Below are 50,894 nucleotides of genomic sequence, written 5' to 3' on the forward strand. Positions count from 1 at the left end.
GGGAAGGTGGGCGACGCGCTGCACCTGCATTCGCGCGCCATCACCGTGCCCATCCAGGCGACGAAGCCGCCCGTGACCATCACCGCCCCCGTCCCGCCCCACATGCGCGCGGCCCTGGCCGCTTGCGGCTGGGCGGGGGAGGATCCGGCCAGCCTCAATCCAGGGTCAGCGGCACCGTCATCACCCCCTTGCGAATGACGGCATCGCCCTGTTCGGCACGCCATTCGTTCCAGCGGCGGAAATGCGGGCTGTCGGCATGAGCGGCCACGGCAGCGGCATCCACGAACTCCTCCCAGACATGGAAGATGGCCGGGCCGTCCGTCCCTTCCTCCTCGGGGCTTCGGGCGGCGTGGAACTGCAGGCAGCCGGGTTCAAGACGGCTTTGACGCATATTCTCGCCGAACTGTTCCAGAAAGCCGCTGAGGTGGGTCAGGGCCACCTCAACCCGAATCAATTTGCCCACCCGCTTCATCAACGTTCCCCTTCCATGATCTGGTCCACCTGTTTGCCATCAACGCGCAGATCATCCAGGGCAACGCCGCCGGCCCCGTCGAACCGCAAGCGGACATCGACCATTGCCTTGCCGTCACGCAGCAGCGCTTCCAGGCGCTGAGCGCTTTGCGCCGGCTGGTAGAGGCGCAGTTCCCGCCCCGGATCGGCCAACGGCAACGGGCAGGCCGCCAAAACCTCGGTCGCACAGGATCGCAGCGGCGTAAAGCCGGGGCGCCCGGTGCCACGATCGGGAGCAATCAGGCAGATGCAGTCCTGGTCACCATAGCGGCCGGGCGGTAGATTTTCGATGTCCAACCGCGCCAGCAGATAATGTCCGCGCAGCAGGTCGCGCGGGTCGTATCCGACCAGCCGTACCCGCATCTCCGGCTGTCCCGCCCGCAACCAGGGAATGGACAGCGCCCAGCCCGTCAGGACCAGGGTCGGCAGCAGCAGCAGGGCCAATCGCAGCAGCGATCTTTTCATGGACGGTCTCCGGGCGTCCGGGCAGTTCCCCAGGCTACGGCGCGCCGGGCGGCAAAACCCAGCGCGATCAGCACCAGCCCGGCCAGCACCAGGCCCAACCCCGTCGCCATCAGCCCGCCCGCCGCATCCAGATAGGCGACGAAGACCCGTGCCGCCACCAGGGCGACAGCCAGCCGGAACAGGCCCGTGCGCTGCGTCAGCAGGGCGAGCCGCGCCAGGCCGATCCAATAGAGGCAGAAGGCCGCCCCGGTGATGATGGCCCCCGGCACGCCATCAACCAGCACAGGCAGGATGGCAAGCGGCGGTGCCAGGATCAGGGCCACGCCCCAGCCAGCACGCACGCCCCGCCGGTCGGCCGGGATCAGTGCCTGCGATCCCGTCAAGGTCACGACCCCGAAAACTGCCCCCAGCAGCGCATCGGTCTGCGCCGCCGCCGTGCCGGCCTTGTCCAGCAAGGGGGCCAGGATCAGCAGCATGATGCTGAGCACCAGCACGGCAGCACCCAGCGCCACCTGCCCCGCATGCCGGGCCCAGATGGGCGGCAGCGGCGGGCAGGCCGCGCGCAAACCATGCAGCGCCAGCACAACCAGGACCAGCATGGTCGTCAGCAGACGATGATCCTGCAGCCATTCCCAATGATCGACCGCCAGGGCCCCGGCCCAGCCGAACAGGCCCAGGGTCCAGACCCAACGGTTCATGCCACTGCGAGCCAGCACGAGCGTGAACGGGCTCGCCAGCAGCAGCCAGCCGCCCAGCAGGCCCGCCGCGCTGCCCTGCAACTGGAAGCTCTGCCCCACATGGGCGATCAGGGCCAGGGTGGACAGCGACAGCAGCAGCACGCCCCCTTCCACCCGGGTGGACAGGCCCGGTTCCCGCCGCCCCGACCAATGCCAGACGGCGCCGCCCAGACCCAGATTGATAAGCACATGCAGCCCCAGGCGCAGGCCGACAGGGATGGCGTCCCAGTTGGCGGCGATGATGGCGACGATGCCCACCCCGATGGTGAAGGCCCCCAGTACGCCCAGCGCCAGCGCCAGACGCGGACGACCGTTCGCCGCCTCGAACGCGGCGATCCGTTCGGCCGTCTGCGCGTCGATCAGCCCCGCCTGACGCCATTGCGCCAGCCTTCGCCCCAGACCGATACCCCAGACCATGCGTGTCCTTTCCCACCCAGCGGCCCGATCAGGGTGCGGCAATCGGTGCCCCGGCACAAGATCAGTCGGGCAACCGGGGCAGCAGCAGGGCCAGCAGGCCCAGGCCCTGCACCAGAACCACACCCGTTGCCAGCGCCGGAAGACCCAGCGTGATGACGGGGGCCAGCAGCGCCGTGCCCCCGGCCGCCGTGCCCAGAATGAACAGGATGACCAGGGCGGAGGCCCGGTCATCATCCCCCCGTCCCGCCATGACGGCACGCAGAAATCCCGGCGGCCCGCGCAGGCCCAGGCCGATATTCATCGGCGCGAACAGCAGCGACAGCGCCCAGACCGGCCCCCCGCCCACCAGCCCATGGATCAGCATGGCCACGCCGGCCAGGAAGGCCAGCCAGGTGCCGGTCAGGATCATGCTTTCCACCCCGAAGCGCCTGACCAGCGATCCCGTGACATTGGCGGTTACCGCAAACAGGGTGACGCCGATGGCCTGCAGGCGGATGAAATCCGTCATCTCGCCACCCATGGTCAGGGTGATGGTCAGCGGCGCCCCGAACACGAAGATCAGCAGGCCGCCCAACACACAGGCCTGTGAAACGGCATAGCGCAGGAACACGGGATCGGACAGAAGCCGCCGGTAAGATCCGCCCGTCCTTTCCGGGCACAGCCCGCCCGGCAGCAGCCGCAGTCCCCCTGCCAACGTCGCCACCACCAGCAGCGCCAGCAGAGCCAGGGTAAGGAATGGGGCTTGCCAGCCGCCCCAGGCAATCAGCGCCGCACCGGCCAGGGGCGCCACCCCAGGGGCCAGCGCTTCGATGCTGCCCAGCGCCGCCAGGGCGCGCATAGCCCCGATCTCATCAAACAGGCGACGGATGATGCCGGGGGCGAAAACGGCCGGGGCACTGCCGGCAATCCCCTGCAAAAGGCGCAGCAGGATCAGCAGATCCAGATCCCGGGCGCCGGCGGCGGCCAGATTAAGCAGGCCGAAGGCAGCCACAGCCCCCAGCAGCAGCCAGCGCCGGTCGATCCGGGCGGACAACGCCCCGAACAGCAGCAGGCCGGCGACCGCCCCACCGACATAGGCGGCGACCACCAGTTGCGCCCGTGACGGTCCGCCATCAGGCCAGGCCGCCAGGGTCGGCAACATGGGCAGGACAAGATCGGTGCCGGCCAGGCCCAGCAGCGTCCCCAGGACCAGCAATCCGCAAATCAGCAATCGTCGCATCACCGTTCCCGATCCTTGCCACACCGCCCCGACAATACCGATATCGGATGTTTTCCGGGTACGCACAGGAATGCGGGCGTGTCATGCAGGATCGGCAAATGAGTGTCCTCCGGAAGCATGATTGCAAATCAGGCAATTTACGATCAAAAAAGCGGCACAACATGCACAGTTAAAAACCAGCACTGACCGCACAGGATTACCATGCCGCGTCACCTTCTGGTCCGTCACGAACAGCGCCATCCGCATCTGTCCATGCATGTGAAGGCCGGATTGGGGGCCGCCATTGCCATCGCGGCGGCCGGCTGGCTGTCCGGGGTGACGCATCTGCCGCTGCTGCTGGCCCCGTTCGGGGCCACGGCGGTGCTGCTGTTCGCGCAGGCCGGCAGTCCGCTGGCACAGCCGGTCAATGTCGTGGGTGGATACCTGCTGGCGGCCATCATCTCCTATGCCACCCATCTGCTGCTGCCGGCCGAATGGTGGGTGGTGGGTGTGAGCGTCGGTCTGGCCATCACAGCCATGTCGGTGGCCCGCCTGACCCATCCCCCGGCAGGCGCCTTGCCCGTCGTGATGGCCGGATCAGCCGTGCCGGCACCGGAACTGCTGGGCATCGCCATCGGCGGGGCGGCCGCCATGGTGGTCTATGCCGCCATCCATCACCGGCTGCCGCCGCGGCTGCCCTATCCCCGCCGGCCGGCCACTGCCTGACCCGACCTGTCCATCAGACAGTGGGGGGGGACGTGCAGTAAACCCCTGTTATGTCCGATGTCTTATGTTATGGTACGGCCCCCTTTCGGGTAGCCGGAAGGGGGATTGACAGCAACGCCCAGGTTTTCGGCGGCCTGTTGCCGGCCGGGAACCATAGCCAACCGGACCCAGGATGAAGATCATCATCGAACGTGCCGCCCTGCTTCGCTCCCTCGGGCATGTGCAGAGCGTTGTCGAACGGCGTAACACCATCCCGGTCCTGTCCAATGTTCTGCTGCGCGCGGAAAATGGCGAACTTTCGCTGACCGCGACCGACATGGATCTGGAAATCGTCGAAAGCGTGCCGGTGGAAATCGCCCGCGCCGGGTCGGCCACGGCCCCGGCCCACACGCTGTATGACATCGCCCGCAAGCTGCCCGATGGCAGCCAGGTGGAACTGGACGCCACGGGTGACGTGCTGACCCTGCGGTCGGGTCGTTCCAACTTCCGTCTGGGCACCCTGCCGGTGGATGATTTCCCGCAGATGGCCCAGGGCGATCTGGCCCACAGCTTCACGCTGACCGCCAGCGAGCTGAAGGCCCTGATCGACCGCACGAAATTCGCCATCAGCACGGAAGAGACCCGTTATTACCTGAACGGCATCTATGTCCACGCCACCAAGCCAAAGGGCAACGAAGCCCCGGCCCTGCGCGCCGTGGCCACGGACGGCCATCGTCTGGCCCGGGTGGAAGTGCCCCTGCCCGAAGGTGCAACCGCCATCCCCGGCGTGATCGTGCCGCGCAAGACCGTCCTGGAAGTGCGCAAGCTGCTGGACGAGGTTGCGGGCGGGATCGAGGTGCAGCTGTCAGAGACCAAGGTCCGCTTCGCCTTTGACAGCATCGTGCTGACCAGCAAGCTGATCGACGGCACCTTCCCGGATTATGAGCGCGTGATCCCGGCCGGCAATGACAAGGTGCTGGAGGTCAATTCCAAGGCCTTTGCCGCCGCCGTCGACCGTGTGGCCACCATCTCCACGGAGAAGTCGCGGGCCGTGAAGCTGTCGCTGGGCCAGCAGGTACTGACGCTCTCCGCCACCTCCGCCGAGGCCGGGTCAGCCACGGAAGAGCTGGAAGTGGATTACACCAACACGCCCCTGGAAATCGGCTTCAACAGCCGTTACCTGCTGGACATCACCGGTCAGATCGAAAGCGGCAAGGCCCGCTTCCAGATGGCTGATGGCGGCTCGCCCACCATCGTCCGCGATGCCGAAGACGCATCGGCCCTGTATGTGCTGATGCCGATGCGCGTGTGATAACCCGGTCCACTGACCCGCTGCCACGAACGCCCCGACCGGACCCCCGGCCGGGGCGTTTCTCTTTTCCGCCCGCTTGCCATGCTTTCGCCAGAGGCGCATCCTATGTCCATGCCATGGACATAGGAGATGATGATGGCGGCGACGGCACGGCTGGTGGTGCAGATGACCCCGGCAGAAAAGACAAGGTTGGATGCGCAGGCCCGACGCCTGGGCATCACGACCTCTGAATTCGTGCGCCGCCGCGTCGCCGACGATGACCTGATCGACAATCGGGAGGAGATCGAGGCGTTGCTGTCTGCGCTGAGCGATGCGGCCCCTCGCATCCTGGGTCACCTGGACCGCTCCCTCGCCGAGGCAGAGGCGGCCTTGGCCGGCCTGCGCAAGGGGCAACCCGAATGAGCTTTGGCGACAAGATTCTGAGCGGCCTGAAAGCCATCGTCCTGATTGAAGAAAAGGTGCAGAGGCTGGATGCCACGGTGGGCGAATTGCGACGGGAAGCCGTAAAGGCCATCGCCGACCATGACCGCCGCCTGACACGGCTGGAAACCATCGTCGAAATCGCCCGGCCTGATGGCGCCACGCTGCGCATCGCACGACACGATGACCGGAGCGAATGACGCGGGGTTGCCTGCCGGGCAATAATTGACATTAAGCATCGCAATGTCACATTCTGAAAATGTGACACGCACAGGTGCATCATGCCATCGACTTCTCATGCCAACCTCACGATCGCCCCCAACGGGCGCGTGGTGATCCCGTCCAGCATGCGTGCGGCCTTGGGCATACCGGACGGAGGCCGCGTCGTGGCCCGCCTTGTCGATGGCACTGTCGTTCTTGAACCCATTTCGGTAGCGATAAGGCGGGCGCAGGACTACGTCCGTCAGTTCGTTCCTGAAGGGGTCAGCCTTGCAGACGAGTTGATCGCAGAGCGTCGGGCTGCCGCTGATCATGAATGACCCCGTTCTGGATTGTTCGGCTTTGCTGGCTCTGCTGTTGCGGGAGCCGGGGGCAGAACAGGTTGAAGCGGCTCTGCCGGCCGCCTGCATGTCGTCAGTGAACTTCGCAGAAGCGCTGACCAAGATGACGGAATGGGGAATCACGCTGGAGAATGCGCAAAACACAATTCGGGGATTGGGCATCGAGATTGTCGATTTCGATGCCGAGCAGGCTGCTCGCTCTGCCGGTCTGCGAAAGCTGACGCGCAGCGCAGGCTTGTCGTTAGGTGACCGGTCCTGCCTTGCCCTGGCACTTCACCGGAACACACCGGCAATGACGACAGACAAAGCCTGGCTGAGGCTGGAAGGCACTGATTTGCCCCCCATCATCTGCATTCGCGGCGTGTCATCCTGATGCACCCCGTCCCAACCCTGGCCGTCACCCGCCTGACGGTGACCCGGTTCCGGTCCTATGCCAGCGCGCGCCTGGAGTGCGATGCGCGGCCCGTTGTGTTGACGGGGGATAACGGTGCCGGCAAGACCAACATCCTGGAAGCCGTCAGCTTTCTGGCGCCGGGCCGCGGCATGCGCCGGGCCAAGCTGTCGGAGGTGGAACGCATCGGCGACAGTTCGGCCGCGGACTGGACGGGCGGCCCCGGCTGGGCCATCGCCGCGAGCGTCATCACCCCGGCCGGGCCGGTGGAGATCGGTACAGGCCGCGACCCGGCCGGCGGGGAAAGCGAGCGCCGCCTGGTCCATATTGACGGCCGACCGGCCAAGGGCCAGATCGCCCTGGCTGACCATATCTCTGTCGTCTGGCTGACGCCGCAGATGGACCGGCTGTTCCTGGAAGGATCGGCGGGGCGACGGCGGTTCCTGGACCGGCTGGTCTTCGGGTTCGATCCCGGTCATGCCGGCCGCCTGACCAAATATGAAAACGCGCTGCGGGAACGCGCCCGCATCCTGCGTGAAGGGCCGGTCGATCCCGCCTGGCTGTCAGCACTGGAAGGGCAGATGGCGGAAACCGGTATCGCCGTGGCCGCCGCCCGCGCCGACATGGCCCGCCGGCTGGAATCCGCCGCCGCCCAGGGTGTCGGCCCCTTCCCCGCCCCCGGCATCACCATCACCGGTGCTGTGGATGCAATGCTGGCCGGCCGCCCGGCACTGGAGGCGGAGGACGCCTTCCGCAAGGCCCTGGCCGAAGGGCGGCGGGCCGATGCCGCCGCCGGTGGCGCCACCATCGGTCCGCACCGGTCAGACCTGTCCGTCACCTACCGGGCCAAGGACATGCCCGCCGAACTGGGCAGTACCGGCGAACAGAAGGCCCTGCTGATCGCCATCGTGCTGGCCAATGCCCGCCTGATGCGGGCGGAGACCGGCACGGCCCCGCTGCTGCTGCTGGACGAGGTGGCCGCCCATCTGGATGAAGGCCGGCGTCAGGCCCTGTTCGACGAAATCCTTGCCACTGGCAGCCAGGCCTGGCTGACCGGCACCGATGCCACAACCTTCAGGGGGCTTGGCACCGGAGCGCAGCATTTCACCGTGGCCAACGGCCGTCTGACCGTCACGCCCCCCGATGATGTCCATGCGTCGCGCTTGGGATTAGAAACGCCCGCCGGCGCTGGTATCCACCCTTACGGTGCAAACACATAGATCAGGGACTTCCCCGCCAAGCCCCGAACGGCGGCACCGACCCGGTCAGGGGCCCATTCGGCCAGTCGCCCCTGCAAGGCGCCGACACTGAGCATATCTTCTGCCAGAAGCAGGGACAGCACTGCGGTTTCATCCGCCGTCATCTTCGCTGTCCCGCCGGCTGTCCCCCCCCGGCGCTGCACAGGCATCAGCACCGTCTCGGGCGCGGACAGGTCATCCAGACCCAGATTGATCGGGGCCAGACGCGAACCTTGCAGCCAGTGGCCACCTGCCAGAAAAGTGGACAGATCAAGCCGGTCGGCCAGGCGCAGCAGGACCGCGCGCAATGCCGCTTCCTGCTGGCCAAGTTCGTCCAGGTCGGAAAGCGGAGAGACGTCGCGGCGCAGTTCTTCTTCCTGGGACAAAGCCTGCCGAAGGGCCCAGATGACCGCATCGATCCCCGCCGCCGGCTTGATCCCGATCGTCAGGTGCAGCGAACGCCCCCCATCGTGCAGCAGTTCAGCCCTGTGGGCATCCCCACGGGGCAGATACAGCATGTCGCCGGGTTCCATTACGGTCTGCCATTCCGGGTCGCCCGGCGGGACATGTTCCAGATCATGTGTTTCCGCCAACGGGTAGCGATGCAATTGCCCGTAACAGAACCAACGCTTGGCGCCATAGACCTGAAGGATCAGCACATCATGATTGTCCCAATGCGTCTTGAAGGCAGCCTGCCTAGCAAAGCTTGCATAGCAGTTGGTCTGGACGTTGGCACCCAGATGCCGCTCCAGCATGACATTCAGCGCCGCTATGCGGGTGAAGTGCCGATGAATGTTATTGAAGACAAGGCTGACGCCCTGATCGCAGAGCGATTGCAGCGCGCGCGTGTCAACCACCCTGCGCTTCAGCGTCGGATGACGCTGCATATACATTTCCACCGGGATGTCACGTCCCTGACGGACGACCCGAGTGGTGGCCGCCGTGATGCGTTCCTCCGTGATCAGCGCCGGCAGCATGTCCCAGGACAGCAATTGCTGGAAATAGGGGGCGCTCCCCCCCGGCAGATGCAGGCGCCGGTTCTCCCGGATGGCGGAAAGCAACAGGGCCGGGTCATGGGGATGCAACAGGGTACGCAAACCATTGGTCATGCCATCATCCCCGAGAAGCCAGTGCCAGGGCCATTTCATGCCGCCCATTCTGATCATTGGGGGCATACCGAATCATCCGGCAGCCTGCCAGGGCAAGGGAATTTTTCGCGCCCTTTCCGGCCAGGGATGAAGTATAGTCGCGGCAGTTTTCCGTGCGTTAGCCGCTCTTTATCACAGATCCGAGTTCATGTCCGATATCCCCAACGCCACCCCCGCCATTGACCCCGAAGCCGCTGCCGAAGCCTATGGCGCCAGCAGTATCAAGGTACTGAAGGGCCTGGATGCCGTCCGTAAACGTCCCGGCATGTATATCGGCGACACCGATGACGGGTCGGGCCTGCACCATATGGTTTATGAGGTGGTGGACAACGCCATCGACGAGGCGCTGGCCGGGCACGCCGACCGGGTGGATGTGCGCTTGAATGCCGACGGGTCGGTGACCGTGCGCGACAATGGCCGCGGTATCCCCGTGGACATCCACAAGGAAGAGGGCGTGTCGGCGGCAGAGGTCATCATGACCCAGTTGCATGCCGGCGGCAAATTTGACCAGAACAGCTACAAGGTGTCCGGCGGCCTGCACGGCGTGGGCGTGTCCGTCGTGAACGCCCTGTCGGAGGTGCTGGACCTGCGCATCTGGCGCCTGGGCCGCGTCTGGGAAATGCGTTTCGCCCATGGCGATGCCGTGGCGCCGCTGGCCGATGTCGGCTCCGCCCCCGTCGTGACGGAAGGCCGGCGCGCCGGTCAGTCCCTGACCGGAACGGAAGTGACCTTCCTGCCGTCCAAGGCCACCTTCACCAAGACTGATTTCGATTTCCAGACCCTGGAACATCGCCTGCGCGAACTGGCCTTCCTCAATTCCGGCGTACTGATCATCTTCACCGATGCACGCGGGGTGGAGCCGAAGACAGTCGAGCTGTATTACGAGGGTGGGCTGGAGGCGTTTGTCGCCTATCTGGACCGGTCCAAGACCCCCCTGCACAAGCCCGGCATCTATGCCAAGGCCGAGCGCGCGTCGGAGGCCGGCGTGCCCATCGGCGTGGAAGTGTCGTTGCAGTGGAACGACAGCTATCACGAGACGACGCTGTGCTTCACCAACAACATCCCGCAGCGTGATGGCGGCACCCATCTGGCCGGCTTCCGCGCCGCCCTGACCCGCACCGTCAACAAATATGCGGAAGAAAGCGGCATCCTGAAGAAGGAGAAGGTGGCGCTGTCGGGCGACGACATGCGCGAGGGCCTGACCTGCATCATCTCCGTCAAGGTGCCGGACCCGAAATTCTCCAGCCAGACCAAGGACAAGCTGGTCTCGTCCGAGGTGCGGCCGGTGGTGGAGGCGATCTGCGCCGACGCGCTCTCCACCTGGTTTGAGGAGCATCCCGCCGACGCCCGCAAGATCGTGGGCAAGGTGGTGGAAGCCGCCGCCGCGCGTGAAGCCGCCCGCAAGGCCCGCGAGCTGACCCGCCGCAAGGGTGCCCTGGACATGGCCAGCCTGCCCGGCAAGCTGGCCGACTGTCAGGAGCGCGACCCGGCCTTGTCCGAACTGTTCATCGTGGAAGGTGACAGCGCCGGCGGTTCGGCCAAGCAGGGCCGGTCGCGCCAGAACCAGGCCATCCTGCCCCTGCGCGGCAAGATCCTGAATGTGGAGCGGGCGCGTTTCGACAAGATGCTGTCCTCGGCCGAGATCGGCACCCTGATCGCAGCACTGGGCACCGGCATTGGCCGGGACGAGTTCAATATCGAAAAGGCCCGGTACCACAAGATCATCATCATGACGGACGCCGATGTCGACGGCGCCCATATCCGGACCCTGCTGCTGACTTTCTTCTACCGGCAGATGCCCGACATTATCGAGAAGGGCTATCTCTATATCGCGCAGCCGCCGCTGTACCGCGTGAAGCGCGGCACGGCCAAGGAACGGTACCTGAAGGATGATCGCGCGCTGGAGGATTACCTGATCAATCAGGGCACGGACGACGTGTTCCTGATCGGGGCCGATGGCAGCGCCCGGGGTGGCGATGATCTGCGTGGTCTGGTCGAACAGGCCCGCGCCGCCCGATCCGCCCTGCAGGCCCTGGCCCGCAAGGCCGGCAACCGCGACGTCGTTGAGCAGGCCGCCATCATTGGCGCCCTGTCAGCCAAACTGCTGGACGACCCGGCCCGCGCCGCCAATCTGGCCGCGACGGTGGCCGAGCGTCTGAACACCCTGGCCCATGACCGCGCCATCGCGGCCGGCGATGCCATGGCCGCCGACGCCACGGCCGCCGCCATCGGTGGCTGGACGGGCACGGCCGATCAGGATGGTCTGATCCTGGCCCGCACCCGCCGCGGCGTCACCCATCGCCATGTGCTGGATGCCGACCTGCTGAAAAGCGTGGAGGCCCGGCGTCTGGACGCGATGCAGGACCATCTGGCCGCCACCTATACGGCCACCGCCACCCTGCGCCACCGCGTCAAGGATCTGCGCACGGTCACGGGCCCCGCATCCCTGTTCGAAGGGGTCATCGACCAGGGCCGCCACGGCCTGACCATCCAGCGCTACAAGGGTCTGGGCGAAATGAACCCCGACCAGCTGTGGGAAACCACGCTGGACCCCACCAACCGGTCGCTGCTGCAGGTCAAGGTCAACCATACCGAGGATGCAGAGGACGTGTTCAGCACCCTGATGGGCGACGTGGTCGAACCCCGCCGCGCCTTCATCCAGGAAAACGCCCTGAAGGTGGCGAACCTGGACGTGTGATCGGATCACCGCCGATAATCCACGAAAACAAAGCCCCCGCCGAGAATATCCGGCGGGGGCTTTGTGTTTCACGGCTCCGCATAAAGCGCCAGACAGGCGTCCGGCGGCGGGGGCGGCGGCTTGGGCGGGCCGGGCGGGGTGGTGACGGGCGGGGGTGGGGCAAACCAGCTCATCAGCTCGGCACCACAGCCATCGCCGGGCGGCGGCTCTTCCTGCGCCTCGCAATGGGCGGCACCGGCCGGGCAAGCCAGGCGCACATGGAAATGCGCGGCGTGACCGAACCAGGGGCGGACCTTGCGCAGCCAGTCGCGGTCGCCCGTCACCTGTTCGCACAAGGCCAGCTTGATGGCCGGGTTCACGAAAATGCGGGCCACGCGGGCATCATCGGCCGCCAGCTGCAGCAACCGCACCTGGGCCGGGCCGAACCGGGTTGCGTCCACGCGCTGGGCCTTGGCGTCCACCATGCTGGCGAAATCTTCCCGCTCCCGCTCTGCGGGGGAAAGCGGTGGCAGGTCCAGCACGAACCAGACATCGGCATCCAGGCCCATCTGATGACTGGCATGGCCCGTCGGCATGCGCCCGCCCCGCACCATCCCCAGGTCGCCGATGGCCAGCCGGCCCAGCCCCTGTCCCGTCGTGCGCTGCGCCAGATCGTGCAGGTAGGACAGCAGCGCGGGATGGCCGTAATTGCGGCGGCGGGACAGGTTCATCACCTGATACCCATCCCCCTGCGCCGGCAGCTCCACGGCGCCGCGCACACAGCCATTGGCATAGGAACCGATGGGATCGGCCGGCCCGCGCCCGGGTGTGCGCAGACTCTGCGGCACCGGTGGAGCGGCGGGAGCGGCCATGGCCGCTGCCGCAGCATGGGCCTTCTGGGCCGCCGCCGCGACGGACGGCAGGCAGAGGGCCAGCACCAGCATCCCGCCGGCCAGCAGCAACCGGGTCCCCACAGGATCCGTTCCCATCAGCAACCCCATTCTAAGCAGATTTTTCGGACTCCGCCCACAGATGGCGGGCTCGGAAAATCTGCTGAACCATAGAGTCAGCAGGCTCCTCCAGGCCGGGCCATGTGTGGCCCGATCTGGCGGAGCCTGCTTAGGGCAGCGCCCATCATTGCGGTCGCATGGCCAAGGCGGCGTCGGCCACCGGTTCGGTACCCAGCGCGTCACCCACGGCGGCCATGAAACCCTCGGCAACGCCGAAGCTGTCCGTGTCGGCGGTATTGGCGTTGAAGACGATCGTCAGGTCAAGGGCCGGACAATGCACGACCATCGTCCCAAAATAGCCCCCCTGCCCCAAGCAGGCATGCGGCCCCACCTTTTCCGGAGCGAACAGGGCCGGTCGAAGGCGCCCGCCATAGCCCTCGCCCGTTTCGGCCACCTGCATGACCAGGCCTGAAGCCAGGGTGGCCGGATCGCGGAACACCTGCCCCCGGAAGATCGCGCGAAAGAAGCGGGACAGATCATCCACAGTGGAGACAAGGCCGCCCGCGCCGTAGAGATCATAGGACGGGTCGGCCGCGGTCATGTCGATGTCGCCCACGAACTGATGGCTGCGCGGCTTCGCACCAGGTGGCGGCGGCTCCAGGCTTTCCAGCCATGTGGACGTCAAACCCAGCCTGTCGAAGGGCAACAGGCTGCGCAGCGCCGCCGCCATGGGTTGGCCGGTCGTCCGTTCCAGGATCTCCCCCAAAATGGAATAGCCGGTGTCGGCGTAATGGAACCGCTCGCCCGGCTTGCCATAGGCAGAGCCGGCCTTCATCGCGATGGCGATCTGTTCGTGCCGGGTCCAGCGACGCTGGGGATGGGCCAGCATGGATTGCTCGTAATTGGGATCGTCGTAAAAGTCGCGGATGCCGCTGGTATGGTCCATCAGCTGCCGCACCGTGATATGGTGCGGATCATAGCCACCCGACTGAAGCAGGTGCCGCGTCTCCGGCGATACCAGCCGATCGATGGGCTGCGACAGCGCCACCCGCCCGTCCTCCGCCAACCGCAGGATGGCGGCACCGACGAAGATCTTGGTGACACTGGCCACCCGGAAGGGCTGATCGGGGGACAGGGGCGTGCCGGATTTGGGGTCGGCCATGCCAACGGCGGACCGCCAGTCAATCCCATGGCGCGGGGCATAGACCCGGACGGCGATGCCGGGGCTGCTGGGCAGGGCCGCTGCCGCCTGTTCCAGCGCGTGGTGAAATCTGTCTGTGACATCCGGCGCCGCCGCGACCGTACCGGTCCAGCAGGCGAAGGCGACATTGAAAGCCGCCACCGACCGCAACCAACCCGCCATGCCCGCACCTTCTCCGCAAAGGACGACAATGACGCAGCCTAACAGATTTCCAATCGGCGGTGGCAGACCGGCAAAGGGGCCGGTGCGATCGATCCGCACCGGCCACCGGGAACGGGCGCATCAAATCACCCCTGACGCACACGGGTGATGAACCGATCCACCTCACGCTGAAGATGATTGGCTTCCTGCGACAGGGTGCCGGCGGCGGCCAGCACCTGTGACGCGGCACTCCCGGCCTCACCCGCAGCGCTGGAGACGCCCGTGATGTTGCTGGACACTTCCGCGGTGCCTTCAGCCGCCTGCTGAACATTGCGGCCAATCTCCCGCGTGGCGGCGGATTGCTCCTCCACAGCCGAGGCGATGGAGCCGGCGATTTCCGACAGGCGTGTGACTGTGCCGCTGATGGCGCCGATGGCGGTGACGGCCGCCGTCGTCTGGCTCTGCACGGCGGCGATCTGGGCCCCGATCTCCTCTGTTGCCTTCGCCGTCTGCGTGGCCAGGCTTTTCACTTCTGAGGCCACGACGGCGAAGCCCTTGCCGGCTTCCCCGGCACGGGCCGCCTCGATCGTCGCGTTCAGGGCCAGCAGGTTGGTCTGGCTGGCAATGTCGGAGATCAGCTTGACGACGGTGCCGATGCGCTGCGCCGTTTCGGCCAGGGAAGCGACGGTCTGGTTGGTCTGGTTCGCCTCGCGTTCCGCCTCCTTGGAAATCTGGGAGGATTCCGACACCTGGCGGGCGATTTCCTGGATGGAGCTGCCCAGCTCCTCGGTCGCCGACGCCACTGTCTGCACGTTGGCGGCAGCCTGCTCCGTGGCAGCGGCCACGGCCCCCGCCTGCTGGTTTGTCTGGGTGGCGATGGCCGTCATGCTCTGCGCACTGGATTGCAGTTCGACGGCGGAGGAGGTGACCGACTCGACCACACCCTTGACGCTGCTCTCGAACTCATCGGCCAGTTTCAGCATGGCGGCGCGACGCTCCTCGGCCGCGCGCAGTTCCGCCTCCTTGGCTTCCTGTTCCATCTGGCGAGCCCGAGTCAGGTTGTCCTTGAAGATCTGCAGCCCGGCGGCGACCAGGCCCACCTCGTCCTTGCGGCCGACACCGTGGATTTGCGTGGTCAGGTCGCCCGCGGCCAGTTTGTTCAGGCTTTCCACCGACTGGCCGATGGGCCGCGTGATGGTCAAGGTGGCAACCAGCCAGCCGATGACAATGCCGCCCAGCACACCGGCAATGGCCACGGTCAGCATGGTGACGCGGGTAGTGTGCGCCAGATCTGCTGCTTCCTTGGCAATTTCTCCGGATCGGTCGTTGGAGTAGTTGAAATATTCCCGTGCCGCCTGTTGCAGACGGTTCGCCACCTCGCGGGACTCGGTTACCGAATCCCGGATCTCCTTCTGGGCCTCGCTCAAGGTGACCCGCGTGGCGTTGCGGCGGACCGTGGCAATCGTGCCTTCCAGCTCCGGCAAATAGGCTTTCAGTTCGCGTTCAAGCCCGTCCAGCAGCCGCAGCTGGTCCTTGTTTGCCGTCAACCGCAGGGTCGCCAGGCGCTCAATCAACTGGTCGCGCTGCTCCGTGATGATCTTCAGTACGCCTTCCGCCTGCTGCGGATCGACGGCCATCTGATATTCGGCCCGGTTCAAGGCGACCACATTCTGATTGATCCGCGATCCCAGCAGTGCCTCACCGCCGGTTTGCTGCACACGGTCGGTGGCATCACCAAGCTCGGATATGCCCGCGACCCCTGTGATCGCCACAATGATGGTCACCAGGCTCAACACGCCGATGAGCAGAAACAGCTTGTGAATGATACGCCAGTTCGCGAGGGACATCTGCTCTCTCCTGCCATTTGGGTATGGGGTCACGCTCCCTGCACTCTTTGGGTGCATAGGTCGCCTGCTTGTCACCTGGACTAAAGGCGTAACACGTTTCCAATTGGACGAATATCGGAAAATCCGATATCTCGGAAATGATATTTCCGTAAAGTTTTATGTATTTACTGATTATTAATCATAAAGGAGGGATTCGGGCCCGACGCCCTGTCGCTTCGCTTTGAATTCCAATCGATACTTCGCAGATATTGGAAACAAAAAGGCCCTGACAGCGATGCCGTCAGGGCCTTACCGGAATTCAGAATCTTATCAGCCGAAAACCGGGCCCCGTGGAGCCCAGACACGTATTTGACTAAGCGCCCCAGTAGCGGACGCGACCGGTATCGACATGCACGAAGCCCGTCTTGCTGTAGATGCCGACACCACCCAGCTTCAGATTGGCGGCTTCCTGACGGATGCGGGTCAGCTGACGGCCCGGCATGGTGATGTCGATGGCCTTGCCTTCCATGTGCAGGCTCTTGGTCGCCACCCCTTCGGACCGTGACGCCAGCATGGCGTTGGTCTGCGGGCAGCGATAGCCGGAAATCACATGGAACGGCTCTTCCGTGCGCAGGCGCTGATGCAACTGGAAAAGCAGGTCCAGCAGCTTGGGATCCATCGCCCCGACTTCACCCGTACGCCAGTCGCGCAGCATATGGTTGACGTCGCGCAGGGCCGAGCGGTCATAGGAACCGTTGTTGAAATAGGTGACCTTCAGGCGCTCGTTCGTGTGCAGCGACACAAAGGAAAGCTGGCGGCGCGGCATGCTGACCGGCGCGGCATCGGCGGGATTGGTCAGGATGGCGGGGGCGGCGACAGCAGCGCCGGCGCCCAGGAACAACCCGCCCAGGCCCCGCAGGAAGCCGCGGCGGCCGGTCGGCTGTTCAAGGTTCAGGTTCAATGGGGAAAGGGGCTGGGAGTCCGGGGGCGTGTTCTGAATGGTCAGGTCGATCATGTTCGGCCGTGCCACCATGCCCCAAACTCCCCTCTCGCCGTCCGCACCCCCCGCGTCCGTTGCGCCGGGGACACTCTCTTTCCTGATTTCGTCAAATGCACCTGCGTCACAAGCAGGACACAATTGCAGTGATGGCAGATCGACCCGGCCGGTGCAAGCGGAAATCCGCCCCTGCGGCGTTTAATATCAACCCGTTTACAAGGGCTTCATCATTGCGGGACCTTGTCACCCTTGTCGGCCTTGCCCGCCGCCGCTCCACCAGGGGCCAGGCGCGCCTCCGCCTCCACCGCGTCCCATTTCACCCGAGACGCCCGCATTGCCGTCGCCAGCTTGCGGTCGCGACCATAGATGTCGGACCGGAAATTGACGGTCCCGTCATCGGCGACGAAAGCCGTGACATAGGAAATATGGATGGGGATGGGCTGTTTCAACCGGACGATGGTGCGCTGATTGGTGGCCAGCGCCTCGTCCAGGCGGGCGCGGTCCCAATCCTTGGTGCCTGTCAGGCGCAGGATCGTCTCCGCCACGTCGAACGGATGCTCCACGCGGATACAGCCATGGCTGAAGGTGCGGTTGGCGCGGTTGAACAGGTTCTTCGACGGTGTATCGTGCAGATAGACGTCGAATTCATTGGGGAACATCATCTTGATCCGGCCCAGGCTGTTCTTGTCGCCGGGCACCTGGCGCACGCGATAGCGCAGGCTGGTCATGTGGGCCCAGTCCAAGGTCCGGGGGTCGACGGGCACGGCCTGTTCCGTCCAATCGGACAATAGCTCGTATCCCTGCTTGGCCAGATAGGCAGGGTCACGCTTGGCCTTGGGGAATATCTCGTCCCGCACGATCTTGGACGGCACATGCCAGTAGGGATTGACCTCCAGATAGGTCATCCTGCGGGAAAAAACGGGGGTGCGGGTGTTGCTGGTGCCCACCACCACCCGCGCCTCATGCACGACCTGCCCCTGGTCGAAGATCGACAGCTGGAAGGCAGCCAGATTGACCAGAATATAGGACCGGCCCATATCGATGGGCATCCAGCGCCAGCGCTCCATATTCAGCGCCACCTGGGCCACGCGCTGCTCGGCCGTGATATTCAGCGCCAGCAGCGTCTGCCGACCCAGCACCCCGTCCGGCTCCAGCCCATGGCGGCCCTGGAATTTCTTCAGCGCCTCAATCGTCGCCTCGTCGAACAAGGTGGGATCGGCGGGCACGGGCGCATCAGCCGGCAACTCCCCCGTCACCCGCAGACGGGCGCGCAACGCCGGCAGCCGTTCGTCATTGCCACCGGGCTTCAGGGAAATGTCGGTGACCGGGACAGACTTCCACCCACCCGCCGCCGCCAGTTCACGATATTGCTGCAAGGCCGCCTTCAGGCGCTGATATTCCGACCGGTGCGGCGGCAATGCCGCCAGCTCCGCCCCCGGATCGGGCACAGCCGCCAGCCGGCTCAGCAGGGTCAGGACGTCGATCTCGCGCTTTTCCACGTAAAGCTCGCTGTCGATCGCCATGGGGGCCAGCCGGCCTGTGGCCAGATCCCGCCCGTAATCCAGGGCGCCGTGCGACAGCAGCACCTCCAATTCCGCCAGGGCATCGGGGCTGTCACCGCGTTCCATCAGATTGGTGATGCGGGTCACGCCATAATCGGCGGGGTTCAGCCCTTCCTGCCCTGCCTTCTGCAGGGCGGCCAGCAGCAATCCGGCCCGCGCCGCCGGCTTGCCCTGTTCCAGCCAGGCCGGTGCAAATTTGCGCTTCTCATAGAACCGGCCCAAGGTCAGCAGGTCCTGGCTGTCCCGGTCGGTTTCCGGGGTGTCCACCCCGATATTCAGGCGCTGTTGCAGGGCCGTGGCGAAATCCTTGGCGGCAACAGGGGACAGGGTGGAGAAAACCAGCAGTCCAACCAGAAACCCGACACGCAGGCAGGAACGCCACAAGACAGAACTGACCATGATCTCCGCACCAGCTGGACATCCCGGCCGCAGGGTATCATTCGCCGGCACGATTGGGATAGGTGTGCGGGCGGCTGTCCGGCATGTGCCAGGGGGACAACAAAAAGCCCCGCCAGGGGGACCCGGGCAGGGCTTTCGTATCAGGATGGCCGGCGGATTCAGCGCGTCGGGCGCGGGGTCGGGCCGGAATAGTCATAGAAGCCGCGGCCGACCTTGCGGCCCAGCCAGCCTGCCTCGACATATTTCACCATCAGCGGGCAGGGACGGTACTTGCTGTCGGCCAGGCCTTCATACAGCACCTGCATGATGGACAGACACGTATCCAGACCGATGAAATCCGCCAGTTCCAGCGGGCCCATCGGGTGATTGGCGCCCAGCTTCATGGCCGTGTCGATGGCCTCGACCCCGCCCACACCCTCATACAGGGTATAGACGGCTTCGTTGATCATCGGCAGCAGGATGCGGTTGACGATGAAGGCCGGGAAATCCTCGGCGATGGCCGCCGTCTTGCCCAGCTTGACCGTCAGCGCCTTGATCAGCTGGAAGGTTTCATCATCGGTGGCGATGCCGCGGATGATCTCCACCAGCTGCATCACCGGCACCGGATTCATGAAATGCATGCCGATGAATTTTTCGGGCCGGTCGGTGGAGGCGGCCAGCCGGGTGATGCTGATCGAACTGGTGTTGGTGGCAATGATCGCCGTGGGCGACAGGTTGGGCACCAGCGCCTTCAGGATCAGGCGCTTGACGTCTTCCGACTCGGTCGCCGCCTCGATCACCAGGTCGCTGTCCTTGAACACGGACAGGTCGGTGGAGGTGGCGATGCGGGCCATGGCCGCATCCTTGTCAGCGGCCGTCAGCTTGCCCTTGGCGATCTGGCGGTCAAGGTTCTTGGCGATGCCCGCCAGCGACTTGGTCAGCTGTTCGGCATTGATGTCAGAGATCGCCACGGAAATGCCAGCCACGGCGCAGACCTGCGCGATGCCGCTGCCCATCTGACCGGCGCCGATAACGCCCACTTTCTCGATCATCGCAGTCCCCATGACGGGTTGAAACCTGGGATCAGCCCAGTGTCGCATGTCCGGGCCCGGGGCCCTACGCGACATTTGTCGTATATGATGAAGCCGGCGCCGCACGCGGACGGTTTCGCCCGCGTGCGGCCGCATGGATCACCCCAGCGCGGCGGTCAGTTCGGGGACCAGCTTGAACAGGTCGCCGACGATGCCGTAATCGGCCACCTGGAACATCGGCGCCTCTTCATCCTTGTTGATGGCGACGATGACCTTGCTGTCCTTCATGCCGGCCAGGTGCTGGATGGCGCCGCTGATGCCGACGGCGATGTACAGTTCCGGGGCCACGATCTTGCCGGTCTGGCCGACCTGGTAATCGTTGGGCACGAAACCGGCATCCACCGCCGCGCGCGACGCACCGACGGCCGCACCCAGCTTGTCGGCCAGGGCATCCAGCAACACGAAATTGTCGCCCGACTGCATGCCGCGACCGCCCGAGACGATGACGCGGGCAGAGGTCAGTTCCGGACGTTCCGACTTGGTCAGTTCGGCCGACACGAAGGTCGACAGGCCGGCGTCACCCGTGGCGGCGATGGCTTCAACCGCCCCCGCGCCGCCGGCTTCCGCCGCCGCCTCGAACGCCGTGCCGCGCACGGTGATGACCTTGATCGCGTCCGACGACTTCACCGTGGCGATGGCGTTGCCGGCATAGATCGGGCGTTCGAACGTGTCGGCATCAATGACGCCGCTGATCTCGCTGATCTGCTGCACATCCAGCAGGGCCGCCACGCGCGGGGCCAGGTTCTTGCCGAAGGTGGTGGCGGTGAACAGCACATGGCTGTAACCACCCGCCTTCACGGCGGCCACCACCAGCGGCGCGAAATTCTCGGCCAGCGGGTGGGCATATTCGGCACTGTCGGCGACCAGCGCCTTGGCCACGCCGGCGGCCTTGGAAGCGGCGGCACCCGCCTCGCCCACACCTACACCGGCGACCAGCACATGCGTCTGCCCACCGATCTTGGCGGCAGCCCCCAGCGTTGTCAGGGTCGGCTTCTTCACCGCGCCCGTCGAGGGCTCGGCAACAACCAGAATGCTCATGACATCCTCATCGAAATTCATGGCGCCACCTTGTCCCTGGCTCTACTTGCCTCCCCCGCGTAGGCGGGGTTCAGGGGCCACAGGCACCAGCGTTGTGATTATCCCCCCTGGTTCCCCGCTTTCGCGGGGAAAGCACGGGAGGAGGTGCGGCCTTCTCAGATGACGCGGGCTTCGTCGCGCAGCTTGGCGACCAGCTCTTCCACGCTGGCGACCTTCACGCCGCCCTTGCGCTTGGCCGGCTCCGTCACCTTCAGCGTGGTCAGGCGCGGGGTGATGTCCACGCCCAGCGCGTCCGGCGCCACCGTCTCGATCGGCTTCTTCTTGGCCTTCATGATGTTGGGCAGCGAGGCATAGCGCGGCTCGTTCAGGCGCAGGTCGGTGGTGACCACGGCCGGCAGCTTCAGTTCCACCGTCTCCAGACCGCCATCGATCTCACGCGTCACGGCAACCTTGCCATCGGCCGGCGCCACCTTGGACGCAAACGTGCCCTGGCCCCAGCCCAGCAGGGCGGCCAAAGCCTGGCCCGTCTGGTTGCTGTCATCGTCGATGGCCTGCTTGCCCAGGATCACCAGATCCGGGCTTTCCTTGGCCACCACGGCCTTCAGCAGCTTGGCAACGGCCAGCGGCTGCACCTCGGCGTCGGTCTGCACCAGCACCCCACGGTCGCCGCCCATGGCCAGCGCCGTGCGGATCGTCTCCTGCGCGCCCGCGGGCCCGATCGAAACGACCACGATCTCCGTCGCCTTGCCCGCTTCCTTCAACCGCACGGCCTCTTCAACCGCGATCTCGTCAAACGGGTTCATCGACATCTTCACATTCGCAAGCTCGACACCGCTATTGTCGGGCTTCACGCGGATCTTGACGTTGTAATCAACAACCCGCTTCACGGCGACCAGTACTTTCATTGGCGATCCCCTCGCATGATACCAGGCGGTGGATGGTCCCCGCCCATTCACTCCGGCATTCAGCCATTCTTCGACCGGGGCCTAAGATTGGGCAACCAAAGCCTGCCGTCCAGCCCGCAAATTCGGGCTCGGACCTTAGGATTGCTGCGCTGCACATGTCAATAGAATGCGTCCTGTAACGGAATTATGAAACTTCGTTACCGAAATCAATCATTCGACCGGCAGTCCAATCTTCCCTTTACGTAATGGGAAGATACCGCAACATCGGCGGATTTCAAGGGGATTTGCCGCATTGCCCGGGGCCTCAGCCCCGCGTCAGACCGGGCACCCACAGCACGTCGGCGGCACCCTTGTCATTCAGCCAACGGCCCAGCACGAACAAATGATCAGACAGGCGATTGATATATTTGAGGGCGGGCGCGCCAACGGCTTCGTGCAGCGCCAGTTCGGTCATGTCCCGCTCCGCCCGGCGCACCACGGTGCGGGCCTGGTGCAGATAGGCGGCGGCGGATCGGCCGCCGGGCAGGATGAAGCTGTTCAGCGGGGCCAGTTCCGCATTCATGCGGTCGATCTCGGCCTCCAGCCGGTCAACCTGGACATCAATGATGCGCAGCGGCGGGTAAGGGGGATTTTCCATTTCCGGGGTGCAGAGATCAGCCCCCAGGTCGAACAGGTCGTTCTGGATGCGGCCCAGCATGGCGTCTGCATCGGCCAGCGCGGCATCGGCCCCGACGGTCCCCGTATGCAGACGGGCGATGCCCAGGATGGCGTTGGCTTCATCCACCGTGCCATAGGCGGCAACGCGCAGCGCATGTTTGGGCACGCGGCTGCCATCGCCCAGCGAGGTCTGCCCCTGGTCACCGCCACGGGTATAGATACGGGTCAGGCGGACCATGATGGAAGCCCTCTGCTGTCGGGTGGGATCAGGAAGCCAGGAAGACCAGGGCGAACAGAACCACGGCCGCCACCTGCAGGCGGATGCGCCACCACATCAGCCGGTTGCCATATTTGGCGTTGAAGTCGCCACCGCGTGCCATGGCGAACAGCCCGATCACCAGCACACCCAGCGTGGCGATCATGGCGAGCACCATGAGAAAGATCAGGAATCCGCTCATGGACGGGAGATATAGCGCGGAAGGCCCGGCCCGCACAGGGGCAAGATGGACCAAATCGCGCCGGTCGGGACTCCACGCCCGGCATCTGTTATAGAGGCCCCGGCCGCAGTCCGCCGGAGCCCGCATGTCCGCACCCTTACCCGATGCCGCCAAGCCCCGCCGCCAGGCCGGTATCCCCTTCATTCTGGTCACCGTCTTCCTGGATGTGCTGACCTTTGGCCTAGTCATCCCCGTCGTGCCGGCCCTGGTGCGGCAATTTGCCGGGGACGAGGCATCGGCCGCCTGGTGGATGGGCATCATGATGGCCAGCTTCTCCATCATGCAGTTCGTCTTCGCGCCCATCCTGGGCGCCCTGTCGGACCGGTTCGGACGGCGGAAGATCATTCTGGCCTCTGTTGCCGGGGCCGGCATCGACCAGTTGTTCATGGCCTTTGCCCCCGGCCTGGGCTGGTTGCTGATCGCCCGCCTGATCGCCGGCCTGACGGCCGCCAACATCACGGCGGCCAATGCCTATATCGCCGATGTCAGCGGGCCGGAGAACCGGGCCAGGAATTTCGGCATGATGGGTGCTGCGTTCGGTGTGGGCTTCATCGCCGGCCCGGCCATGGGTGGGCTGCTGGGTGAAATGAGCCTGCGCCTGCCCTTCATGGTCGCAGCCGGTCTGGCGGGGGCCAATTTCCTGTACGGCCTGTTCGTCCTGCCCGAGTCGCTGGCGCCCGCCAACCGCCGCGCCTTCAGCTGGGGCCGCGCCAATCCCGTGGGCAGCCTGAAGGCGCTGACCCGGCATCCGGCCGTGGCCGGGCTGGCGGCATCGCGCACCTGCATGGTGCTGGCCTTCGGCGTCATGCAGACGGTCTGGGTGCTGTACACCACCAAGCGCTTCGGCTGGAGCGAGCTGGATAACGGCCTGTCACTGGCCGCCGTCGGTCTGGCCACGGCCATCGTGCAGGGCGGCCTGATCGGCGCCATCGTGCGACGGCTGGGCGAAGCGCGCACGGCCCTGACCGGCATTCTGCTGGAGGCGACGGCCTATGCCGGCTATGGCACCGTGGCTTCCACCATCCCCTTCTACGGCTTCATCATCGTGCATGCCATGGGCGGCATCAGTTCGCCGGCAGTGCAGAGCGTGGTGGCGCGGTCGGTGGGGGCGGATGAGCAGGGCACGGTGCAGGGCGCCTTTGCCAGCGTGCAGAGCCTGACCTTCATCCTGGCCCCGCTGATCGGGGCGGAGCTGTTCGCCCGTTTCACGGCCGACGGCGCCAGCTTCGATATCCCCGGCATGCCCTTCTATTTCGGGGCTTCCATGCTGGTCCTGGCCGGGCTGATCGCCGCCTGGGCCTTGCGCCGGGCCACCCATCCCCCCGTTACCCGACAGGCGGAGGCCGCGTGATGTTCGACCAGCCCGGCAGCAGTGGCTTCCTGCGCCACGTACGGACCTGCAACGACCATGACCTGTCCGATTTCCGGCCCTTCCATGTTGGCGGCGTCCGGGTCGGGCATGTGCGGACGCCCCTGCGCGACCTGCTGCTGAAGCTTGGCCCGGTGTTCGTGGCGGAGGGGGACGGCATCGGCCTTAATCCGTCCCTGACCGAGCCGGCGGAACGGACCCAGGCCCTGGATCTGGCCCTGCGCCCGCTGGCGGCGGCCAAGCTGCTGCCCCGTCCGCGGCAGGAGATGTACGCCGTGGCCGAAGGTTGGGGCCAGCCGGCCCTGATGAATATCGACCGCGCCTACGTGCCCTATTTCGGCGTCACCGCCTATGGGCTGCATGTGAACGGGTATGTACGCCGTCCGGACGGCCTGCATCTCTGGGTCGCCAGACGGGCCCTGGACCGGGCCGTCGCCCCCGGCCAGTATGACAATCTGGTCGCCGGCGGGCAGCCGGCCGGGTTGAGCCTGACGGAAAACCTGATCAAGGAAGCCGGCGAGGAAGCGTCGCTGCCGCCCGATCTGGCGACGAAGGCCGTGCCCGTGGGATCGATCAGCTATCTGATGGAACAGGACAAGGGGCTGAAGCCCGACATCCTGTTCCTTTATGATCTGGAACTGCCGGCCGATTTCACACCCGTGAACAGCGACGGGGAGGTGGAACGGTTTGAACTGTGGCCGCTGGACCGCGTCGCGGCCAGCGTTCGCGACAGCGACGATTGGAAATTCAACGTCAACCTGACCGTGATCGATTTCCTGATCCGGCACGGCTGGCTGACACCCGACCATCCGGAATATCTGGACCTGTGCCGGGGCCTGCGCCGCTGACGCCCTGCCGTCCCCCCCTACCCGATCAGCTTGCGCATGGGCACGAAGGGAATGACATTACCGTCAGCCAGCTTCTCGGCATGGCTGCCGGTGGCCGTGAAGCCCAGCGCCTTGTAAAGCGGCACCCCCGGCAGGGTCGCCATCAGTTCCAGGCTTCTGAATCCCTCGGCCAGGGCCGCCTGTTCAGCCGTGCGCATCATCAGGCTGGCGATGCCGCGCCGGGCAAAGGCAGGGTCGACAAAGAAGGCCCGGATCTTGGCCGCATCCACGGCCGGGTCCAGCAGTTCGGGTGACCGACCCGCCGCCTGATCCCCGCCGAACAAGGTACGCCGCCGGCTCCAGCCACCACAGGCGGCATAGCGGTCGCCGACCATGACCACAAAATAGGTGCCGTCGGCAATCAGCGTGCCGTCAATGCCGAAGATCGCCCTCAGGGAGCCGTCGATCTGGGCCGGGCTGTAATAGTCCCGGCTCAGATCCCGCACGGACCGTTCCAACAGCGCCTCCAGGGCCGGTCGATCGGCCGCACTGGCCAGACGCAGGATGGGTTCATCACTCATGGGCGGGGCGCATATCCTTCACATCCTTTGGCGTCACCGCGTCCTTGTAGCTGTTCCCGAAATGGGTCCGGACATAGTTGACGACGGCCGCCACCTGATCATCGCTGAGATAATGGAACGATGGCATGGCCCGCTGGCCGTTGACAATCATGTGGATAGGATAGGACCCGGCCTCCAGATTGGAATTGGCGGCCAGAGCCGGATAGGTGCCGGCCCCGGTTGCCCCCTTGCCATCGGGCATGTGGCAACCCTGGCAGATGGCTTTATAGAGCTGCTCGCCATTCTGATAGGCGAAGCGACGGGCATCGGCGAAGCCGCTGGTCTGCGCATCCGTGCGCTGGGCCATGGCGGTACCCGCCGCCGGCCCCAGCAGGGCCAGCGACAGGGCGAAGGCGGAAAGGATGCGGGTGCGCATCGCGTCTCTCCTTAAGGACAAGGATGGTGCCGGCCCCCGGTCGTAACGGGGGGCCGGACGCAGTTCACGAACCGGCACGCGAGAAGATCATTTCTTCGTGATGCGCTGGTGCAGACGGCTGATGGCGTCCAGCGAGGATTGCACGGCCCCTTCCTGCCAGGCCGGCAGATAGGAGACATGTTCGCCCGCCAGCACCATGCGCCCGTCGATCTTGCACAGGTTCTGGTAATGCTCGGCCCGCGTCTTCTCGGTCCAGGACCCGAAGCAACCCAGCGTCCAGGGCACCCGGTGCCAGGCCACCGCCACGCCGTTATCGAATTCCTTCAGATATTGCGGGTGAATCTGCGCGCCGAATTCCAGGCACTTCTTGATCCGGTCCTCCGGCGCCATGGCCGTGAATTCATAGGCGAACGGCCCCCAGGGATAGGCGCCCAGCAGCACGCCCTTGCCCTTGGACCCATACAGGCTGTTGGGATAGCCGATGACGGAGATGGGCAGGTCGGTATAGGTGATACCGCCATAGATCTCCTCATCCTGCTCCCAGAACCGGCGCTTGAACTGCAGGCCGACCTTGAACGCCGCTTCATAGGGAACGGCATTGATGGCCGCTTCCATCTCCGACGACACGTTCTTCTTGATCTGGGACAGGATCGACAGCGGGATGGTGCAGAAGCACCAGTCGGCCTTGGCCGTCTGGACCGCCCCGCCCTTCTGCGCATCGACATAGCTGACGGTGACGCCGCCGCCATCCTGGGCGATCTCCGTCACCTTGGCATTGTAGGTGATCTTGTCCTTCACCTTTTCAGCCAGGGCGCGCGGACCGGCATCCATGCCGCCCACGGGCTGGAACAAAGCCGTCTGGAATTCATAGCCCGAGCCCGAACCGATGGACCGCCACAAACCGGACTGCATCAGTTGGGAGAAGCCGATGGGCTGTGACGGGACCGGCATGCCATTGGGCCCGCCGCCCGGATCCTTCTCGAAACCACGGCGGTTGCTGGTCTCCGGATTGGCCGTGTAGGCATAGTTATCGTCCAGGGCGCCCCAGTCCTGCAGCGCTTCCAGCAGCTTTTCCTGGTCTTCCTTGGTGACATAGCCGTCCAGGCCGCCCTTGTGGCCCAGCTTGGCCAGCAGTTCGGCGACATGGCCGTTGAAATCGGCCAGGACGTGGCGATAACGCTGCGGCTTGCCGCCGAACGCATCCTTGGAATGGACATAGGCGTTGTAATTGATCTGGAAGAACGGCTCCAGCGGCACGCCCAGCTCGTGGTAGTAATGCAGCACGCCGCGATGATGGTAAGGAATGCGCCAGGGGCCGGGATTCAGGTACAGGTCCTTGTCGAAACCCACCTTCTGGGTGAAGCCACCCAGTTCGGTATAGGTATCGCCGCCACGCAGCGTCCAGGCGCGCCCACCCGGCCGGTCACGATATTCCAGCACCTTCACATTGTAGCCGGCCTTGCCCAATTCATAGGCCGCAACCAGCCCTGCCCAACCGGCGCCTAAGATCAGGACCGAGGTGCCCTTGGGCGCACCGGACAGGTTGGGCGGGCCCTTGAATTCCGATTCCGCCGCATAACCCAGCGAGGTCGCCGCCTGATACATGACGGAACTGCCGGCCGCTGTGCCGATCATGGCCAGCAGCTCACGCCGGGTCATCCGGCCGCGCGGGGACAAATTTGTTGTTGCAACCATCATCGCCTCTAAGGGGAGGGAAGCATCGGCACCGTCCCGCCTTCCTGCCCGCCGGGCCGGAGCGCGAATCGGAATCTGCCGGGAAACCGAAACCGGGCCGGCCCCTTCCGGTGGGCCGGCCCGGTTCATGCTCGGATACGCTTAGAAGGTCACGGTCAGGCGGACATAATAGGTGCCGCCATTGTAACCGAGCGGCGAGGTGTCAGGATAGACCTGACCCACGGCGTAACCGCCGCCCGCCAGGGCATCGACCTTGTCCGGATAATTGTCGAACAGGTTCTGCACACCAACCGCGATATTCATGTTCTCATACAGATCGTACGAGGCCTCGGCGTCGAACAGCCATTCCGACCCAAAGGTCTTGGCGTAGTTCGCCGTATCCGTCCACTTGCTGTAATAGCTGGCGCGACCGAGGATGGAGAAGGCGTCCAGCGTGTACTGTGCACTGAAATTGCCGCGATATTTCGGCAGCTGCTTTTCCAGGTCGGCCTTGCGCGTGTCGTCGATGACCGAGGCGTCACGATAGAGCACCTTGGTCTTGTTGTAGTTCATGGCCGCCGTCAGATCGACCTTGCCGTCACCGACCGGCACCGTGGTGTTGGCGACGAAGTCGATACCCTGGGTGCGGGTGTCAAACGCGTTGGTGAAGTAGTTGACGGCGCCCAGGGTGGAGGCACCGGGCACGCCCAGTGCTGCCAGCTTGACCTTGTCGGCAGCACTGGGGGTGAAGTCACCCGACAGCGCGATGCGGTCCTTCACCTTGATGTTGTAGTAGTCCAGGGTGACGTTGATATCGGCCACCTGGGCGACGATACCGCCGGCGAAGTTCGTGCTCTTTTCTTCCGACAGCGCCTTGGCGCCGAAATACTGGGCCACGGTGCTGGAAGCCGGATAGGTGCCGCGGGCGACCGGGTTGGACGAACCGGCCGGGAAATAGGTCTGCACCGAAGAGGTCTGCGACTGGCCCGGCGTCGGCGCGCGGAAGCCGGTATTGACCGAACCGCGAACAGCGAATTCGTCGGTAAAGTCGTAACGGCCGCTGACCTTCCAGTTGAAGGTCGAACCGAAATAGTCGAAATCCTCATACCGGGCGGCGGCACCCACCGTGAACTGCTCGGTCACGTCGGTTTCGGTGTCGAGATAGAAGGCGATGTTGTCGCGCTTGAACTCGCCCGAATCCTCCGGACGGAAGCCCGGATAGCCGTTGGAGCCGATGGGCATGGCCGTCAGCTGCTTGGTGACGACATCGACGAAGGACACATACTTGCCAACCGTATAGGAGGCGGTGTCGCCGGGGCCGATCTCATACAATTCGCGGCGCAGTTCGGTACCGAAGGCCACGTTCATCGGGCTGGCCAGGCCGACCTCGACCGGATAGGCCAGATCGATATTGATATTCTCTTCTTCCTGGACCAGACGACCGACATAGAATTCCGTCGGGCTGTCGGGACCCATGGACGGGTTCACGGTGTTCTTCAGGTCGTAATCGATCTGGCTGCGGCCGAAGGAGCCGCTGATATTGTAGGTCAGGCCGCTTTCCAGCTCATGCTTGAAACCGCCGACCAGCGAGGCGTCCTTCACATCGCCATAGAAGCGCGGGGTGAAGCCCAGCGGGAACCATTCGACGAAGGAGAAGCCGTTCGGATCGCCGGCCACCGGCATGACGGGGCCGTTCACGGCGTGGGTGGACGATGGCGGACGGTAATAGAAGGAGCCGTTCGACTTGGAATGGCCGTAATTGCCGAACAGATAGATCGACTGCGTGTCGGTCAGGTCAATGCCGGAATTGAAGAAGACGCGCTTGGCCTCGGCATCCGGGTCACCCCAGTTCATGGCCAGGTCCTTCTTCGCGGTGGGCGCGCGCGGATCCTGGACACCACGGTTGGTCGGGTCGCCCTGCGTATATTCGGCCGACAGGTTGAAGAAGCCGTTGGGGCCCAGCGGCAGGCCGACATTGGCGGCCGCCTTCATATTGTCGCCGTCGCCTTCATAGGTGGAACCATATTGCAGCTGGGCCGAGCCGCCTTCCGACGCGTTCTTCAGCTGGAAATTCACCACACCGGCGATGGCGTCGGAACCATACTGGGCGGCGGCACCGTCGCGCAGCACTTCCACCTGCTTGATGGCGATGGACGGGATCTGCGACAGGTCGGACGCCTGGGCGCCGGCGGCCAGCGCACCACCCGACAGCTGCACCAGGGCCGAGCGGTGGCGACGCTTGCCATTGACCAGCACCAGCGTCTGGTCGGGCGGCAGGCCGCGCAGCGTCGGCGGACGCACGAAGGTGGAACCGTCGGAAATGCCGTTACGGCTGACATTGAAGGACGGCACCAGGGTACGCAGAATGTCGTTGGTGTCCGTATAGGCCTGCTTTTCCAGGTCACCCGCCCCCAGCACGTCGATCGGCGCCAGGCTTTCGGTCGCGGTGCGGTTTGCGACGCGCGTACCGGTCACGATGATCTCTTCAATCTCGGCGGTTTCGGCGGCGGCCGGCATCGCCATCAGCGGCAGCAGGCTGGTCGTGCACAGAATGCCCAGAGCGGCTTTGCGCGCGAAAGCGCGGATGGCCGGCTTGCTGTTATTTACCTGCATGAGAGGTCCCCTGTTCAACTCGGTTGTTGCTTCTCCTCCTCGGCTGCGTTTCTTCCCGGATGATGGTCCCGTTTGCCGGGAGCCTTTCTCGGGGTCCGGCCCCGCCGCCGGTTATCCGGTCGTGCGGGCCTCCGGCCCCTGTTCCGCCATCCGTCCCTACCCGAAAGCGGACGGCGGTTCGTTGAAATCGAAAGGGCCGGTGGTGGGCTTTCCCACGCCCCCGCCGGCCCTTTCGGTCACTTCTTGGCCTTGGCGGCCACCACTTCGATTTCCACCAGCATGCCCGGCACGACCAGGCTGGAAATCTGCACCGTGGAGCGGGCCGGTTTGTTGGGCTGCTCCGGTGTTCCGAAGAACTTCGTATAGCCGGCCATCATGCCGGCAAAATCCATCTTGCCTTCCTTGGCCGGGTCGCCGACCAGATAGACATGCATCAGGACCACATCGCCCATGGTCAGGCCCTGGGCCTTCAGCGTTTCCTGGATGCGGGTCAGGACATTGACCGTCTGCGTTTCGGTATCGCCGAACACTTCCGTGCTGCCGGCCGGCGCTTCCTTGTTCACCGCCGGCGGCGTCGTGCCGGACAGATAAATGATGTCGGACCCGGCCGGCACCACCACGGAGGAGGCAATCGGGAAATTCGGCACATCCGTCCGCTTGATCTCCCGGGCTTCTTCCTTGTTACAGGCCGTCAGCGCTGCGCACAGCACCAGCAGACCACCCAACCGCTTCAACATTGTTCCTCCTTGTTATCCTGTCGTTTCCGGTATCAGCCGCGCGCCGGCACGGGTGCGGGATGCACCAGCCAGACGCGGCGCCCATCATCCCATGAAACACCCGACAAGAGTTGCGATTGCGGACCGGATTCCGGCCGGGACGTCGGGCCGCTGGAACCGGTGCGGCCCTTGACGGAATGCGGCGGCACCGTCACCACCCTGACGACATTGCGGACAGCGACCCTTACGGCATGCTTTGACATGTCATCCTTCGCGTCTGTCGACGGGCGAGCACCAATGCGATCAGCATCGGAGGTGCATGGCGCCATTGCGGCGCAAAAGCACACATCACCCTGATACGGCGAAGCATTTCAGCAACTTCCGTGCCACGGCATTGCATGTGCTAAATCCAGGGGGAAAGCCAATAGCCCGATCGCCCGCCGCCCAATTCAAAGGCAGTTTGCAAATGAAAACGGGCATTTGCCCAGTATTGGGGCAGGCAACGTCCCCAAATTGGGCAACATGGTTTATAAAGGGTTAACGGAGAATCGTTCGGCAATGGCAATGCCGCAATTCCGGGCATCTCCGGGGGACCATTACGACCTTGGTCGAGGGTCCAGCCATCCGAGGGGCTGATATAGGCACAAGCTTACGTAACGTCAACCAGCCGTGTCGATGCCGTTTTCATTTTCTGTCCGCTCTGCGGCACGGCGCCATTTTCGGCCCCCCGGCACCTCCTGCGCCACAAAACGATAGCCCAGTGCCTTCAGGTCCTCCGCCCGCAGGGGTCGGCGGTGCCTGTCATCCAGGAACTGTTCCACCATCCGGCCGCCGGGCTGGCTTGTCCGCACTGCCAGGATCAGATGATAGCCGCCATCGTCAGGCAGGCGGACCACCGTGGCGCGCAGGGCCGCACGCGGGAAGCCGCGACGCAGCAGACGGGAGATGGTGGTCATCACCACGTCGTCGCAGTCCCCTTCCATGCCTGAGCCCAGCGTGCCCAGCACCTGCCAGACATCCTGCCGCTCCGTACGGTACAGAAGGTCGGCCACGACCTGGCGGTGAACCAGCACGGCCATGCCCAAGGTGGCGTCGCCCGCCGAAGGCAGCCGGTCGGGGCCCCTCTCCGCCCCGCCTTCCCCACCCAGGCTGGCGTGGCAGCCCGGGTCCCTGGGGCCATAGGTCTGGCAATAGGTTCGGTACTGCGGCAGGGGTTCCATCTCCCCATCCCAGGACAGGGCGGCTGACGCCGGGCTGTTCGCCGTCACAGCCAGGGCGATCAGGGCCAGCAGGGCCGTCAAGGGCGCCAGCCGTTGACGCCAGGTCGGTCGCAGCAGCCCCACCGGCAGGGCGCTGTTGTTCCAGCGTGGAGGCGAGAGAAGAATAATGGTTAATAGGCCGATAACCAATATATGGCCGGCGAACCGCCGCCGAACGAAATATATACTTCGCCATATATCGTCAGATATTGACCATGTTGCGGCGCAATATTGCGGAAGCAAATAAGTCAATTCGATTGAAGTGGCCATTCTTCGGGCCCTTGGCAGCGTTTCCTCTGATCTTCAATGTAGGAATGCCACCGATATTCGCCACCTGAAAATTGCCATCAGGACAAATAAATAACCCGCCGACCCGTTTGCCGGTCGTTACCGGGACGGGGGCGGGTTCTGGGATAAGGTGCGGGATACCGTCGGGCACGCCGCCCTTGGCGAAAGAAGAACAGGGATCAGGCGCGGGCGCGCCAGCCGGGCGCCTCGGCATCCAGGATCTTTTCCAGTTGCAGGACGCGATCCTCCAGCCGGGCGGCGCGGTCGGACAGTTCAGCCGCCGCCCCATCCGACAGGCCACCGACACGCATGGCCCGCATCTGGGTCAGGTGCTTCATGACGATGGCGACGATCGGGATCAGCAGCGCCATCACCGGGATGATATAGGGCGAATTGAACATTTGTGTCGCCTTCGGCAAGGTCGGGATCAGGGGGACGGGCGTTCCAGGTCGCGGAACTGCCGGTTCAGATGGAATTCGGGGCTGGTGACATAGCGTTCCATCCCCGCCACGCGACGGTCGATATCGTCCAGCGCGCGGAAGCGGCGGCGCAGATCCACATCGCCCTCGGCCGCCTGGATATCAATCTCATGCCAGCGGCGCACATGTTTGGCGATGATGGCCACGATGGGGATCAGCAGCGCCAGAACGGGGATCATATAGGCGTTCATCGGCCTTCCCTGCGGATGGAGCGGACGGGGACGGGATGGGACGGGCGGGGGGGCAGCCCCACCCTTACTTCTTTTCCAGGTCGCGGAACTGGCGATGCAGATCATATTCGCGCGACGCCACGAACCCTTCCAGCTTGCCGATGTCACGGTCCAGGTCGCGGAACTTGCCGCGCAGGCCCGACAGGGTCTGGTCCGGCTTGGTGGCGACATCGCGCCAGAACACTTCTTCCTCCCGGCTTTCATACAGCCCGGCGGGCCGTTCCTTCAGCAGCCACCACAGGATCGGGTAGCCGAACAGGAACACCGGCGGAAAGAAGAAGAAGCCGATGATGAAGCCCAGACGGACAATCCAGGCATCGACATTGGCATATTCGGCGATGCCGCCGCAGACGCCGGCGATCTTGCTGTCGGTGCGGCTACGCCACAGGCGGTACGGCGTGGAAGAGTAACTGCCCATGCTGTCCTCCATCGGCCCCTGGTGGTCGCCGGCCAAGCCGGCGGTACCACGCTTGTTCGAGCGGCAGCCGCCGCCCAACATGTTCGGCCCCAGGCCGAAATAGTCCGCCCAGCTCTGCTCCGGGCGCTTGCCGAAATATTCCTGTTCCCAGCTCCGGCCGGGGCCGCCGCCCCGGCGCGACCGGTAATGGTCGCGTCCGGGGAAGGGTGGCGGGGTGCCGGGCCCGTGACGATCGCTCATGCTTTCGCCCTCCAGCCCGGCGCCTCGGCATCCAGGATCTTTTCCAGCTGACGGATGCGGTCTTCCATCTTGTTGGCGCTGTGCCACAGCTCCGACAGCATCTGCTCGTCATCGGCCGACAAGGTCTTGGCGATGCGCCAGCGCGTCACATAGTGGAAGATGATCCAGACGGGCGCCACGATCACCATGAAGATGACGGCGACGACGAATACTCCTTCAGGCATTGTTGCCCCCTTCTCCCAAGGCCCAGCCCAATAAGGGTGGCCCCCCTGCATTCCCCAGCGGGGGCACCCGGTAGCGGGTTACCCCTGCTGATCCCTGGCCGCCAGCCTGGCCTTGAGCGCCGCCAGTTCCGACTCCACCTTGGATTCGGCTTCCAGCTCGGCGATCTCCTCGTCCAGGCTCTTGGTACGGCCCATGCCCAGCACTTCCGACCGACCTTCCAGCACATCCAGATTACGCTCAACCTGCTCGAAGCGGGAGAAGGCATCGGTGATGCGGTCGTCATAAAGCTGGGTGCGGACCTTCAACCGGTTGGTGGCGGTTTTATGCCGCGCAATCAAGGCCTTTTCGCGGGTCTTGGCATCGGCCAGCTTCTGCTGGAGCGCGCCGATATCCTCGTTGGTCTTGGCCAGGGCCGCGTCCAGGCGGGACAGCTCGCCAGCCATCTGCTCGGCCGCTTCCGCCAGCTTGGCCTTGGTGACCAGGGCCCCCTTGGCCAGATCTTCGCGGTCCTTGGACAGCGCGAACTCTGCCTTGCGCTGCCAATCCTCCGACTCGCGGCGGATCTCGGCCAGGCGGCGTTCGATCTCCTTCTTCTCCGCGACGGTCTTGACGGCGGAGGTGCGGACCTCGACCAGGGTGTCTTCCATCTCCTGGATGATCAGGCGGACCAGCTTTTCGGGGTCCTCAGCGCGATCCAGGATGGCGTTGATGTTCGAATTGACGATGTCGCCGAGGCGGGAAAAGATGCCCATGTCGGGTTCTCCTTCAGGCAAGGGCAATGAAAAGGTTGCTCAAACCGGTGGCAACCGCAAGGATGATCCAGGCTTCAACCGGCACGGCCCGGAAATCCTCAAAGAGGTCCTGGAACATGCCGCCCGCGTGACGGGCGAAGAACCCGTCGGCGGACTTGGTGTAGCTGTTCGCCGGCTGATCGGCCATCCCGTTGTCGAAGGTGAAGTCGGTCATCGCTGGCTTCCTTGCGGTCTGTTGTATTCCCCGGTGTCGGGAACATAACAGCAAGGGGCGTGCCAAGTGCCGCAGCAATCCCATCATTTATTATAAATCAATGGGTTAGCACTTTCAGCGCCATCAACCCGGCTCACAGCCAATGGGGCCGTTGCCATTGTTTGGCGATTCCCACCACTCGCTCGCCAAATCCGCCACCAGCCGTTATGATGCGCGTCAGCATCGACCGCGAAAGCCCCGAACCGCATGCCGCCCGCCGTCAGTCCCCCGTCGCTTATCGGTCAGGCCCCGTCCTTCCTGGGGCTGATGGAACATGTCTCGCAGGCCGCCCCGCTGAACCGCCCCACCCTGGTGATCGGGGAGCGCGGCACGGGCAAGGAACTGATCGCCGCCCGCCTGCACTACCTGTCGCCGCGCTGGGACAAGCCGTTCGTGAAGCTGAACTGTGCCGCACTCTCCGACACGCTGCTGGAGACGGAGCTGTTCGGGCACGAGGCCGGGTCCTTCACGGGGGCGGCCAAGCGCCATGTCGGCCGGTTTGAACTGGCCGATGGCGGTACGCTGTTCCTGGACGAGATCGCGACGGCCACCCTGCGTGTGCAGGAGAAGATCCTGCGCGTCATCGAATATGGGGAATTCGAGCGGGTGGGCGGCAACACCACCATCCAGATCGATGTGCGCGTCGTGGGCGCCACCAATGCCGACCTGCCGCGTCTGGCCGACCAGGGCAAGTTCCGCGCCGACCTGCTGGATCGCCTGTCCTTTGATGTGGTCACCATCCCGCCCATGCGCGCCCGGCCGGAGGATATCCCGGTCCTGGCCGAGCATTTCGGGGTCGCCATGGTGCGCGAGCTGGGCCGCCCCTTCTTCCCCGGCTTTTCCACGGACGCCATGCAGCAGATGCTGGCCTATGACTGGCCGGGCAATGTGCGCGAACTGAAGAATGTTGTGGAACGGGCTGTCTATCGCGCCGCCGATCCGGAAGCGCCCATCACCGACATCCATTTCGACCCGTTCCAGTCGCCCTGGCGGCCCAAGCAGATGGCCATCTATGACGAGACGGGCCCCGCCCCTATCGTCTTCGCCGCCCCGCCGGTCCCGGCCGCTGGCGCGCCGACGCTTCCGCCCCCCGCGCCAGCGGCAGCACCCGGCCCCGGCCTGCCCGAGGGGCCGTGCGATTTTCTGGGTCTGGTTGCGGATTATGAAAAGACGCTGCTGCGCAACGCCCTGGAACGCAACCAGTTCCATCAGAAGCGGGCGGCAAGCGATCTTGGCCTGAACTACCACCAGTTCCGGGGCTATCTGCGCAAATACGGCCTGCTGGAACGCCGCCACGGCCCGCGGGAGGCGGACGAGGGCGACGAGAGCGACGAGGGCTGATGCCCCCTTGCGTCAGCACGCCGCATGTCGGCGGCGGATCTGAAATCCTGTACAACGAATGATCAAAATCAATGCGTTGGATATGGTTTTGCCGCCACATCACAGTGTCGGCGGGTTTTGGCCTCCCTCTGCAACTTGCGAGTGACTTGCATTCATACTCGCGATGGCTTAGGCCGCTCATAGTGAAGGAGGTCGGCATGAAGCTGTCCAACATGCGCCGGGGCGACCAGGCCCGGATCCGTACCATCGACGCGTCTGACGCGCTGACCCGCAAGCTTCTGGAAATGGGGCTTGAGGAAGGCATGGACGTGACGCTGCTGCACGAGGGGCCGGTCGGCCGCGACCCCATCGCCATCCGTATCACCGGTGACCGGGTCATCGCGCTGCGCCGCCGCGACGCCGCCGCCATCGGTATCGAGCATAAAGCCTGAGCATCATGGCCAATCCACCGCTGATCGCCATCGCCGGCATGCCCAATTGCGGCAAGTCCGCCCTGTTCAATCGGCTGACCGGCAGCCGCCAGAAAGTGGCGAATTACGCGGGCGTGACGGTGGAGCGCAAGGAAGGCAGCTTCACCACCCCGGCCGGTCGCGCCTGCCGCCTGCTGGACCTGCCCGGCGCCTATTCCCTGCGCGCCCGCAGCCCGGACGAGGCGGTGACGCGTGACGCGCTGCTGGGACGGCTGGCTGATGTCGGCCGGCCCGACTTCCTGATCTGCGTGGCCGATGCCACGAACCTGAAGCTGCATCTGCGCTTCGCGTTGGAAGCCCGGGAACTGGGCGTGCCCATGATCCTGGCGCTCAACATGTTCGACATTGCCGAGCGCCGCAAATTCAGCATCGACCCGGTGGCACTGTCCCGTCTTCTGGGCATTCCCGTCATTCCGACGGTGGCCGTACGCGGTGGCCGGATGGAGGCGCTGCTGGCGGAAATCGACCGCCATCTGGCCGATCCGCTCGCCCCCGTGCCCGCACCGGACTGGCACGAGCCGACAACATCGCAACTGCGCGGCCTGAACCGCAGGGTGATGGATCTGATGGATCAGGCCGGCATTGCCTATGGTGTGCCGCCCGTCACCACCTATGCCATCGACCGGCTGCTGCTGCATCCGGTCCTGGGTCTGCTGATCCTGGCCGGCCTGATGTTCTTCGTCTTCCAGTCGGTCTTCACCTGGTCGGAATGGCCGATGGACCAGATCGACGGGGCGGCGGCGGCCCTGGGTTCCTGGCTGACCGAACAATTACCGGAAGGCCTGTTCCGCAGCTTCCTGGTGGATGGGCTGGTGGCCGGCGTCGGATCGGTCATCGTCTTCCTGCCCCAGATCCTGACGCTGTATTTCTTCATCCTGATCCTGGAAGACAGCGGCTACATGGCGCGGGCGGCTTTCCTGCTGGACCGGCTGATGGGCGGGGTAGGCCTGCATGGCAAGAGCTTCATCCCCCTGCTCTCCTCCTTCGCCTGCGCCATCCCCGGCGTCATGGCGGCCCGCACGATCGAGCACAAGCCCGACCGGCTGACCACCATCCTGCTGGCGCCGCTGATGACCTGTTCGGCCCGCATCCCGGTCTATACGCTGCTGATCGCGGCCTTCGTGCCCAACCGCGATATCGGGGGCGGGATCGGGCTGCAGGGGCTGGTCATGTTCGGCCTTTATATGGCGGCGCTGCTGTCGGGCCTGCTGGTCGCCTTCGTGCTGAAGCGCTTCGTCTATACCGAGCAGGTGGACAGTTTCGTTATGGAACTGCCGACCTACAAGATGCCGTCGCTGCACAATCTGGCGCTGGGCCTGTTTGAACGCGCCAAGATTTTCCTGCGTCGGGCCGGCGGCATCATCTTCGTCATCATGGTCGTCATCTGGGTCCTGTCGACCTTCGGCCCCAGCGGCGTGGCCGACAGCATCAACCACAGCTTTGCCGGCATCATCGGCATCACGCTGGCCCCCCTGTTCGCGCCCATCGGGTTCAGCTGGCAGATGGTGATCGCCCTGATCCCCGGCATGGCCGCGCGTGAGGTGGCGGTGGCCGTGCTGGGCACCGTGTACTCCATCGCGGCGGACAGCGAGGATGGGCTGGCCCAGGGGCTGGCGGCGACCCTGCAGAACAGCTGGACCCTGCCGGCCGCCATTTCCTTCCTGGTCTGGTACATCTTCGCCCCGCAATGCATCAGCACGCTGGCCGTCATCCGCCGCGAAACCAACAGCACCCGCTTCATGGCCGGCACCTTCGCCTATCTGCTGGTGCTGGCCTATGCGATGTCATTCATCGCCTATCACATCGCTGTGGCCGTGCTGGGCTGAACCCGGCCCCCCCTCAGGGCGCGTGCCCGTCCAGCAGCGCGTCAGGCAGTTCCATAGTGAACGGCCCGTCGGTCCAGAGCAGGACGCAGCGCACGGCCTTGCCCGGATAGATGCGGCGCAGGGCGGCGCGATAGGCGGCCATCTGCTGAAGATAGATGGCGGGCACCTTGTCCACCTCCCGCGGCGGCGGGCGGTTGGTCTTGTAATCGACGATCCATACTGATTCATCCGTCACGCACAGCCGGTCGATGCGGCCCGACAGGGCCCGGTCGCCGACCAGGCCGACCAGCGGCACCTCCGCCCGGCTGCCGGGCCCGAACAGCGGCGCAAAGGCCGGATCGGTCAGCACGCGCAGGGCTTCCGCCCCGATCTCCGCCTGCTGCGCCGGCGTCAGATTATGGGCGGGCCGCGCCAGCCACGCCGCCGCCACATCGGTCCAGCGCGCCGGTTCCGTCTCCGGCAGCACCTGCAGCAGCGTATGGATCAGGTTGCCGCGCTTGAAGCGCAGGCCGTCATCGCTGCCCAGGGGGGAGCGCAGGGCAGGTTCCGGCGCATCCGGCTGCGACGGGGCCAGCGGCTTGGACGGGGACGGATCGCGCGGGGCCGCCACCAGGGCCCAGGCCGGCAGTTCCACGCCGCTTTCCGCCGCCGCCACAGCTGGCGGGGCGTCCGGCACGGGCGCCGTCTGTGGTTCATGCAGCAGCAGCCCTGTCCCGGCCCAGCCGGCCGGCGACAGCGTGGTGAAATCGAAGGGCTGCGGCTGGGCCAGCCCGTCCAGCGCCCCCTCGATCAGCCGGTACCAGGAACCGGCCCCGCCGGTCTTGCGCAACTGTTCCCAGCCGCAGACGATCAGCCGATCCTCTGCCCGGGTCAGGGCGACATAAAGCAGGCGGCGATATTCCTGATCGCGCCGGCGGTTGGCAATGGCCCGTCGCGCCTCGGCCGTCGCATCCTCCATCCCCCGGCGGGGAGTATAGAGCGGCAAGGGCGGGCCAGGATCGGTCAGCACCTCCCCCATCAGGGGTTTCTCCGGCCACAGGATCTTGGGGCTCTTGTCCGGTTCGCGCATCGTGTCAGGCAGGAAGACGATGGGTGCCTGCAAGCCCTTCGATCCATGCACCGTCATGATGCGCACCTGGCCCGGCCCGTCGCCGCCGCCCGTATCCAATTCGCGCTTCACCTCCGCCTGCGACGCCTCCAGCCACTGCAGGAAGCCCTGCAGCGAGGCGACATGTTCGCGCTCGAACAGCAGACAGGCGGTCAGGAACTCCTCCAGCGGGTCCTGTGCCTCCGCCCCCAGCCTCGCCAGGATGGCGCGGCGGCCGGACCCCGTCGGATCGGGCGGGCAGGGCCGGGACAGGACACCGGCAAACAGCTCGTACGGCGCCCGGTAGTCTGTGTCGTTCAGGATGACGCGCAGATAATCCCAGGCCGCGAACAGCCTCTCATCACTCTTGGCCCGTTCCGTCAGCGCCGCCCACAGGCGCCCCGGCCGCCCATGCGCCACCTTGAAAAGCTGTTCCTCGTCCAGCCCGACCAGCGGTGATTTCAGCAGCACGGCCAGGTTCAGATCATCTTCGGGCAGGACCAGGAAGCGGGCCAGCGCCATCAGGTCCATCACGGCCAGCTGTTCGGTCAGGACCATGCGGTCCACCCCGGCCACGGGCACGTCGCGATCCTTCAGCGCGCGGACCAGATGGCCCACGAACTGGTCGCGGCTGCGCACCAGCACCATAATGTCGCCGGGCCGCAGCGGCCGGTTGCGCGACACCAGCCGTTCGCCATCGGCCAGCCAGCGGGCGATCTGGTCGGCCATGGTGGCGGCCAGCCGGGCCACGGGCTTGTCCGCCTGTTCGGGCTTCAGCGGCAGCGACCAGGGGTCGGGATCGGTCGCGTCCTGCGGGCTGACCAGGGGCCAGATCTCCACCCGCCCCGCCATGCCGCGGCGATGGGGAATGTGCCGCACCTCCACCTCCGGTGCGGCGACACCATCGCGCGCCAGACCCGTGGCGAAGACCTTGTCCACCACCCGCAGCACGGCGCCCACGGACCGGAAGCTGGTCTGCAGGTCGACAACGCGCCAGGTGCGCAGGGCGGCATTCACCTTGGCATCGAAATGCCCGCGCATGCGGGCGAATTCGGCCGGGTCCGCGCGCTGGAAGCTGAAGATCGACTGCTTGTCATCGCCCACCACGAACAGGGTACGGACCCGGTCATCGCGCGTACCCAGGCCGGCGAAGAACTCCTCCGCAATGGCCGATACCACGGCCCATTGTTCGGGATTGGTGTCCTGCGCCTCGTCGATCAGCACATGATCCAGACCGCCATCCAGCTTGAACAGCACCCAGGCGCAGGCATCCGCCCCCGCCCCGCCCGACAACAGGTCGGACGCCGCCAGGATCAGATCGTCGAAATCCAGCAGGCCGCGCGCATCCTTCAGCCGCTGATAGCGGCCCAGCAGCGCCTCTCCCAGGGCCAGCAGGGCAGCGGTATGGGTGGCAACCGCGACACGCCGCCGCTCCTGCGTCACCGCGACCAGCCGCGCCGCCTCCCGCTGCAAGATCTCCAGCGCCATCGGATCGGCTTCCGACGGCTTCTTGGTCATCAGCACCTTGCGCGGGTCCCCGTCTCCCGTCAGGTAGAGCGACAGATAGTCGGCCCAGCCCTTCAGCCGCCGCGTCGCATCAGCGTCCAGCCAGGCCTGGATGGCGATGCCGCGTTCCACATCGGTCTTAGTGCCCGTGGCCAGCGTGGCGCAGGCCCGGCGCAGGCCCATCTCGTCCAGACTATCGCTGGCACAGGCGCGGGACAGCACGGGCAGGTCCGTCTCTTCCGCCGCCACGCCCAGCCCGGCGCGCAGCGCCCCGATGGCAGCTTCCAGCCCGCCCTGGGCATCCAGGATGCGCTTCAGCCGACCACGCTCCGCTGTCAGGCTGGCCAGCAGGTCGTTGAATTCATCCTCCGCGACGGCACTGGTCAACAGCTCCACAGAGCGGGCCAGAACTCCATCGGGTTCGTAACGACCCGCCAGAAGGACTGATTGTTTCGCTTCGGCAAGTAACTCTTCGGCCGTGCGGTCGTCCATCACCTCGAAATTGGGTGCCAGCCCGGCTTCCAGCGGGAAGCGGCGCAGCAGCGATTGGCAGAAGGCATGGATGGTCTGGATCTTCATGCCGCCGGCTGTGTCCAGCACCCGTGCAAACAGGCGGCGGGCCCCTGTCACCTCAGCCCGCGAGGGCTCATGCCCCGTCAACGCGGCCAGATTGGCGCGCAGCCGTTCCTCGTCCGCCACCGCCCAGACGGACAGGCGTTCCGCGATGCGGTTGGCCATCTCTGCGGCGGCGGCCTTGGTGAAGGTCAGGCAGAGGATGCGCGACGGGTCCGTGCCGGCCAGCATCAGGCGCAGCACCCGGTCGGTCAGCACCTTGGTCTTGCCCGTGCCGGCCGACGCCCCCACCCAGACCGAACTTTCCGGGTCGGAGGCCAGGCGTTGCAGCACATTGGGATCGGTGGGGCGGATCGGGGCCGCTTGCATCTGGGTCATGGTGGGCAGATTACAGGGCGCCGCGGGTGCGGGTCCAGGATCAAGCAGCCTGATCTGGGTTCGATGCTCTCCGGGCTTTTTCCCGTCCTCATTGTGCCGTATCCTGTCTTTCCCTTGATCGCGGCCCTTTCACGGAGGCGCCATGGACACGGTACGCTGGCTTGCCTCGGCGCCCAATCGGGCGGCCTTGCGCGTGACCCTGGTCTTCGTTGCCGTGTCGACGCTGTGGATCGTCTTCTCCGACCGCACGGCGGAGGCGATGTTCGGCGATGCCACCGAACTGTCGGCCTTCCAGACCGCCAAGGGTCTGTTCTATGTGGGGGTCACCGGCCTGATTCTGTTCCTGTCGGTACGTGTCCTGGTCGGGCAGTTGGCCGACCGCACCGCCGATGCGTTGCGCGCGCGGGAGGCCGCGGCAGAGGCTCTGCGCCAGGCCAATATGGAAAGCCGGGCGCTGGAACGGGCAAAAAGCCAGTTCCTGTCGTCGGTCAGTCACGAACTGCGCACACCGCTCAACGCGGTCATCGGTTTTGCCGACATGCTGCGCGACCCGGCCCTGCCAATGAATGCGGACCGCGTGCGCGACTATGCCGGCGAGATCGCGCAGGCCGGCCAGAACCTGCTGGAACTGGTGGAAGGCATCGTCGCCTGTGCCGAGGCGGAGGCCGGCCAGACCCTGATCCCAGAACCGCTGAACCTGCGGGAGGAAGTGGCGCGCGTGGCCGGACAGGCGCGCGTGCGCGCCCAGCAGAGCCGCACGGCCGTGGATAACCAGGTGCCCGATGGACTGCTGGTCAAGGCCGACCCGACGGCCCTGCAACAGATCCTGTTTGCACTGCTGGATAATGCCGTCAGCCACACGCCCGAACATTCACATGTCCGGATCGAGGGCAGGCGCGATGAGGGGCAGGTGGTGGTCACCGTCGCCGATGACGGGCCCGGCCTGCCGCCGGAGGTGGTGGCCGGCATGGGACGCCCCTTCCTGCGCGCCGGTGATCCCCTGACGGCAGGGGCGGGCGGCCTGGGGCTGGGGCTCTATCTCGCCACCCTGCTGGCCAGCCGGCATGGTGGCCGGCTCTGGGCCCAGGCGCGCGATGGCGGCACCCAGATCAGCTTCGCCCTGCCGGCCGCGTAGTATCAAGGGTCATGAATCATGACCCTTGATAGTCGCATTTTCCCTCAAACGCCGGGCGCCGCCATCCGGCGGCTTGTCTTACGCGGGCACGCGCCCGCGGGCCAGCGGTCGCTGGCCTCCAAGGGTCCTCTCACGTCGCGTAGCGGGGGCTGGTACGCAGCGCCAGCCCGACGCCCATGCCCACGATGCTGAAGGCCACCACGTACCAGGCGGGCGCCAGGGCGCTGACCTGCATCATCATGGTCACGGCAATGGGCGTCAGCCCGCCGAACACCGCATAGGCCAGATTGTAGGAGGCGGAAAGCCCACTGAACCGGACCGACGCCGGGAAGGCATGCACCATGACATGGGGCACGGCGCCGATGACCCCGACTGACAGGCCCGTCAGCCCATACACGGGGAACAGCCAGGCCGGATCGACACGCAAGGTCAGGAACAGCACCAGTGCCATGCCACCCAGCAACGGGCTGAAGAACAGGAAGAAACGGGCACCGCCGATCCGGTCGATGATCAGGCCCGACAGGATGCAGCCGATCGACAGGAAGAAGGTGGCCACACTGTTGGCCTTCAGCGCCGTGGCCGCATCAATCCCATAGGCCTTCTGCAGGATGGACGGCGTCATCAGGATCATGACGATGATCCCCGCCGACAGCAGGCCGGTCAGCGCCATGGAAATAGCGACCCCCCGCCCATGCTGACGCATGACGATGCGCAGCGGCATTTCATCCGACAAGGCCTTGCGTTCCTGCAGGGCCTTGAAGACAGGCGTTTCCTCCAGCCAGCGGCGCAGATAGACGGAAATCAGGCCGAAGACCCCGCCCAGCAGGAACGGGAAGCGCCAGGCATGGTCCAGAATGTCGGCCGGACTGAAAACCATGTTCAGGCCAGTGGCGGCGAGCGAGCCCAGCAGGATACCGATGGTCAGGCCGCAGGTGACCGCCCCGCAGGCCAGTCCCACCCGGCCCGGCGGCACATGTTCTGCCACGAAGACCCAGGCGCCCGGCACTTCGCCGCCGATGGCCGCCCCCTGCAAGACGCGCAGCCCCAGCAGCGCCATCGGTGCCAGCAGCCCGATCTGGGCGAAGGTCGGCAACAGACCCATGCCGAGCGTCGACAGGGCCATCATCAGGATCGACAGGGTAAACATGCGCTTGCGGCCCAGCCGGTCGCCGAAATGCGCCATGATGATCCCGCCCAGCGGCCGGGCCAGATACCCCGCCGCGAACACGCCGAAGGTCTGCAGCTGCTTCACCCAGTCCGGCAGTTCAGGTGGAAAGAACAGCTGCCCGATGACGGTGGCGAAATAGACGAAGATGATGAAATCATAGAATTCCAGCGCCCCACCCAGGGAGGCCAGCGCCAGGGTGCGGATATCCTGGCGAGACATGGAATGCGGCGTGTCCATCAATACTTGGCCTCCCTGACGCGTTTTCGACGGGCCCGGCCGGCCGGTACCCGTTGCTTTGCATGCAGAGCGACGGATAACCCGGCAACCATGGGGCAGCAAGGCCCATCCATCACGCGGCCGTCAGGCGTGCCTCCACCAGCGCTCCCAGCCGGCTCAGCGGCACATTGCCCGTCATCACCAGGGCATCGTTGAAGCGGCGGAAATCGAAGCGGCTGCCCAGCTTGGCCTTCAGATCGTCGCGCACGCGGTTGATCTGGGTGTGGCCGATCTTGTAGGCACAGGCCTGACCCGGCCAGGAACAGTAACGGTCGACCTCTGCCGTGACCTGGGCTGCGGTCGAGCCGTTATTCGTAACGAACCAGTTGATGGCCTGATCGCGGGTCCAGCGCTTGGCATGCAGGCCCGTATCCACCACCAGCCGGCAGGCACGGAAGGCCATGGATTGCAGATAGCCCAGCTGCCCCAGCGGATTGTCCTGATAGACGCCCAGCTCGTCGGCCAGCTGTTCGGCATAAAGGGCCCAGCCCTCGGTATAGGCGCTGTAGGCTAGCAGGCTGCGGATCAGCGGCAGTTTATAGCTGTATTCACCCTGCCAGACATGGCCGGGGATGCCTTCATGATAGGTCAAGGTGGGCAGGGAATGGCGCGGCCAGATCGACAGGTCACGCAGGTTGATATAATAGCTGCCGGGCTGCTTGCCATCCATGGACCCGGCACTGGCATAGCCGCCGGGGGAGCCCGCCTCGATGGCAACAGGTACACGCTTGACCACCAGATTGCCGGGCACCAGCTGGGTGAAAGCGTCCGGCATGCGCTTGCGGATGCCATCGACCAACCCGTTCAGATAGGCCAGCAGGTCGGCCCGGCCCTTGTCGGAATTCTCGAACAGGTTCTTGGGGTCACGGCCCAGGGCGGCCATGCGCTCGCCCACCGTGCCCTGAGTCAATCCCTGGGCACGCAGCAGCGGCTCCATGCGGGCCTGCAGCTGGGCCAGCTGTTCCAGCCCCATGGCATGGACCTGATCCGGCGGCAGCTTGGTCGTGGTGGCCGCGCTGAGGGCCCAGGCATAATAGGCCTCCCCCTGCGGCAGGGCCCAGACGCCGGCATCGCTGCGCGCCGTCTGCCGCTGCCGTTCCAGCTCCGCCAATTGCGCGCGCAGGGCCGGCAGCACCTTCTGTTCGGCGATGGTGGCGGCCTCACCCGGCTTGCCCAGACCCAGCTTGCCGGCGGCTTCGGTGTAATGACCGACGATTTCCCACTGCGCCACGGGCTGGGCCAGGGCGGCCTTCATCTGGCCGATGGCCTTGTCCAGCAGGAAATCCGGCATGCTGATGCCCTGGCCTGCCTCCTGCCGCAGACGCTCGGTTTCATCCGTCAGGCAGGTGGCATAGGCCGACAAGCGCTGCAGATAGCTATCGGCGTCGGGCTTGGCCTCAATCTTATGCTGGCTGGTCATGAAGTCGGGCACCTCGACAAAGGCGCCGACATTCTGGGCCACCGCATAGGGGCTGTTGCGATAGGAATAGCTCTGATTAAGCAGTGCCATGTCGCCGAACCGGAACCTGTGCCCCTCCGCCGACAGTTCCAGCGAGGCCTGGGCCACATCCAGATTGGCCTGCATGTCGGACGGCAGGCCCGTGCGATCCAGCCCCTTCACCGCGGCCAGCTGCTTCACGACCACCTTGCGATGCGCCTCGATCCCGGCCAGGGACCGGTCGGCCAGCATGGCACGCGCACCGGCATGCCGGTCCTTATCCAGGCCCAGTTGCGTGGTGTTTTCCGGATAGCGGGTCAGCAGGTCATCGGTCAGCCCGTCCAGGAAGCGCGCGGCCACATCGGCAGCAGCGAAAGCCGGTCCCTTCGGCAGGGCCACCAGGGCGATCCCGGCAGCCCCCCCCATCAGCACCTGTCGACGGTCAAGGGCGGTCTGGGCGGACAGGGCCTTGGCGGCCTGGATCTTCTGCAGCATGGAGCCTTCGCATCAGGGGGGAGGGATAAGCGGCGGCATTATGCAGGAAAACCCCACCTGTCCGTCCAGGGGCATGGGGGGACGATTTTGTAACGATCTGTAACAGGGGGCGGGAGCAACTTCGGCATGCAGGGATTTCTGCCCGGGCCGCTGCCGGATATCGCCATGTCGTCCCGCAAAGACCTGGTCAAGGGGGCCAGGCTGACAGCAATAGTCATTCCGATATGGAAACAAGTGAACCCCGGTTCCGGCTTCCAGATTGGCCGGGCTCCTGCTACCGTGCGGCCGGCCATGGGCGGATCATTGGGCGCGGGTCGAGAGGAGATCGCTTTTGGCACAGTCTGTGTTTGATCGTGAACCGCAGTATCTTTCGCGGCTGAGCCGCGCGGCCGCGTTCATCACTCCCGACCGGGTCGTCCACCCACCATCATGGTTGGGTCATATCCCGTTCGCGTTCTGGATTGTCGATGTCCTGCGCCCCGCGGTTCTGGTGGAGTTGGGAACCCATAGCGGCAATTCCTACTCCGCCTTCTGCCAGGCCGTACAGACGCTGGGGATATCGACAGCATGCCACGCGGTTGATACCTGGGCCGGCGATCCGCAGGCCGGTCTTTATGGACCCGAGGTGCTGGCTGATCTGGCCGCCCATCACGACCCGCGATATGGCGCCTTCTCACGGCTGATGCAGATGCATTTCGACGAGGCGCTGCCGCATTTCGACGATGGGTCCATCGACCTGCTGCACATTGACGGGCTTCATACCTATGAGGCCGTGCGCCATGATTTCGAGACCTGGCTGCCGAAGATGAGCCGGCGCGGGGTCATCCTTTTCCATGACATCAATGTGCACCAGCCCGGCTTTGGCGTCTGGAAACTGTGGGCAGAAGTCACCGTCGGGCGACCGCATTTCACCTTCCTGCACGCCCATGGACTGGGTGTGCTGGCGGTCGGCAACGATCTTGACGACGACCTGCGGTGGCTGTTTGCCCAGCAGGCCGATGACGATATGGCCAGTGAACAGGTCCGCGGCTTCTTTGCCAGGCTGGGCGATGGCATCACGGATGGATACCTGTCCCGGGAACGGGAGCGAGTGATCCAGGCGCTGGAACACACCATCCAGAGCCAGAAGGATGGCATCCGGGCGCTGGAAACCGCGTTGAACGGGCGGGACCGGCAGGTCGCGGCCCTGACCAGCGCGCAGGAGGAGGAGCGGCGGCGGCAGCGGGCGGAACTCACCGCTCTGCAAGGCCGCCTGCAGGATACCAGCAGCAAGCTGGCGACCCACATTGCAATGGTTCACGATCGCGATCAGGCCATACGTGATCGCGACCAGCAGATCATCGCCTTCGTTCAATCAACCTCCTGGCGATTGACACGACCGGTCCGCGCCGTGCGCCGCCTGCTGGACCGGGTCGGGCGATCGGCCCGACGCCTGTTGCCGGAGCGGGCGATGATCTACCGGCCGGCAGTGATCCATCACCTGACCGTCCGGCAGGCACGGGAAATGACCGTCGGTCCCGCCGGACCGGAGGGGCTCCCCTGCGAGAGCACAGGCGACGCACCACAGCTGCTCCTGGGCTCCAGCCAGCAGCGGGCCCCGCGCGGATGGTGCCTGCTTTCCTTCACGGTGGCCAAGGCTTCGGGGACGCTGCTGCCGATGCTGCGCTTCGATACCGGCGACGGCTTCGGCGAGCAGAATGCATTTGCATTGCCGGCTGTGCGGGATGGCCGTCTGGAACAGTTGCTGGTGCTGCCGCGCGACATTGTGGGGCTGCGGCTGGAACCGACCATCGGGTCGGCCCGCTTCCAGCTCGCCAGGCTCCAGTTCCGTGAGATCAGCAAGCTCGAAGCGCTTTATCATCTGATCCGCCATTATGGGCGCGACTGGCGCCGGCAGTGGCAATCCTTGCGTTCCACCGGCCAGGACATTGCCGGTCTGGAGCGGACGCCTTTGGCGCTGCGCGCGCGGGTGCCGGGTTCCTATGATCGCTGGGTTGCCCTGTACGACACCCTGCATGAGTGGGATCGGGCGGCGATCCGGGCGCAGGTGCGGTCGCTGACTGAGCTGCCGGTCATTTCCGTTGTGATGCCGGTCTACAACCCGCCCGTTGATCATCTGCGTCAGGCACTGGACGCGGTGGTCGGGCAGTTGTACCCCCATTGGGAATTGTGCATCGCCGACGATGCCTCGACCGATCCGGCGGTGAAGACGCTTCTCAGCGATTATGCGGCACGGGATCGACGGATCAAGCTGGCCTTCAGGCCCACCAATGGCAATATTTCAGCCGCGTCGAACACCGCACTGGCCATGGCGACCGGGGCGTTTGTCGCCCTGATGGACCATGATGACATCATGCCTCCCCACGCGCTGTACCGGGTCGCGGTGGAGATCAAAAGGTATCCCCAGGCCGATATCCTCTATTCGGACGAGGATAAGATCGACGCCGACAACCGCCGCTATGGCGCCTATTTCAAATCGGATTGGAACCCCGATCTGCTGCTTGGCCAGAACATGGTCAGCCATCTGGGGGTCTACCGGACCGACCTGCTGCGCACCATCGGCGGCTTCCGGGAAGGGTACGAGGGCAGCCAGGATTACGATCTGGTTTTGCGCGCGTCGGAACGGACCTCCGCCGACCGTATCCGCCACATTCCAGAGATCCTTTATCACTGGCGGGTGTTCCAGGGATCGGCATCCTTCTCCAGCACGGCATTGCCCCGGGCGGTTGCCGCTGCACGGCGGGCCGTCCAGGATCACCTGGACCGGACCGGAATTGTCGCGAAGGCCGAACCGGTCCCCGGCATGGAATGGTTCACCCGGGTCGTCCGTCAGCTGCCGGTCCCGGCCCCGCATGTGACCTTGATTATCCCGACGCGGGACAAGATCGATCTTTTGCGCCCCTGTATCGACGGTCTGTTACAGAAGACCGACTATCCGGCCTTTGACATCCTCATCGTCGACAATGGCAGCCGGGAGCCTGAAACGCTGGAATATTTCGTAAGTCTGGCGGCCGATCCACGGGTGCGGGTTGTGCCCTATGACCTGCCTTTCAATTACTCCGCCATCAATAATCACGCTGTCGCCCTGGCTAAGGGCGATCTGATCGGATTGATCAATAACGATACCAAAGTCATCCATCCCGATTGGCTGTCGGAAATGGTCTCCCATGCCATTAGACCGGACGTGGGCGTCGTCGGGGCGAAGCTCTATTACGCGGATGGACGAATTCAGCATGCGGGGGTCGTCACCGGGGTCCTGGGTGTCGCAAATCATCATTTCAAGTTTGCCGATCGGCATGATCCGGGCTATTTCGGGCGGCTGAAACTGGTGCAGGAACTCTCCTGCGTCACCGGCGCCTGCATGGTGGTGCGGAAATCTGTCTTTCAGCAGGTGGGCGGCCTGGATGCGGATAATCTGGCGGTCAGCTTCAACGATGTCGACCTTTGCCTGCGTATCCGCGAGGCGGGTTATCGCGTGATCTGGACGCCGTTCGCGGAACTGTACCACCTGGAATCCATGTCCCGTGGGGCGCCCACGCAACCAGATCAGTTCGAGATCTTCATGCGGGAAATCGCCTACATGAAGCAACGCTGGGCTGGCATCCTGGATGCGGACCCTTTCTACAATCCGAACCTGACCCTGGATGACGTCAACTTCTCCCTGGCCTTTCCGCCCCGGGGCTCCCACGCCTGGTAAAGCCGGGGGCGGAGGCCGCCGCGGGGTTTCAGGTGACACGGGCCCGGAAAGACAAAACGCCGCCAGATCAATGATCTGGCGGCGTTTTATTGGATGCGGGGGCAGGATTTGAACCTGCGGCCTTCAGGTTATGAGCCTGACGAG

48 protein-coding genes (1 of these 48 running past the window's edge) are annotated in these 50,894 nt (G+C 65.2%); 16 read left to right on the top strand and 32 right to left on the bottom strand.

Going from position 1 to position 50,894, the window contains the following annotated elements:
• Nucleotides 1-198 carry the final stretch of an RluA family pseudouridine synthase gene (locus tag ACODTW_RS11570; RefSeq protein ID WP_488946155.1) on the top strand. 579 nt of this gene lie to the left of the window's left edge, so the window shows 198 of its 777 coding nt (coding positions 580-777); the start codon falls outside the window, past its left edge; its stop codon occupies nucleotides 196-198.
• On the opposite strand, the gene ACODTW_RS11575 is transcribed toward ACODTW_RS11570, so the two are convergent.
• The 4 genes from ACODTW_RS11575 to ACODTW_RS11590 form a co-directional block, all read right to left on the bottom strand.
• Nucleotides 155-472 carry a putative quinol monooxygenase gene (locus ACODTW_RS11575; protein WP_488946156.1) on the bottom strand — a complete coding sequence of 106 codons (318 nt, stop codon included), beginning with the start codon at nucleotides 470-472 and terminating at the stop codon, nucleotides 155-157. The genes ACODTW_RS11570 and ACODTW_RS11575 overlap by 44 nt on opposite strands.
• Nucleotides 472-975 carry a hypothetical protein gene (locus tag ACODTW_RS11580; protein WP_488946157.1) on the bottom strand — a complete coding sequence of 168 codons (504 nt, stop codon included), beginning with the start codon at nucleotides 973-975 and terminating at the stop codon, nucleotides 472-474. The genes ACODTW_RS11575 and ACODTW_RS11580 overlap by 1 nt, the downstream gene beginning before the upstream one ends.
• The gene (locus ACODTW_RS11585) at nucleotides 972-2,129 is read right to left on the bottom strand and encodes a DUF2157 domain-containing protein (RefSeq protein WP_488946158.1); all 1,158 of its coding nucleotides are present in this window, start codon (nucleotides 2,127-2,129) and stop codon (nucleotides 972-974) included. The genes ACODTW_RS11580 and ACODTW_RS11585 overlap by 4 nt, the downstream gene beginning before the upstream one ends.
• Nucleotides 2,130-2,190: 61 nt before the next feature.
• Nucleotides 2,191-3,348, bottom strand: a complete 1,158-nt coding sequence (locus tag ACODTW_RS11590; RefSeq protein WP_488946159.1) for an MFS transporter — start codon at nucleotides 3,346-3,348, stop codon at nucleotides 2,191-2,193.
• A 201-nt stretch (nucleotides 3,349-3,549) separates the two neighbouring features.
• On the opposite strand from ACODTW_RS11590, the gene ACODTW_RS11595 reads away from it, so the two are divergent.
• The 7 genes from ACODTW_RS11595 to recF all read left to right on the top strand — a co-directional run bounded on the left by ACODTW_RS11595 (nucleotide 3,550) and on the right by recF (nucleotide 7,935).
• The gene (locus tag ACODTW_RS11595) at nucleotides 3,550-4,053 is read left to right on the top strand and encodes an HPP family protein (RefSeq protein ID WP_488946160.1); all 504 of its coding nucleotides are present in this window, start codon (nucleotides 3,550-3,552) and stop codon (nucleotides 4,051-4,053) included.
• 172 nt (nucleotides 4,054-4,225) lie between these two features.
• The gene (gene dnaN, locus ACODTW_RS11600; protein ID WP_488946161.1) at nucleotides 4,226-5,344 is read left to right on the top strand and encodes a DNA polymerase III subunit beta; all 1,119 of its coding nucleotides are present in this window, start codon (nucleotides 4,226-4,228) and stop codon (nucleotides 5,342-5,344) included.
• A gap of 129 nt (nucleotides 5,345-5,473) precedes the next feature.
• Nucleotides 5,474-5,746 carry a plasmid mobilization protein gene (locus ACODTW_RS11605; protein WP_488946162.1) on the top strand — a complete coding sequence of 91 codons (273 nt, stop codon included), beginning with the start codon at nucleotides 5,474-5,476 and terminating at the stop codon, nucleotides 5,744-5,746.
• Nucleotides 5,743-5,964 carry a hypothetical protein gene (locus ACODTW_RS11610; RefSeq protein ID WP_488946163.1) on the top strand — a complete coding sequence of 74 codons (222 nt, stop codon included), beginning with the start codon at nucleotides 5,743-5,745 and terminating at the stop codon, nucleotides 5,962-5,964. Before ACODTW_RS11605 ends, ACODTW_RS11610 begins: the two co-directional genes overlap by 4 nt.
• Before the next feature lie 81 nt (nucleotides 5,965-6,045).
• A complete protein-coding gene (locus ACODTW_RS11615) occupies nucleotides 6,046-6,303 on the top strand; it encodes an AbrB/MazE/SpoVT family DNA-binding domain-containing protein (protein WP_488946164.1) in 258 nt (85 codons plus the stop codon).
• Nucleotides 6,296-6,697 carry a type II toxin-antitoxin system VapC family toxin gene (locus ACODTW_RS11620; protein WP_488946165.1) on the top strand — a complete coding sequence of 134 codons (402 nt, stop codon included), beginning with the start codon at nucleotides 6,296-6,298 and terminating at the stop codon, nucleotides 6,695-6,697. The genes ACODTW_RS11615 and ACODTW_RS11620 overlap by 8 nt, the downstream gene beginning before the upstream one ends.
• Nucleotides 6,697-7,935 carry a DNA replication/repair protein RecF gene (gene recF / locus ACODTW_RS11625; protein ID WP_488946166.1) on the top strand — a complete coding sequence of 413 codons (1,239 nt, stop codon included), beginning with the start codon at nucleotides 6,697-6,699 and terminating at the stop codon, nucleotides 7,933-7,935. The genes ACODTW_RS11620 and recF overlap by 1 nt, the downstream gene beginning before the upstream one ends.
• Here the strand turns inward: recF and ACODTW_RS11630 are convergent.
• A complete protein-coding gene (locus ACODTW_RS11630) occupies nucleotides 7,917-9,062 on the bottom strand; it encodes a cupin domain-containing protein (protein ID WP_488946167.1) in 1,146 nt (381 codons plus the stop codon). The genes recF and ACODTW_RS11630 overlap by 19 nt on opposite strands.
• A gap of 187 nt (nucleotides 9,063-9,249) precedes the next feature.
• Here ACODTW_RS11630 and gyrB point away from each other — a divergent pair, with 187 nt between their 5' ends.
• Nucleotides 9,250-11,799: a DNA topoisomerase (ATP-hydrolyzing) subunit B gene (gyrB, locus tag ACODTW_RS11635; RefSeq protein ID WP_488946168.1), complete on the top strand. Its 2,550-nt coding sequence runs from the start codon at nucleotides 9,250-9,252 to the stop codon at nucleotides 11,797-11,799.
• 68 nt (nucleotides 11,800-11,867) lie between these two features.
• On the opposite strand, the gene mepA is transcribed toward gyrB, so the two are convergent.
• From mepA to ACODTW_RS11685, 10 genes are all read right to left on the bottom strand, one after another.
• Nucleotides 11,868-12,767, bottom strand: a complete 900-nt coding sequence (gene mepA / locus ACODTW_RS11640; RefSeq protein ID WP_488946169.1) for a penicillin-insensitive murein endopeptidase — start codon at nucleotides 12,765-12,767, stop codon at nucleotides 11,868-11,870.
• 145 nt (nucleotides 12,768-12,912) lie between these two features.
• Nucleotides 12,913-14,091 (bottom strand): serine hydrolase domain-containing protein, encoded by a 1,179-nt coding sequence (locus ACODTW_RS11645; RefSeq protein WP_488946170.1) that lies wholly within the window; start codon nucleotides 14,089-14,091, stop codon nucleotides 12,913-12,915.
• Between the two features lie 125 nt (nucleotides 14,092-14,216).
• Nucleotides 14,217-15,917, bottom strand: coding sequence for a methyl-accepting chemotaxis protein (locus ACODTW_RS11650; protein WP_488946171.1), 1,701 nt, complete (start codon nucleotides 15,915-15,917; stop codon nucleotides 14,217-14,219).
• Nucleotides 15,918-16,269: 352 nt separating this feature from the next.
• A complete protein-coding gene (mepK, locus tag ACODTW_RS11655) occupies nucleotides 16,270-16,929 on the bottom strand; it encodes a peptidoglycan L,D-endopeptidase MepK (protein ID WP_488946172.1) in 660 nt (219 codons plus the stop codon).
• A gap of 191 nt (nucleotides 16,930-17,120) precedes the next feature.
• Nucleotides 17,121-18,854: a L,D-transpeptidase family protein gene (locus tag ACODTW_RS11660; RefSeq protein ID WP_488946173.1), complete on the bottom strand. Its 1,734-nt coding sequence runs from the start codon at nucleotides 18,852-18,854 to the stop codon at nucleotides 17,121-17,123.
• Between the two features lie 158 nt (nucleotides 18,855-19,012).
• A complete protein-coding gene (locus tag ACODTW_RS11665; protein ID WP_488946174.1) occupies nucleotides 19,013-19,885 on the bottom strand; it encodes a 3-hydroxybutyryl-CoA dehydrogenase in 873 nt (290 codons plus the stop codon).
• Between the two features lie 138 nt (nucleotides 19,886-20,023).
• Nucleotides 20,024-20,962, bottom strand: coding sequence for an electron transfer flavoprotein subunit alpha/FixB family protein (locus ACODTW_RS11670; protein ID WP_488946209.1), 939 nt, complete (start codon nucleotides 20,960-20,962; stop codon nucleotides 20,024-20,026).
• A gap of 155 nt (nucleotides 20,963-21,117) precedes the next feature.
• The gene (locus ACODTW_RS11675; protein ID WP_488946175.1) at nucleotides 21,118-21,867 is read right to left on the bottom strand and encodes an electron transfer flavoprotein subunit beta/FixA family protein; all 750 of its coding nucleotides are present in this window, start codon (nucleotides 21,865-21,867) and stop codon (nucleotides 21,118-21,120) included.
• Between the two features lie 304 nt (nucleotides 21,868-22,171).
• Nucleotides 22,172-22,762 carry a cob(I)yrinic acid a,c-diamide adenosyltransferase gene (locus ACODTW_RS11680; protein WP_488946176.1) on the bottom strand — a complete coding sequence of 197 codons (591 nt, stop codon included), beginning with the start codon at nucleotides 22,760-22,762 and terminating at the stop codon, nucleotides 22,172-22,174.
• Nucleotides 22,763-22,790: 28 nt separating this feature from the next.
• Nucleotides 22,791-22,982 (bottom strand): twin transmembrane helix small protein, encoded by a 192-nt coding sequence (locus ACODTW_RS11685; RefSeq protein WP_488946177.1) that lies wholly within the window; start codon nucleotides 22,980-22,982, stop codon nucleotides 22,791-22,793.
• Nucleotides 22,983-23,106: 124 nt separating this feature from the next.
• On the opposite strand from ACODTW_RS11685, the gene ACODTW_RS11690 reads away from it, so the two are divergent.
• Entirely contained in the window at nucleotides 23,107-24,372 is a 1,266-nt protein-coding gene (locus ACODTW_RS11690) for a TCR/Tet family MFS transporter (RefSeq protein ID WP_488946178.1), read from the top strand.
• On the top strand, nucleotides 24,372-25,238 hold the full coding sequence (locus tag ACODTW_RS11695; RefSeq protein ID WP_488946179.1) for a DUF4743 domain-containing protein: 867 nt from the start codon (nucleotides 24,372-24,374) through the stop codon (nucleotides 25,236-25,238). Before ACODTW_RS11690 ends, ACODTW_RS11695 begins: the two co-directional genes overlap by 1 nt.
• Before the next feature lie 17 nt (nucleotides 25,239-25,255).
• Here the strand turns inward: ACODTW_RS11695 and ACODTW_RS11700 are convergent, their stop codons facing one another.
• The 14 genes from ACODTW_RS11700 to ACODTW_RS11765 form a co-directional block, all read right to left on the bottom strand.
• On the bottom strand, nucleotides 25,256-25,798 hold the full coding sequence (locus ACODTW_RS11700; RefSeq protein WP_488946181.1) for a GNAT family N-acetyltransferase: 543 nt from the start codon (nucleotides 25,796-25,798) through the stop codon (nucleotides 25,256-25,258).
• Nucleotides 25,791-26,213 (bottom strand): c-type cytochrome, encoded by a 423-nt coding sequence (locus ACODTW_RS11705; RefSeq protein WP_488946182.1) that lies wholly within the window; start codon nucleotides 26,211-26,213, stop codon nucleotides 25,791-25,793. Before ACODTW_RS11705 ends, ACODTW_RS11700 begins: the two co-directional genes overlap by 8 nt.
• A gap of 87 nt (nucleotides 26,214-26,300) precedes the next feature.
• Nucleotides 26,301-27,872 carry a flavin monoamine oxidase family protein gene (locus tag ACODTW_RS11710; protein ID WP_488946184.1) on the bottom strand — a complete coding sequence of 524 codons (1,572 nt, stop codon included), beginning with the start codon at nucleotides 27,870-27,872 and terminating at the stop codon, nucleotides 26,301-26,303.
• A 177-nt stretch (nucleotides 27,873-28,049) separates the two neighbouring features.
• Nucleotides 28,050-30,500: a TonB-dependent receptor plug domain-containing protein gene (locus tag ACODTW_RS11715; RefSeq protein WP_488946185.1), complete on the bottom strand. Its 2,451-nt coding sequence runs from the start codon at nucleotides 30,498-30,500 to the stop codon at nucleotides 28,050-28,052.
• Nucleotides 30,501-30,736: 236 nt separating this feature from the next.
• Nucleotides 30,737-31,237, bottom strand: coding sequence for a RidA family protein (locus ACODTW_RS11720; protein ID WP_488946186.1), 501 nt, complete (start codon nucleotides 31,235-31,237; stop codon nucleotides 30,737-30,739).
• Between the two features lie 32 nt (nucleotides 31,238-31,269).
• Nucleotides 31,270-31,479 (bottom strand): hypothetical protein, encoded by a 210-nt coding sequence (locus ACODTW_RS11725; RefSeq protein ID WP_488946187.1) that lies wholly within the window; start codon nucleotides 31,477-31,479, stop codon nucleotides 31,270-31,272.
• Between the two features lie 396 nt (nucleotides 31,480-31,875).
• On the bottom strand, nucleotides 31,876-32,517 hold the full coding sequence (locus tag ACODTW_RS11730) for a transglutaminase-like cysteine peptidase (protein ID WP_488946188.1): 642 nt from the start codon (nucleotides 32,515-32,517) through the stop codon (nucleotides 31,876-31,878).
• A gap of 160 nt (nucleotides 32,518-32,677) precedes the next feature.
• Nucleotides 32,678-32,977 (bottom strand): hypothetical protein, encoded by a 300-nt coding sequence (locus ACODTW_RS11735; protein ID WP_488946189.1) that lies wholly within the window; start codon nucleotides 32,975-32,977, stop codon nucleotides 32,678-32,680.
• Nucleotides 32,943-33,164, bottom strand: a complete 222-nt coding sequence (locus tag ACODTW_RS11740) for an envelope stress response membrane protein PspB (protein ID WP_488946190.1) — start codon at nucleotides 33,162-33,164, stop codon at nucleotides 32,943-32,945. Before ACODTW_RS11740 ends, ACODTW_RS11735 begins: the two co-directional genes overlap by 35 nt.
• Nucleotides 33,165-33,190: 26 nt before the next feature.
• On the bottom strand, nucleotides 33,191-33,433 hold the full coding sequence (locus ACODTW_RS11745) for a hypothetical protein (RefSeq protein ID WP_488946191.1): 243 nt from the start codon (nucleotides 33,431-33,433) through the stop codon (nucleotides 33,191-33,193).
• Between the two features lie 64 nt (nucleotides 33,434-33,497).
• Nucleotides 33,498-34,130 (bottom strand): PspC domain-containing protein, encoded by a 633-nt coding sequence (locus ACODTW_RS11750; protein WP_488946193.1) that lies wholly within the window; start codon nucleotides 34,128-34,130, stop codon nucleotides 33,498-33,500.
• The gene (pspB, locus tag ACODTW_RS11755) at nucleotides 34,127-34,354 is read right to left on the bottom strand and encodes an envelope stress response membrane protein PspB (protein WP_054166666.1); all 228 of its coding nucleotides are present in this window, start codon (nucleotides 34,352-34,354) and stop codon (nucleotides 34,127-34,129) included. The genes ACODTW_RS11750 and pspB overlap by 4 nt, the downstream gene beginning before the upstream one ends.
• Nucleotides 34,355-34,432: 78 nt before the next feature.
• Entirely contained in the window at nucleotides 34,433-35,107 is a 675-nt protein-coding gene (gene pspA / locus ACODTW_RS11760; protein ID WP_488946194.1) for a phage shock protein PspA, read from the bottom strand.
• A 13-nt stretch (nucleotides 35,108-35,120) separates the two neighbouring features.
• Nucleotides 35,121-35,321: a hypothetical protein gene (locus ACODTW_RS11765; RefSeq protein ID WP_488946196.1), complete on the bottom strand. Its 201-nt coding sequence runs from the start codon at nucleotides 35,319-35,321 to the stop codon at nucleotides 35,121-35,123.
• A gap of 246 nt (nucleotides 35,322-35,567) precedes the next feature.
• Here ACODTW_RS11765 and pspF point away from each other — a divergent pair, with 246 nt between their 5' ends.
• From pspF to feoB, 3 genes are all read left to right on the top strand, one after another.
• Entirely contained in the window at nucleotides 35,568-36,701 is a 1,134-nt protein-coding gene (gene pspF / locus ACODTW_RS11770; protein ID WP_488946197.1) for a phage shock protein operon transcriptional activator, read from the top strand.
• 197 nt (nucleotides 36,702-36,898) lie between these two features.
• Nucleotides 36,899-37,132 (top strand): FeoA family protein, encoded by a 234-nt coding sequence (locus tag ACODTW_RS11775; protein ID WP_488946198.1) that lies wholly within the window; start codon nucleotides 36,899-36,901, stop codon nucleotides 37,130-37,132.
• 5 nt (nucleotides 37,133-37,137) lie between these two features.
• Nucleotides 37,138-38,997, top strand: a complete 1,860-nt coding sequence (gene feoB / locus ACODTW_RS11780) for a ferrous iron transport protein B (RefSeq protein WP_488946199.1) — start codon at nucleotides 37,138-37,140, stop codon at nucleotides 38,995-38,997.
• A 13-nt stretch (nucleotides 38,998-39,010) separates the two neighbouring features.
• Here the strand turns inward: feoB and addA are convergent, their stop codons facing one another.
• Nucleotides 39,011-42,541 carry a double-strand break repair helicase AddA gene (gene addA / locus ACODTW_RS11785; RefSeq protein WP_488946200.1) on the bottom strand — a complete coding sequence of 1,177 codons (3,531 nt, stop codon included), beginning with the start codon at nucleotides 42,539-42,541 and terminating at the stop codon, nucleotides 39,011-39,013.
• A gap of 142 nt (nucleotides 42,542-42,683) precedes the next feature.
• Here addA and ACODTW_RS11790 point away from each other — a divergent pair, with 142 nt between their 5' ends.
• Nucleotides 42,684-43,676, top strand: a complete 993-nt coding sequence (locus ACODTW_RS11790; RefSeq protein ID WP_488946201.1) for a sensor histidine kinase — start codon at nucleotides 42,684-42,686, stop codon at nucleotides 43,674-43,676.
• 130 nt (nucleotides 43,677-43,806) lie between these two features.
• Here the strand turns inward: ACODTW_RS11790 and ACODTW_RS11795 are convergent, their stop codons facing one another.
• Nucleotides 43,807-45,081: an MFS transporter gene (locus ACODTW_RS11795; protein WP_488946202.1), complete on the bottom strand. Its 1,275-nt coding sequence runs from the start codon at nucleotides 45,079-45,081 to the stop codon at nucleotides 43,807-43,809.
• 112 nt (nucleotides 45,082-45,193) lie between these two features.
• Nucleotides 45,194-47,053: a DUF885 domain-containing protein gene (locus ACODTW_RS11800; RefSeq protein ID WP_488946203.1), complete on the bottom strand. Its 1,860-nt coding sequence runs from the start codon at nucleotides 47,051-47,053 to the stop codon at nucleotides 45,194-45,196.
• 331 nt (nucleotides 47,054-47,384) lie between these two features.
• Between ACODTW_RS11800 and ACODTW_RS11805 the strand changes: the two genes are divergently transcribed.
• Nucleotides 47,385-50,750, top strand: coding sequence for a glycosyltransferase (locus ACODTW_RS11805; protein ID WP_488946204.1), 3,366 nt, complete (start codon nucleotides 47,385-47,387; stop codon nucleotides 50,748-50,750).
• The last annotated feature ends 144 nt before the right edge of the window (nucleotides 50,751-50,894 follow it).

The sequence above is a fragment of the Niveispirillum sp. FG148 genome, from assembly GCF_057809655.1.

Bases quoted from the DNA above. Each gene is read 5' to 3' on its own strand.
- ACODTW_RS11575 (WP_488946156.1), bottom strand. From the start codon at position 472: ATGAAGCGGGTGGGCAAATTGATTCGGGTTGAGGTGGCCCTGACCCAC.
- ACODTW_RS11580 (WP_488946157.1), bottom strand. From the start codon at position 975: ATGAAAAGATCGCTGCTGCGATTGGCCCTGCTGCTGCTGCCGACCCTG.
- ACODTW_RS11585 (WP_488946158.1), bottom strand. From the start codon at position 2,129: ATGGTCTGGGGTATCGGTCTGGGGCGAAGGCTGGCGCAATGGCGTCAG.
- ACODTW_RS11590 (WP_488946159.1), bottom strand. From the start codon at position 3,348: ATGCGACGATTGCTGATTTGCGGATTGCTGGTCCTGGGGACGCTGCTG.
- ACODTW_RS11595 (WP_488946160.1), top strand. From the start codon at position 3,550: ATGCCGCGTCACCTTCTGGTCCGTCACGAACAGCGCCATCCGCATCTG.
- dnaN (WP_488946161.1), top strand. From the start codon at position 4,226: ATGAAGATCATCATCGAACGTGCCGCCCTGCTTCGCTCCCTCGGGCAT.
- ACODTW_RS11605 (WP_488946162.1), top strand. From the start codon at position 5,474: ATGATGATGGCGGCGACGGCACGGCTGGTGGTGCAGATGACCCCGGCA.
- ACODTW_RS11610 (WP_488946163.1), top strand. From the start codon at position 5,743: ATGAGCTTTGGCGACAAGATTCTGAGCGGCCTGAAAGCCATCGTCCTG.
- ACODTW_RS11615 (WP_488946164.1), top strand. From the start codon at position 6,046: ATGCCATCGACTTCTCATGCCAACCTCACGATCGCCCCCAACGGGCGC.
- ACODTW_RS11620 (WP_488946165.1), top strand. From the start codon at position 6,296: ATGAATGACCCCGTTCTGGATTGTTCGGCTTTGCTGGCTCTGCTGTTG.
- recF (WP_488946166.1), top strand. From the start codon at position 6,697: ATGCACCCCGTCCCAACCCTGGCCGTCACCCGCCTGACGGTGACCCGG.
- ACODTW_RS11630 (WP_488946167.1), bottom strand. From the start codon at position 9,062: ATGACCAATGGTTTGCGTACCCTGTTGCATCCCCATGACCCGGCCCTG.
- gyrB (WP_488946168.1), top strand. From the start codon at position 9,250: ATGTCCGATATCCCCAACGCCACCCCCGCCATTGACCCCGAAGCCGCT.
- mepA (WP_488946169.1), bottom strand. From the start codon at position 12,767: ATGGGAACGGATCCTGTGGGGACCCGGTTGCTGCTGGCCGGCGGGATG.
- ACODTW_RS11645 (WP_488946170.1), bottom strand. From the start codon at position 14,091: ATGGCGGGTTGGTTGCGGTCGGTGGCGGCTTTCAATGTCGCCTTCGCC.
- ACODTW_RS11650 (WP_488946171.1), bottom strand. From the start codon at position 15,917: ATGTCCCTCGCGAACTGGCGTATCATTCACAAGCTGTTTCTGCTCATC.
- mepK (WP_488946172.1), bottom strand. From the start codon at position 16,929: ATGGTGGCACGGCCGAACATGATCGACCTGACCATTCAGAACACGCCC.
- ACODTW_RS11660 (WP_488946173.1), bottom strand. From the start codon at position 18,854: ATGGTCAGTTCTGTCTTGTGGCGTTCCTGCCTGCGTGTCGGGTTTCTG.
- ACODTW_RS11665 (WP_488946174.1), bottom strand. From the start codon at position 19,885: ATGATCGAGAAAGTGGGCGTTATCGGCGCCGGTCAGATGGGCAGCGGC.
- ACODTW_RS11670 (WP_488946209.1), bottom strand. From the start codon at position 20,962: ATGAGCATTCTGGTTGTTGCCGAGCCCTCGACGGGCGCGGTGAAGAAG.
- ACODTW_RS11675 (WP_488946175.1), bottom strand. From the start codon at position 21,867: ATGAAAGTACTGGTCGCCGTGAAGCGGGTTGTTGATTACAACGTCAAG.
- ACODTW_RS11680 (WP_488946176.1), bottom strand. From the start codon at position 22,762: ATGGTCCGCCTGACCCGTATCTATACCCGTGGCGGTGACCAGGGGCAG.
- ACODTW_RS11685 (WP_488946177.1), bottom strand. From the start codon at position 22,982: ATGAGCGGATTCCTGATCTTTCTCATGGTGCTCGCCATGATCGCCACG.
- ACODTW_RS11690 (WP_488946178.1), top strand. From the start codon at position 23,107: ATGTCCGCACCCTTACCCGATGCCGCCAAGCCCCGCCGCCAGGCCGGT.
- ACODTW_RS11695 (WP_488946179.1), top strand. From the start codon at position 24,372: ATGTTCGACCAGCCCGGCAGCAGTGGCTTCCTGCGCCACGTACGGACC.
- ACODTW_RS11700 (WP_488946181.1), bottom strand. From the start codon at position 25,798: ATGAGTGATGAACCCATCCTGCGTCTGGCCAGTGCGGCCGATCGACCG.
- ACODTW_RS11705 (WP_488946182.1), bottom strand. From the start codon at position 26,213: ATGCGCACCCGCATCCTTTCCGCCTTCGCCCTGTCGCTGGCCCTGCTG.
- ACODTW_RS11710 (WP_488946184.1), bottom strand. From the start codon at position 27,872: ATGACCCGGCGTGAGCTGCTGGCCATGATCGGCACAGCGGCCGGCAGT.
- ACODTW_RS11715 (WP_488946185.1), bottom strand. From the start codon at position 30,500: ATGCAGGTAAATAACAGCAAGCCGGCCATCCGCGCTTTCGCGCGCAAA.
- ACODTW_RS11720 (WP_488946186.1), bottom strand. From the start codon at position 31,237: ATGTTGAAGCGGTTGGGTGGTCTGCTGGTGCTGTGCGCAGCGCTGACG.
- ACODTW_RS11725 (WP_488946187.1), bottom strand. From the start codon at position 31,479: ATGTCAAAGCATGCCGTAAGGGTCGCTGTCCGCAATGTCGTCAGGGTG.
- ACODTW_RS11735 (WP_488946189.1), bottom strand. From the start codon at position 32,977: ATGCCGAGGCGCCCGGCTGGCGCGCCCGCGCCTGATCCCTGTTCTTCT.
- ACODTW_RS11740 (WP_488946190.1), bottom strand. From the start codon at position 33,164: ATGTTCAATTCGCCCTATATCATCCCGGTGATGGCGCTGCTGATCCCG.
- ACODTW_RS11745 (WP_488946191.1), bottom strand. From the start codon at position 33,433: ATGAACGCCTATATGATCCCCGTTCTGGCGCTGCTGATCCCCATCGTG.
- ACODTW_RS11750 (WP_488946193.1), bottom strand. From the start codon at position 34,130: ATGAGCGATCGTCACGGGCCCGGCACCCCGCCACCCTTCCCCGGACGC.
- pspB (WP_054166666.1), bottom strand. From the start codon at position 34,354: ATGCCTGAAGGAGTATTCGTCGTCGCCGTCATCTTCATGGTGATCGTG.
- pspA (WP_488946194.1), bottom strand. From the start codon at position 35,107: ATGGGCATCTTTTCCCGCCTCGGCGACATCGTCAATTCGAACATCAAC.
- ACODTW_RS11765 (WP_488946196.1), bottom strand. From the start codon at position 35,321: ATGACCGACTTCACCTTCGACAACGGGATGGCCGATCAGCCGGCGAAC.
- pspF (WP_488946197.1), top strand. From the start codon at position 35,568: ATGCCGCCCGCCGTCAGTCCCCCGTCGCTTATCGGTCAGGCCCCGTCC.
- ACODTW_RS11775 (WP_488946198.1), top strand. From the start codon at position 36,899: ATGAAGCTGTCCAACATGCGCCGGGGCGACCAGGCCCGGATCCGTACC.
- feoB (WP_488946199.1), top strand. From the start codon at position 37,138: ATGGCCAATCCACCGCTGATCGCCATCGCCGGCATGCCCAATTGCGGC.
- addA (WP_488946200.1), bottom strand. From the start codon at position 42,541: ATGACCCAGATGCAAGCGGCCCCGATCCGCCCCACCGATCCCAATGTG.
- ACODTW_RS11790 (WP_488946201.1), top strand. From the start codon at position 42,684: ATGGACACGGTACGCTGGCTTGCCTCGGCGCCCAATCGGGCGGCCTTG.
- ACODTW_RS11795 (WP_488946202.1), bottom strand. From the start codon at position 45,081: ATGGACACGCCGCATTCCATGTCTCGCCAGGATATCCGCACCCTGGCG.
- ACODTW_RS11800 (WP_488946203.1), bottom strand. From the start codon at position 47,053: ATGCTGCAGAAGATCCAGGCCGCCAAGGCCCTGTCCGCCCAGACCGCC.